A 56576-nucleotide genomic window follows, 5' to 3' on the forward strand; every position below is an offset into this window, starting at 1 on the left:
CCGCAAGCGGCCGAGCACGCCACTGGTGGCCGACTGGGTCATGTGCAGGCGCTCGGCAGCGCGGGTGATGTTCTGCTCATCGAGCAGGATGTCCAGGGCAACCAGCAGGTTCAGATCAAGGTGGTGAAAGCGCATGTGATAGCTCTCGGTTCTTGTAGTTATTTTCGCGATACCTTCCCGCTGGATTACCGATACGTCAATACCTTCCCCTTCTGCAGCCAGCCAACGCCAGGCGCCATGGGCTGGCGCGCAGGTATCGCGATTGCCGATGCCTCGCATCCCGACACGCGATTGGTCACCCCGGCCCACCACCGAGCAACCTGCGCTCCAGTCGAACGGCCGCCATGCCGCCGCGACCCACTACCGGTGACCCTGCCTCGCCGAATAACAATTTCAATGGAGTGGTAGCCATGAACATTCTTGGTCTCGACGCGCTGGTATTCGGCGTCGACGATATACAGGCCTGTGCCGATTGCCTGCGTGACTATGGCCTGAAAGCCGTTCAACTGGACGCCGACGGCGGCCGTTTCGAGGCGCTGGACGGCACCGCGATCATCATCCGCCGCGGCGACGACAGCCGCCTGCCGCCAGCGCTGGGCCCTACGCCGTCGCTGCGTGAAACCATCTACGGCGTGGCCGCCGCGACGGACCTGGAGGCGATCGCTGACGAACTGGGCCGTGACCGCGCGGTGCACCGCGATGCCGGCGGCGCGCTGCATACCGTCGATGACCTGGGTTTCGCCATCGCCTTCCAGGTGACCTGCCGCCGCGCCTTCGAAGCGCCGGCTGACCTCACCAATGCCCCTGGCAGCGCGCCGCAGCGCCCGCTCAACCAGCTGGGCATCGCTCCAGACATGCCGGCCCTGCCACGCACCTTGTCCCACGTGGTGTACTTCGTGCCCGACGCGGCCAAGGGCGAAGCGTTCTATCGCGACCGCCTGGGCTTCGTCACCACCGACAGCTTCATCGGCGTCGGCCCGTTCATGCGCACAGCCGGCATGGACGACCACCACTGCCTGTTCATGATTCAGACGCCACCGCACATGCAGGGCTGCGAGCACTTCACCTTCCACATGGGCAGCGGCACCGAGGTGCTGCTGGCTGGTACGCGCTTCCAGCAGAACGGCTGGACCAGCTTCTGGGGGCCAGGCCGGCATCTGCTGGGCTCCAACTGGTTCTGGTACTTCAACAGCCCGCTCGGTTGCCATATCGAGTACGACGCCGACATGGACAAGCACGATGACGAGTGGGCGGCGCGCCAGGCGCCGATGTCGGCCGACAACTCGCAGCTGTTCCTGTTCGCCTCGCGGGAGAAATGGGCACCGAGCGGCCCACCGCCGAAGCAGGGTTGAAGCATGGGTTGCGTGGCGCTGTGCCGGCTCGATGCGCTGGGCGAAGGCCAGGCGCGCGGCTTCGACCCGCAGGGCAGGGGCGCGGACAGCTTGTTCGCCCTGCGCCACCGGGGCCAGGTCAGGGTCTACCGCAACCTTTGCCCGCACCTGCTGGTGCCGTTGGAGTACCGCAAGGATCGATTTCTGAGTGCCGATGGCCAGTGGGTCGTGTGCTATGCCCACGGCGCGCGCTTCCGGCCCGAGGACGGCGCCTGCGTCCACGGCCCCTGCCGTGGCGAGGCCTTGCAGGTGCTGGTGCACCAGGAGGTGGACGGCTGGTTGCTATTGCCGTTGGCGCAGCTCGAGCGCTGACCTATCGCGCCGCGCGATAGGTCGCATCCCGCGACGCGATTGGTCAACGCCAGGCGCAGCCGGGAAGCTGTGCCCAGGCACAGGAAACGGTCGCCTCGCATGACGGGGCGAACAACAAGAACAAGACGTGAGACATGCCATGAATACTGTGAACAACGTGCTGATCGTGGGTGGCGGGATTGGCGGACTGTGCGCTGCCATCGCCCTGCGCCGCAAGGGCATTGCCGTCGATTTGGTCGAGTTGAAAGCCGAATGGACCGTCTACGGGGTCGGCATCATCCAGCAGAGCAACGTGGTGCGCGAGATGCACCGCCTGGGCCTGCTCGAAGCCTACCTCGATGCGGCCTACGCCTTCGAGGACGTGGCCATCTACACCACCGAAGGGCAGCAGCTGGCGCGCATCCCCGGCCAGCGCTTGGCCGGCCCGCAGTACCCGGCCAACGTCGGTATCTCGCGCCGCGCCCTGCACAAGGTGCTGAGCGAAACGGCCATCGAACTCGGCACGCAGGTGCGCCTGGGCACCTCGGTGGAAAGCTTTGAGCAGGATGCCAGCGGCGTTGACGTCCTGTTCAGCGACAGCAGCCAAGGCCGCTACGGGCTGGTGGTCGGCGCCGATGGCTTGTTCTCGAAGGTGCGCGGCTTGCTGTTCGGCGACCAGTACCAGCCGCGCTTCACCGGCCAGTCGGTGTGGCGCTACAACTTCCCGCGGGCCGCCGGCATCGACCATCTGGCCAACTACCAGGGGCCATCGGGCAACGCTGGCCTGGTGCCGCTGGCCGATGACCTGATGTACCTGTTCACCACCTCGCATGAGCCCGGCAACCCCTGGATGGAGCCCGCCACCCTGGCGCAGGGCCTGCGCCAGCGCCTGGCCGGTTTTGGTGGGCTGATCGGCGAGTTGCGCGAGCTCATCGATGACAGCGCCGAGGTCGTCTACAAGCCGTTGGAGGCGGTGTTCGTTGACGAACCCTGGTACCGCGGCCGCGTGCTGCTGATCGGTGATGCCGCCCATGCCACCACGCCGCACCTGGGGCAGGGCGCCGGCATGGCCATCGAGGATGCCGTGGTCCTGGCCGAGGAACTCACCACCGACGGCAGCCTCGACGTACAGCTGCAGCGCTTCATGGGCCGGCGTTTCGAACGCTGCAAATTCATCAGCGAGATGTCCCTGCTGGCCGGCGAGAAGGAGGTCCAGCGTGACCCGTCCTTCGACCGCATCGGCTTGGTCAAGCAGATGCTGGAGGTTACCGCGCAACCGATCTGATTCTCTGACCGGCGCGCCCTGCCTGCCTGGCGCGCCGGCCCCTACGCCAACACCGACGCACAAGAACAAGAAAGAGGAAACCACGATGTTGACTCGCAAAGGTGCATTCGCACGGCCAGTGCCGGCACTCAAGCCTCTCAGCCTGGCGCTTGTCGCGCTGGCTGCAAGCCAGGCGCAGGCCTTCGAATTCGACACCGGCAACCCCGACCTGCGGGTGCGCTGGGACAATACGCTGAAATACAGCGCCGCCTGGCGCACCCAGGACGCCAGCAGCAAGCTCACCGAAGGGCAGACCGCGCTGAACCTGGACGACGGTGACCGCAACTTCGACAAGGGCCTGATCTCTAATCGCCTCGACCTGCTGTCCGAGCTGGATATCACCTATCACAACGTCGGCGCGCGGGTCAGTGGTGCTGCCTGGTACGACGATGTCTACAACCGGGGCACCGACAATAACGACCCCAGCCGCGCCAACAGTTACTCAGTCGGCTACGACGAATTTACCGACGACACCCGCACCCTGCACGGGCGCAAGGGCGAGTTGCTAGACGCCTTCATCTTCGGCAAGACCGAGATCGGCGACATGCCGCTGTCCGGCCGCCTGGGCCAGTACGCCATGCAGTGGGGCGAGAGCCTGTTCTACGGCATGAACGGCATCGCCGGCGGCATGGCGCCGGTGGATGTGGTCAAGGGCCTGTCGGTACCCAACACCCAGTTCAAGGAGCTGATTCGCCCGGTACAGCAGATTTCCGGGCAACTGCAACTGACGCCGGATGTGTCCATCGGGGCCTACTACCAGTTCGAGTGGGAAGCCAACCGCCTGCCGGCGGCGGGCAGCTATTTCTCCACCGACGACTTCTTCGGCGATGGCGCCGAGCGCATGTTCGTCGGCGCACCGGTGTTCCCCGGTGGCCAGCCCCTGGCGTTCTTCCACGGCAACGACAAGGAAGCCAAGGATTCGGGGCAGGGCGGCGTGCAACTGCGCTGGCGCACCGAGACCGTCGATTGGGGCCTTTATGCCATCCGCTTCCACGACAAGTCGCCGCAGCTCAACGTGCGCCCGGACTTCGCCAGCCTCGACCCGGTCAGCGGCAAGGCCGGCGAGTTCTACTGGGTGTACCCCGAAGGCATCGAGGCCTTTGGTGCCAGCTTCTCCACCACCCTGGGCAACTTCAACCTGGCCGGCGAATTGTCCACGCGCTGGAACCAGCCGCTGGCCTCTACCAGCCAGCATGCGCTGGCCGTGGGCGAGGCAATCGACAACGACGACAACCCGCTGTACGCCACCGGCCGCACGCTGCACGCCAACTTCTCCTGGCTTGCCAGCCTGGAGCCGAACTTCATCGCTGCCGAGTCGAGCTTCCTTGGCGAAATCGCCTGGAACCGGGTGATGAGCGTGAGCAAGAACGCTGATGCCATCGACCCCAACGCCGACCGCGACGCCACAAGCCTGCGCCTGGTGTTCGAGCCGATGTACCGGCAAATCCTGCCTGGTCTCGACCTGTCGGTGCCGATCGGCGCGAGCTACACCAATGGCGCGTCGATGGCGCTGGGCACCGGCTTTGGTACTGACCATGGCGGCGACCTGAACATCGGGCTGAAGGGCAACTACCTCAACACCTGGAGCCTGGGCCTGACCTACACGCACTACTACGGCCCGGAGAACACCTTCCTCGACGCCGACAGCCACTACACCTTCGAACAGTCGCTCAAAGACCGCGACTTCATCGCCTTCACCGTCAGCCGCACCTTCTGACCGAGGACCACCCGATGAGACACAACAAGAAAGCCGTTTCCCTGCTCACTGCCCTGAGTGCCTCGCTGCTGTTCGCCCATGGCGCCGTGGCCGCGGTGTCCGCCGAGCAGGCGGCCACGCTCAAGACTAGCCTGACCCCGCTCGGTGGCGAACGCGCCGGCAATGCCGAGGGCAGCATTCCGGCCTGGACCGGTGGCTATACCAAGGCCGACCCGGCCTACAAGGAAGGCGGCAAGCGTGGCGACCCGTTCGCCGGCGACAAGCCGCTGCTGACCATCACCGCGCAGAACATGGCGCAGTACGCCGACAAGCTGACGCCGGGCATCCAGGCCATGCTGAAGAAGTACCCGGACAGCTACCGCCTCGATATCTATCCGACTCACCGCAGTGCTGCCGCGCCTCAGTCGGTGTACGACGCCACCTTCGCCAACGCCACCAGCGGCAAGCTGTTGGACGGCCCCGCCGGCCCCATGCCTGAAGGCGCATCCGGCGGCATTCCGTTCCCGATCCCGGCCAACGGCGTGGAAGCCATGTGGAACCACCTGCTGCGTTGGCGCGGTGCGTCCTGGCACGCCAGCTTCAACCAGTACCTGACCACCGCCGACGGCAAGCACGTGCTCACCAACGACTCGCGCGCCGACCTGCAGATGCCTTGGTATCTGCCTGGCGGCAGTGGCGACAAGGGGGTGTTCTGGTCCATTCGCATGACCAACGACGGCCCGCCACTGCGCGCCGGCGAGGCCATCACCGGCCTGGAAAACCTCAACGCCGACAAAGCTGCGGTCTGGACCTACCTGCCGGGCCAGCGCCGTGTGCGCCGTCTGCCCAATGCTTGCTGCGACACGCCGACCCCGGCCACCGCAGGCGTCATGAGTTTCGATGAGCTGTACGTGTTCAACGGTCGCCTTGACCGCTTCGACTGGAAACTAGTGGGCAAGAAGGAGATGTACATCCCCTACAACGCCAACAAGGTGTTCACTGCCAGTAACGCCGAGGCGCTGCTCGATCCGCATCACCTGAACCCCGAATCCATCCGCTGGGAGCTGCACCGTGTATGGGTGGTCGAGGCGACCCTGAAGAACGGCCAGCGCCACGTGATGCCGCGCAGCACTTATTACCTCGACGAGGACACCTGGGCGGCTGTGCTCGGCGAGCGCTACGACGCGCGTGACCAGCTGGCCAAGGTGGTCTGGACCTCGCCGGTGGTGCTTCCCGACCTACCGGGCGTAGTGACCCTGACCAACGGCTTCTACGACTTGCTCTCCGGTGCCTGGTTCGCCGGGGACCTGTTCGCCGGCAAGAACGAGCAGTACCGCATCGTGCCGCCCTACAAGGACTCGGTATTCACCGCCGACGCCATGGCGGGCGAGGGCGTGCGCTGAGCGGGCGCACTGCGCCCGCGGTACCCACGACAAGAACAAAAGGTTGCGTGCGATGAACAAGATGCTCTACGGCTGGCTGCTGGCAGCCTGTTGCGGGCTGCCGCCGGCCTTCGCCGGCGGTAGTGTGGATGTACTCGCGCAGCCCGCGGTGCAAGGGCCTCAGGCCCTGCATGCGGTGCTGCAGGACGTGGCCCGCGCCGGCGCGCGCCTGGTGTCGGTGGGCGAGCGTGGCGTGGTGCTGCTTTCCGACGACAACGGCGCGACTTGGCGCCAGGCCAAAGCCGTGCCGGTGAGCGTCAGCCTGACCGCCGTGCAGTTCGTCGACGAGCGCAATGGTTGGGCGGTCGGCCACGCTGGCGTGGTGTTGCACAGCGAGGATGGCGGCGAGCACTGGGGCTTGCAACTCGACGGCAAGCGCGCTGCCGCCCTGGAGGTGCAGGCAGCCGAAGCGTCCGCTGACGAAGGCCGCCTCGCGGCGGCGCAACGGCTGCAGGCCGATGGCGCGGACAAGCCGCTGCTCGCGCTGAGCTTCGCCGATGCACGCCACGGCCTGGTCGTGGGCGCCTATGGCCTGGCCATGAGCACCGCCGACGGTGGGCGCAGCTGGCAGTCGGCCATGGGCCTGTTGCCGAATCGGCGCGGGCTGCACCTTTACGCACTGGCCCGCCAGGGCGCCAACCTGTACGTCGCCGGCGAGCAGGGCCTGCTATTGCGCTCGCGCGATGGCGGTGAGCATTTCGACGCGCTGCGAAGCCCGTACGACGGCAGCTACTTCGCGGCCGCCGTGTTGCCCGACGGCCGCCTGCTGGTCGGCGGCCTGCGCGGTTCGCTGTTCGCTTCCGATGACGGTGGCGACAGCCTCCAGGCGCTGGCCAACCCGGTTCCGGCATCGCTCAATGCCATGCGCGTCGCGGGTGGCCAGTTGTTGCTCGCCAACCAGGCGGGGATGCTGCTGCGCAGTGGCCTGGAGCGCTTTGCCGCGCAGCCTGTGGCGGTCTCCGATGGCCTGCCGCTGACCGCCGCCACCGCCGCCGCCGACGGTGCCATCGTTGCCGTCGGCATGGCCGGCGCGCGCCGCCTGGAATCTTCCTCCCTTCCCACCACGACGGACTGAGCCATGCACGCCATGAATTCACCTGCGACGTCCAGCGGCCGTCTCGACGACTTCGACAGCACGTCCGGTTCGCTGCTGGAACGTGCCTTGTTCAACCACCGTGCGCTGGTGTTGTTGTTGTGCCTGGCAACGACCCTGCTGCTCGGTTGGCAGGCTTCGCGCCTGACCCTCAACGCCAGCTTCGAGAAGATGATCCCCCGCGATCACCCGTTCATCCACAACTACCTGGAACACCGCCAGGAACTGGCCGGCCTGGGCAACGCCGTGCGTATCGCGGTAGCCAACCCGCGTGGCAGCATCTACGACAAGGACTACCTGCATAGTCTGCAGCAGCTCAACGACGCGGTGTACCTGCTGCCGGGGGTCGACCGTGCGGCGATGAAGTCGTTGTGGACCCCGTCCACTCGCTGGACCGGGGTGACCGAGGAAGGCCTGGAAGGCGGCCCGGTGATTCCTGATGGCTACGATGGCGCTGCCGTCAGCCTGGAGGCGCTCAAGCGCAACGTCGAGCGTTCCAACGAGATCGGCCAGCTGGTGGCCTTCGATCAGCGCTCGAGCATCCTCTACGTGCCGCTGCTGGAAAACACCCCGGACGGCCATGCGCTTGACTACTCGGCCTTCGCCCATGAGCTGGAGACTTTGCGCGAACGCTTCCAGGCGCAGGGCGTGGAGATCCACATTAGTGGTTTCGCCAAGGTCGTCGGCGACCTGATCGACGGGCTGCAGCAGATCCTGCTGTTCTTCGCGGCCGCCATCGCCATCACCGCCGGTGTGCTGTACTGGTACACCCGTTGCGTGCGCAGTACCGCGCTGGTGGTGGTGTGCTCGCTGGTGGCGGTGATTTGGCAGCTCGGCCTGCTGCCGTTGCTCGGCTACGAGCTCGACCCCTACTCGGTGCTGGTGCCGTTCCTGGTGTTCGCCATCGGCATGAGCCACGGCGCGCAGAAGATGAATGGCATCATGCAGGACATCGGCCGCGGCATGCATCGCCTGGTGGCGGCGCGCTTCACCTTCCGCCGGCTGTTCCTGGCCGGTCTCACCGCGCTGCTGTGCGATGCCGTGGGCTTCGCCGTGCTGATGATCATCCAGATTCAGGTGATCCAGGACCTGGCGGTGATAGCCAGCCTGGGCGTGGCGGTGTTGATCTTCACCAACCTGATCCTGCTGCCGGTGCTGCTGTCCTACGTGGGCGTCAGCGGCCGTGCGGCGCAGCGCAGCCTGCGTGCCGAAGAGGGCGATGCCAGGGGGGCGCGCAAGCAGGCGCTGTGGCGCTTCCTCGACCTGTTCACTCGCCGCCGCTGGGCTGCCGCGTGCATCGTCGTGGCCGCACTGATGGCTGCCGGAGGCTACGCCGTGAGCCTGCACCTGAAGGTCGGTGACCTCGATGCCGGCGCCCCCGAGCTGCGCGCCGATTCGCGATACAACCGCGACAACGCGTTCATCACCCGGCACTACGGCGCCAGTAGCGATGTCTTCGCGGTTATGGTGCGCACCGCCCCTGGTGGCTGCTCGGCCTATGACACCTTGAAACGCGTGGACGACCTGGACTGGCAGTTGCGTGGCCTGCAGGGGGTGGACTCGACCAACTCGCTGGCGCAGCTCAACCGCCGAGTGCTGGTCGGCCTCTCCGAAGGCAGCCCGAAGTGGTACGACCTGGTCAACAACCAGGCGACCCTGAACATGGTCACCGCGGGCGCCCCTCGCGGGCTGTACAACGACGACTGCAGCCTGCTGACGCTCTACGCCTACCTCACCGATCACAAGGCCGACACCCTGGCACGGGTAGTGGACAGCGTCCAGGGCTTTGCCAAGGCCAACGACAGCGAGCAGGCCAGCTTCCTCCTGGCTGCCGGTAGCGCCGGTATCGAGGCCGCCACCAACCAGGTGGTGAAACAGGCCAACCGCGACATGCTCTGGTGGGTCTACGGCGCGGTGATCCTGCTCTGCCTGGTGACCTTCCGGTCCTGGCGCGCGGTGCTGTGCGCGGTACTGCCGCTGGTACTGACCTCGATCCTCTGCGAAGCGTTGATGGTTGCCCTGGGCATCGGCGTGAAGGTGGCGACCCTGCCGGTGATCGCCCTGGGCGTCGGCATCGGCGTGGACTACGCGCTGTACGTGATGAGCATCGTCCTGGCCCAGTTGCGCCAGGGCGCGACCCTGTCCCAGGCGTACTACCGTGCGCTGCTGTTCACCGGCAAGGTCGTGATGCTCACCGGCATCACCCTGGCCATCGGCGTCGGCACCTGGATCTTCTCGCCGATCAAGTTCCAGGCCGACATGGGCGTGCTGCTGGCCTTCATGTTCGTCTGGAACATGGTCGGCGCGTTGATCCTGTTGCCGGCGCTGGCCTACTTCCTCTTGCCGCAGCGTCAGGTGCGCGCGGATCAGGAGCGCCAGCCAGCATTGCCGACGTATGAACGTACGACGAGGCAGCACGAGCACGCTGGTGCAACGGTGGAGCAGGGTGCCCGCTTGCGCCCGCTCAAGGAGATCAGTCATGGCCGCTGAACGTACCGCCGCAAGCCCCCAGGCCGCCTTGTTGCTGTTCGGCAGTTGCCTGCCCGTGCTGGGCGCGGTGCTGATCGCACCGGTGCTGCCACGCATGCATGCGCATTTTGCCGAGACACCGGGCGTTGCCGTGCTGGTGCCGGTGGCGCTGACCCTGCCGGCACTGGTGATCGCCTTGCTGGCACCGCTGGCCGGGGTATTGGCCGACCGAATGGGACGGCGGGCGCTGCTGCTGGCGAGCATGTTGCTCTACAGCCTGTGCGGCGTGTTGCCGTTGTGGCTGGATTCACTGGGCCTGATCGTCGCCAGCCGCGCCGGCATCGGCCTGGCCGAAGCCGGCATCATGACCTGCTGCACCACACTGATGGGCGATTACTTCGATGGCCAGCGTCGGGCGCGGTTGTTCGCCTTGCAGATGGTGGTCACCTCGTTGTCGGCAGCGTTATTCATGGGCGTGGGCGGCGCACTGGGTGAGAGCGACTGGCGTACACCGTTCGCACTCTACGCGGTGGGCGTGCTGTGTTTGCCGCTGATGGCCGCGCTGCTGTGGGAGCCGCGCGCCTGCCATAGCGCAGCCGTAGCGACGGCGCAGTCGCGTTTCCCATGGGCCGCCCTGGCGCCGTTGTACCTGCTGACCGCGATGGCCGGTGTCAGCCTGTTCATCGTCCCGGTACAGGCCGGCTACGTGCTGCAACTGCTGCAGGTCGATGCGCCCCGGCAGGTCGGCCTGGCCATGGGCGCCAACCAGTTCGGCGTGCTGGCCGGTGCCCTGGCCTTCCGCTTGCTGGCGCCTTTGCCGGTCGCTCGTCTGCTGGCCTTGGGCTTTGCCACGGCGGGGTTAGGTGGCGGCCTGCTGGCGCTGGCGAGCGGCTATGCCCCGGTGGTGCTGGCGGTGCTGGTCAATGGCCTGGGTGTGGGGCTGTTGTTGCCGACCCTGATCACCCGGGTGATGCAGCAGGTCGTCTTCGACCAGCGAGGCCGTGCCACGGGCGGGTTCACCGCGGCGATTTTCGCGGGTGAGTTCATCAGCCCCTTGCTGGTGCTGGCACTGATGGCAGGCATGGCAATGCGGCTGCCGCATGCGCTGCTGGTGATTGCCCTCGGCCAGCTGGCGCTGGCGCCAGTGTGCCTGTCGTTGATGCGTCACCAGCGTGCGGCGGTAGGGATATGTGCACCATGAGCGAATGGTTTTCCCTGGCGGGCAAGACCGCCCTCATCACTGGCGCCACCCGTGGCATCGGCCTGGCCATTGCCCGCGAGTACGGGCGCGCGGGGGCGCGTATCGCCATCAGCAGCGAATCTGCCGAGGCTTGCACGCAGGCCGTGGCACAGCTGGCGCAAGAGGGCATCGAGGCCATCGCTCTGGTGGCTGACTTGCGCGAAGCCCAAGCGGTACAGGATTTGGCCGAACACTGCCTGGCGCAGTTCGGAGCGCTCGACGCGTTGGTGTGCAACGCAGGCGTCGCGCCGCACCTTGGGCCGTTGTCCACGGCCAGCGACGCCGATTGGGAGCTGACCTTCAGCGTCAACCTGCGCAGCGCCGTATGGCTGACCACTGCATTGCTGCCGGCCATGGCCGAGGGCGGTGGTGGCAGCGTGGTGCTGATGGCCAGCATCGCCGGTGTGCGCGGCAACAAGGGTCTGGGCCTGTATGGGTTGTCGAAGGCCGGTCTGGCACAACTGGCGCGCAACCTGGCGGTGGAGTGGGGGCCGGCGAACATTCGTGTCAATGCCATCAGTCCCGGCGTCATCCAGACCGAGTTTGCCCGGCCATTGACCGATAACCCGGATGTCTTGCAACGGCGCCTGGCGCTGACGCCGTTGCGCCGGGTCGGGCGCCCCGAAGAGGTGGCGGCCTTGGCACTGCTGCTGGCCGCTCCCGGCGGCGCATTCATCAGCGGACAGAATCTTATTGTCGACGGTGGCACGACCATCGGCGACGGCAATTGAAAGGAGACAACATGCAATCGCTTCCTGCATTCAAACGTGTGGTCACCGGCCACGATGCCGAGGGTCAGGCGGTCGTCGCCAGTTGTGGCCCGACGCCGAACAACTTCCCGCTCAAGGCGGTGCCGGGCACCTTGTTCTACGAAGTCTGGAACAGTGTCGGCAGCCCGGTGGAGCTGGATAACGGCGACGATCCGACCGCGCAGGCCCTGCAACTGAGCCCTGGCCCGCTGGGCAGCGTGATCCGTGTGGTGGACATTCCACCGGACAGCGTGCAGAACCAGGTCAGTGCCGAAGAAGCGGCGGCAGCCTTCGCCGAAATCGGCGAAGCCAGTGCCGGCACCGGCAAATCGGACTCCAGGCACAAGCTGATGCACCGCACCCAGACCCTGGACTACGGCATTGTCACCGAGGGCGAGGTCTGGCTGGTGCTGGATGACGGCGAAGTTCACCTCAAACGCGGCGACATCGTGGTACAGCGCGGCACCAACCACGCCTGGAGCAACCGCAGCGAGCAGGTGGCGCGGATGGTCTTCATCCTGCTCGACGGGCGCTATGCCGATGACCTGAAGGAGCTGCTGCCATGAAGCTCGCTACGCTGAACCACGGCAGCCGCGATGGCCGCCTGCTGGTGGTGGCGCGTGACCTTGAACGCGCGGTCGATGCCAGCGACATCGCTGGCAGCCTGAAGGTTGCCCTGGAAAACTGGCCCCAGGTCGAAGCCCGCCTGCAGGCGCTGTACCAGCGGCTCAACGATAACGTGGCCGCAGACGCTTTCGACCTCGACCCGGCGCAACTGGCCGCGCCTTTGCCACGGGCCAGCCAATGGCTGGACGGCTCATGCTTCCTCAGCCATGGCGAGCTGATGCAGAAGGCCTTCAACCTCGACCCGATCGAAGGCGTCGAGCACATCCCGCTGATCTACCAGGGCGCCAGCGACGACTTCCTCGGGCCGTGCGCGGACATCCCTTTGCCGAGCGAGGCCCACGGCATCGATTTCGAGGGGGAGTTCGCCGTGCTGCTCGATGACGTGCCCATGGGCTGTCCGGCGGAGCAGGCCCTGCAGCATGTGCGCCTGGTTCTGCAGCTCAACGACGTCAGCCTGCGGGCCCTGGCCCCGCGGGAGATGAGGAACGGTTTCGGCTTTCTCCAGGCCAAGCCGGCCAGCAGTTTCGCGCCTGTGGCGGTCACCCCGGATGAACTCGGCGAGGCCTGGCGCGACGGTCGGGTGCACCTTGCGCTGCAGGTGCAGTGGAATGGCGAGTGGTTTGGCCATCCCTATGGCGGCGCCATGCACTTCGGCTTTCATCAGCTGATTGCCCACGCGGCGCTGACCCGGCGCTTGAGCGCCGGCACGCTGGTGGGCTCCGGTACCGTTTCCAACGCCGATCGCAGCGTAGGCTCGGCGTGTATCGCCGAGCGCCGCGCCATCGAAACTCTTGCATCCGGTGCGCCGCGCACGGAATTCATGCGCTTTGGCGACCGCGTGCGCATGGAGGCACGCGGGCCGGGGGGCGAGGTGTTGTTCGGCGCCATCGACCAGCGCGTGGTCCAGGGAGGCTGGCCATGCGTGTGATGGTCACCGGTGCCAATGGCTTCGTCGGTCGGCTGTTGGTGCGGCGCTTGCTGGAGACCGGCGAGGTACGTGGGCGGCGGATCGACGCGTTGCTGGTGCTGGACCAGGCACTGGACGGCCTGCCCGAGGATGCACGCCTGCGTCGTCACCACGGCAGCATCACCGACGCGGCTTTGCTGCGCCGGGCGCTGGCCGATGGCGTGGATGTGGTCTTCCACCTGGTCAGCGTACCGGGCGGTGCTGCCGAAGCGCAGTACGAGCTGGGTTACCAGGTGAACCTGCAAGCCAGCCTCGAGCTGCTCAACCAGTTGCGCAACCCCAATTGCCCACCGGTGCTGGTTTATGCCAGCAGCGTCGCGGTGTACGGCGGGGAGTTGCCGGCTCGCATGGACGAAGGCCAGCCGGCGTCACCGCAACTGTCTTATGCAGCGCACAAGCGCATGGTGGAAATCGCCTTGCAGGATTTGGCCCGACGCGGCGAAGTGGATGGTCGCGCACTGCGCCTGCCTGGCATCGTCGCCCGACCGCGCGAGCCGAATGGCTTGCGCTCGGCGTTCATGAGCGACCTGCTGCATGCCTATGCGGCAGGGGAGGCCTACACCTGTCCGGTATCTCCCGAGGCGTGTGCCTGGTGGATGTCTGCGCGCTGCTGCGTGGACAACCTGCTGCGCGCCGCAGAGCTGGAAGACCTTGGCAGCCAGCGCACTTGGCAAACGCCGGTGCTGCACCTGTCCATCGCCCAGGTGCTGGCCGGCCTGGCGGACAGTTTTGGCGCGGACAACCTCGCGCGTATCGCCTTCGACCCGGACCCGCAGCTCGAAGCCCTGTTCGGTCGTTATCCACCATTGCGCAGCCCCCAGGCCCGCGAACTGGGCTTCTGCCATGACGGTTCGGTGGCCGGGCTGCTACGCAATGCCCTCGACCTGCCATCCCGTCGCAACCGCTGCGTCGCCAGCCGCAAAGGAGTCTGCTCATGGCCTTGAACACACGTCGCCTGCTGGATCTGTCTGTAACCCTGGATAACAACCCCTACACAGATCCGCCGCCCCTGCTGCCGAAGATCGACTACATGGACCACCAGCAGGGTTGGCCGGAGATGGCCGCCATGTTTCCCGGGCTGCGCAAGGAAGACCTGCCGGGTGATGAGTCGTGGGCGGCGGAGCGCCTGCAGATCACTACCCACAGCGGTACCCACATGGATGCGCCCTGGCACTACGCATCGACTACCGACGGCGGCAAGCCGGCCTTCGGCATCGATGAACTGCCGCTGGAATGGTGCTTGCAGCCGGGGGTGAAGCTGGACTTTCGGGATTTGCCGGATGGTCACGTGGTCACGGCGGCACAGGTCGAGACCGAGCTTGAACGTATCGGTCACCATTTGCAGCCGCTGGACATCGTGCTGGTCAACACCCGGGCGGGCAGCCTCTTCGGCCAGCCTGGCTACCTTGAGGCCGGGGTGGGCATGGGGCGCGAGGCGACGCTGTACCTGTTGGAGCGGGGGGTGAGGGTGGTTGGCACCGATGCCTGGAGCTGGGACGCCCCGTTCAAGTACACCCGCGAACGCTTCAATGAAACCGGTGATGCCTCTCTTATCTGGGAGGGGCACAAGGCCGGGCGCGATATCGGATACGGACAAATGGAGAAGCTGGCCAATCTGGAGCAGTTGCCGGCATATGGGTTTCTGGTCAGTTGCTTCCCGTACAAGATCCGTCATGCTTCGGCAGGTTTTGTCCGGGCCGTGGCGATTCTGGAGTAACGGGTCTTCCGCGCCTGCGGAAAACTGCTTTATCTGACCGCTATGGGTCGAAAAAAGCCGGTCGTGAATGACCGCTATCGACCCATAGCTGCCGTTGGTGGATGGCGAGAGAAATGGTCAAAGCTGGCGTTTCACTCCCCCAAGCTTTAGGCTACCGCCGGGCTCGATGGAGCCCACTAGCACGCTAAACGCAATGACCGAAGGATCAAAATATGGATATCAAATTGGCTCGGCTGGGCACAGCCATGGGATTGGCGATGATTTTGGCAGCTTGCTCAGAGGAAAAAGTCCCCGAGCCGACAGCAGACAACTGTGCTCCGGAGATGTACGAAAAAAACCTGGCGAGCTTGTCGAAGGAATCGAACCGTAACGAGTTCATCGCAAACTGCAAGAGCTTTCTTGCTGCGAAGGAAATGACCGAATGGAAATTCGAGAAAAGTCCAGAAGGTAAATACTGATCCTCTAGACTCACAGGCCAGCCCGATCAATAAAGGAGCCTGCTGGCACCTTTATTGATCTGGTAGCTCTCACCGCGCCTTTTTCCCAGAACCTTCGCTCTCGGATGGCTCCAGATCATCGCACCTATCGATTAGATCTTCCGTCTTCTTGCCATCTGGTAGTTTCTCCCAGTACTCAGGAGTGCAATGCTCTTCTGACACTGAATAATCAGGCACATCGCCCGCTATGGCAAAACCTGAAGCAAGGGCAGCGGTAAGAAAAATTACAGATTTTGTTGTCATAGGTTCATTCCTTTGAGATGGCCGGCTGTTATAGCAAACTTCCTTCGGTTCACAAAAGCGTCTGTCCGTTACCTTGGTGGTCTGCTATGGGGCATGCCTGCCATCCAAGGCCGCCCTCTACCGCCCCAGAGCAGGCAGCGTTAAAGCTCCGGTCAGTAACGGCCTCATCGCCGGCAAACCGGCTCCCGCAGGAGGTATCAACAGTCCTCAGACATGCCGCTGTACCTGTGGGAGCCGCGCTTGCCGGCGATGGGCCGCGAAGCGGCCCCGTTTACAGATGTCCGCTATGGGTCGTTAACAGCCTTCGCGACTGACCGCTAACGACCCATGGCGGCCCGTCATGCGATTAGCATTTAGGGATGATCGCTAGACGGAATGCTGACCTCAGAACTCCACCTTGCCCCGACCCGCCTTGACAGTGCTACGCCTGGCTTTTCCTTCGAGGCGGCGGGTCTTCGAGCCGAGGGTCGGCTTGGTGGGACGGCGTTTCTTCTCGGTCTTGCCGGCAGTGATGATCAACTCGGCAAGACGCGCCAGTGCGTCAGCGCGGTTCTGCTCCTGGGTGCGGTACTGTTGGGCCTTGATGATCAGCACGCCGTCGCCGGTGATGCGACTGTCACGCAGCGCCAAAAGCCGCTCCTTGTAAAACGCGGGCAGCATTGAGGCGGGAATGTCGAAGCGCAGGTGCACGGCGCTGGACACCTTGTTGACATTCTGCCCACCTGCGCCTTGCGCGCGGATGTAGGTCAGTTCGATGTCGGTATCTGGCAGATGCACGTTATTGGAGATGGTCAGCATGGCATGGCCCTTGGGATTGCCCTCCATTATCACAGCCTCCGCTCGCCCACAGAACAAAACATCGTCGGCACAACACAAGCCTGGGGCTGTTGATACGCTTGTGGGAGCCGGCTTGCCGGCGATGTCGGAAACGTCTCAACGAAACTGAAACGGACACCTAAAAGGGCTGCCAAATGGCAGCCCTTTCAAGTTTTGGCACCGACTGGCGTACAACCCGCCAGAGATGAGCGTGTATACACTCTCCAGGGCCTGGCCTGCGCTGGCTTCCGTCTGATGGAGAGCGTAGGCATCCCAGCCCGGTCAGGCGGCGCCCTTGGCTTGCTGCTCCAGGTGCACCTGCAAGGTCGGATCGATTTGCAGTGCGCCGGCCAGTTCGTCAAGGTAGGCCCGCTCTGCCTCCTGCTGGTCATCCACCAGCATCACGCTGGCCAGGTACATTTCCGCGGCCATGGCCGGGTCCTGGGCCGACTGAGCCACTTCGGCGGCATCGAGTGGCTTGCTGACTTCCTCATCCAGCCATTGCTGCAGTTGCGGGTCGCTGGTTTGACGTTTGATTTCCGCGTAGATCAACTGTTCTTCCTGCTTGTCGATGCGACCGTCAGCCTTGGCCGCCGCAATCAGCGCGCGCAAGATTGCATGGCTGTGATCCTCAGCCTCGGGGCCGGACAATTGATCGACAGTACGCACCGCCTGTTGCGGGGCTGCCGCCTGGCTGCGCTGCCAGCTTTGATAGGCCTGGAACGCCATCATGCCCAACGACGCGAGGGCCGCGTAATTGGTGCCACCTGAGGAGCGCCCCTGGGCATAGCCGCTAGCGCTGCTGCCACCTCCGCCACCCAACAGGCCGCCCAGTAAACCGCCAAGGCCACCACCGCCACCCGTTGCACCGCCGCCGCCAAGCAGACCACCCAGCAAGCCGCCCAAACCGCCCAGGCCGTCTTGCGAAGACATGCCGCCGCTCCCTTGTTGCGCTTGCGAGCCTTGCCCGGCCCGAAGTAACTGTTCGAGTAGATCGCTGGTGTTCATGGTACCGCCCTCGGTCGGTAGTCGTTGCCCAGACAAGCAACGATAGCCCCCTCAAGGCGATCCGCCATCACCGCCTGACCGACGGGAAACCCGGGCTTACCGAGCGGGCAGGTTTATGTGAGCATACCCACCCTGCGATGCCCCATCCCATGCCCCAATAAGAGGCTGTATGTCGATTTTCAACAAAAGAACCCTGACGCTGACCCTGGCCGTGGTCGGCCTGTTGGGGCTGTCGAACCTGCATGCCGCCAGCAAACCCACCACCAAGCCGATACCTGAAGTAAACGTCGCGGTGCTCGGCGGCAAGTTCAGCTTCAACCTGCCGGCAGGCTACACCGCCAGCCCTTTGAGCGCCGATGAACAGAGCAGCGAAGGTGCCGGCAGCGTGGGTACCCTGTATGCCAATGCGCAGGAAAAGCGCGTGGTCATGGTGGTCGAGAAACCGCTTCCCGAAGCTTCTCGCCCCGGCGACAACGACGATGTATTCCTCGACGGCGCCGTCAGTGGTTTCGTCGACCGCCAGAGCGCCGAGCTGTCGGACTTTCGACAAACCGGCGAATCGCGCCTCAACCTCAACGGCCTGGGTGTGCGACAAGTTGACAGTACGGCGACCCTGGGCGGCGGCAAAACGTTGAACAGCACCTTTATTGCAGGCTCCGGTGATCGCATGGCCGTCATCCAGGTCATTTCCCGCGGCGACCAGGCCAGCGGTCATGCTGCGCTGGTCAAGCGAATTGCAGGTGAGTCCTCGATGCCGGTTTCGGAATCGCCCGAAAACGGCAGTAAATAGCACGCAACTCAAAGCCCTCCGCCAAAGCGGTACTGCCAGACAATGGCAAAGCCATCGTATTCGCTGCCAGTGCGGCTGTACGCACCATGACTCCCAGACAGTTTCAGCGAATGGTTGCGGTTGACCGGCAGGGTGAGGGTGGCCCCGTAGCGTGTGTTCTCTTGATAGTCGTGGTTGCCGACGCCATTGATCGAGGTGCTGCCGCCGGCAAGGTAAGTGGCATCCAGCGACACCCACACACCGTTGGTGAAGGCGTAGATCACATGCCCCTGCAGCTGATAGAGCGGGTCTTGCGACGCCGTGCGATTGCCGAAGTAATCGTCATTGTCGGTGAAGTAGGTTGCCGCTGCGGCCAGCTCCAGGGTCACCGCCCCCAGCCGCTTGGAGATCCCCAGTTCGGGCTTGAATGACCAGCGATTGTTGCCCAGGTTGACCAGCCTGCCGGGGTCATATTGGCCAAGGGGCGCGGTGACCGCCAGGCTGGCACCGATGATCACGTCCTGCCGGTAGTCAGCGAACTCGGCAAGGGACAGCGCCGGCGCGCCATACAGGTTGACCGAGAAACGAAATCTTGGATCGATCAGGCCGGTGACATCACGCTCCCTGGGTTCTCCGGCAAACAGCGCAGACCCCTTCAAATGCGCCCGGGGTATGACGACATCGAACTTCCCCGAGCGACCCCATACGTCCAAAGACCTGGCAAAGGCAACCACCGCCGACTTGATCTTGATTTTGCCATCCTGCAGCGGAACCGAAGGGCTGGCAGTGACACTGCCATCAAGCTCGCTGTAGCCCATCAGCAAGAAATTGATGCCGACCGGGGTATTGCTGTACGACCTGGGTTCAAGATCTTCAGCAGCGGCCGTGCAGGCCAGCAGGGCAAGTGACGCGACGGCGCAGGATTTGTGTGTCATGCACATTCACGCGCTTCCAGTCGGCCCCAGAGTGGTATGTATTGTTGTAGCGCATGGTTTCAAAGTTCGGAGCGTCCGCTTTGGGTCGAACGCAGCCCTTGGTCGCAAAGTCTGATCTGGCCTTATCGCCGGCGCTTTTCAAACCCCAGACAGACACTAGACACCGTCTGCCATCCTGAAGCACAGGTTCACCGTCGTGCCCTTGTTTTTGCCCGTGGCCAGGCTAGCGTGACCGCCAAAGCGCTGCATGATCAATTTCACCAGCATCAACCCGATTCCAAAGCCTCCCTGTTTGATCGCGCAACGAGGCCGAAACAACGCTTTCTGTTGGGCAGCGGTCAATCCCTTGCCGGTGTCCTGAACGATGATGTTCAACCGCTTGGACGTGCGCTGATTGATGGTGATGTACAGCGTCCCCCCGTCTGGCATCGCATCTATCGCGTTGGATACCAGACTCTCCAGTATTTGAACCAGCAACGGACGATGACCTGAGACCGGCAGCGTGCTGGTGACTGAAAACTCGACATGCACATTGGCGTTGTTCAATGGCAGTTCGAAATTTCGCAAGGTCTCAAGTACTGCATCCACCGGGTCGACCCTGCCGATTTCACCCTTCATCGATGTGGACGCAACATGCAGTTCCTTGATCCAGTCCGACATGCAATCGACCTGGTTGATGATGTCCCCGATGTTTTTGCCGGCGGCTTGAGTCCCGATCTCCAGGGCCAACTCGGCACTGGAGCGGACCGCGGCGAGCGGGTTGCGTAAGTTGTGAGCCACGACGCTGGTCACTTCGTTAAGCAAGGTAGCCATTTCGTGGTCAATGTTCTTTTGAGTCCTCGAAGGAAACAGGTTGCCAAGCCTGCCCGTAAAGGCGAGAAGGCCGAGATAGATCAACGCTGCGCCAATCGAGCAGGCCAACCACAGCACCCCGTACCCCAATCGGGTCTGGGTCAGCCATCCTGGGGGTTCTGTATAGAACTCCACCACGGAAGGTACTTCACCCGCTTTGTTGACGAGCGGGATGTAGTGCTCGATGAACAGGTTGCTCGGCATTCGACTGAACTGCTGTTCTTTACGGCTTTCTTTTACCTGATGGTAGCTTGCAACGACGCCGCCCTTGCCGGACTCGGTGCTCTCAAGCTCGTCGTTGTCCGGGAATTGCTGGCCGATCAGTTTTGAGTTGCTGGACCAGATGATGACTTTGTCGGCTGCATAAACATTGATCAATAAAGTATCCGATTGACTGGCAATGTTGCTCAGGCTCGCAAAAAACTGATGTCGTGCCTGCTGACGATTGATCCGGTCTTCTTGAGACAAGCCGCTGTCCGCACGTGAGTCCAGTATGTCGCTTGTTTGATACCCCGGCAGCCCCGAACTTGCCGTGTCCACTGCTCCCAAGGCCTGGATGAACTTGGCCGTGAATGCCGTACTTTGTTCGGTGCTGATACTGACAATCACGCTGGTGGCAATGAGTCCAACCAGGGCGGCGAGTACGAGGATACGGGCTCTGATGGGGAGCGAAGGTCTTCGGGTGGCTTTGAGTTTCGCCCAAAGCGAGGCGCGTTCATGCCGACTGGACTTTTCGCATGCCGCGGTGGGCGGGGTACTCTCTTGAGTTTGCGGCATGCGCTTCACACCTCGAGATTGTGAGAGAACACTCTGCAATGCAATTTCGATAATGGAACAAGCACGCAGCATGCCAGGCTCGATAGCCGCTGGCGTCTGGGTTGAGGCCCAGCGCGCTAGAGGCGTTACCCAGAAATTACCCTTATTTGGGGGTTTTTGGGTTTTCCATCCACCCAAACGAGGGTTATCTGGGCGCTCAGGCGGGGAAGTGGGTGATCCAGTGCCTGGCAATTTCTTCGCGCCGGCAGATCCACACCGCGTCGTGGCCTTGCACGTAGTCGAGAAAGCGCGCGAGTGCCATCGCGCGCCCAGGATGACCACTGATTCGCCCATGCAGGCCGACGCTCATCATCTTCGGGTGGTGCGAGCCCTCCTGCCACAGCAGGTCGAACGCATCCTTGAGCAGCCGGAAGAAGTCTTCACCGCTGGCGAAACCGTTCGACAGCAGATAGCGAGCGTCGTTGTTGACAAGCGTGTAAGGGATCACCAGATGGGCGGGCGAGCCAGCAAGCCAATAGGGCAGATCATCGTTGTAGGCGTCCGAGCTGTAGAGAAACCCGCCTTCCTCGCGCACCAGGCGGCGGGTGTTCTGGCTGACCCTTCCGGTGTACCAACCTACGGGGCGTTTACCGCAGATTTGCTCGATCACGTCGCGTGTGAGACCGATATGGCGCCGCTCCTGGTCTTCGGGCATATCGCGATAGTCCAGCCAACGATAGCCATGTCCTGCAATCTCATGCCCGGCAGCGCAGAGCGCATGGCCAATCGCCGGGGTGAGTTCCAGTGCCCGGCCGACGGCGAAGGCGGTCAGCGGTAGGCCTCGGGCATTGAACAGTTGCAAAATGCGCCACACGCCCGCACGCGCGCCGTATTCGTACATGCCCTCGACGCTCGGATCGGGTTCCCCCACGCGCGGCGGGCGGCCCGGTAGCTCGTGAAGCCAGGCCTCCGATTGTGCATCGCCATTGAGCAGGCATGACTCCGCGCCCTCTTCGATGTTGAGTACGAACTGGAGGGCGACGCGCGCCTCACCGGGCCAGCGCGGGTGGGGTGGGTGGCCACCGTAACCGATGAGGTCGCGCGCGGACATCAGCCCAGCTCGAACGTCGTGACGCCGAACACACGTTCGTGCGCGATCGCAGGAGGAGGGCCGAGGTACATGCGCGCACAGCCGAAAACCTCGATCATGCCCTGTTGCTGCACGAGCGCCATGGCAGCGGGGTTGTTCTCCGGGGCATCGAGAAACAGCGGGCCACCCTGGGCAAATTCCGCCAGGTGCGCATAAAGCGCATTGGCTGCCAAGGTGTCATCGGCAAACAAAGGGCCAATCTTGCAGCCTTCCCGGCAGCGCCTTGCTACGCCATAGCCGCTGAGCCTGCCGTCACGCCGGCAACCTACGGCGAGTGCATCGGCTTGGGCTATCCACCCGTTCAGGAAGGTTTCGCGTGCGGCGGGGAAGCAGGTGCGGTCGTAAGCGACGACCTGATCGAAAGGGAAGGCGGCCAACGGAACAATGTCCTGGTCGTCCAGCTGCGAAGTCGTTGGGCGTTTGCTGACGCTGGTACGAAAACGCAGGTTGCGATGGGAGAAGACGAAACCACCCTTGGCGTAGTAGTCCTGCATCGCGAAGACGCCGTCCATGCCGATGCTCGAGCCTGGGCGCAGGCGGGTGAGGAGTCGCTCGCGGCGTGCGTGCCAGAGGGTATTGCCCAGGCCTTGGCCTCGATATTCAGGACGGACGATAAAAAATCCCATGAAGCCAAACTCGCCATTGTAGGAGGTGATGGCACCGCCCCCTATCAGTTCAGCGCCCCTGGACGCTGCGATGAAGGCTGCAGGGTCAGTGGCCCAGAACAGCTCGGCATCGTGAAGGCCGGGGTTCCAACCTTCACGGGCAGCCCAGTCGACAAGCTCGTCCAGCTCGGGACGTGTCATGTTGCGTATGACCAGCTGAGTCGACACCGTGAAGTTCTCCTCGGATGCTTCGAGCCTGTGGAGCAACCTCCACGCTGGAGACTTTCGGTATAGCTTCATCTCGAGTATTGATCCAGCGAGCACGGTCGTACTCGCAAGATAGAAAGTAATGGGCAATCTGATATGGCCTCATCGCCGGCAAGCCGGCTCCCACATGGATCACGCTGAGCCCTGATCAAGGCATGCCATCAGCCAAGGTGACCGCGCTGTCCAGATTCTCCAGGAAATCCCGGATCTGCCGCTCGCCCCGCAAATGCACCGTCCGCACTTCAGGCGCCACAGCCAGCCGCATGGCTTCAATGCCTGGCCGATAACCCCTGTCGAACTGCCAGACAAACTTCAGGAACTCAAGAAACGCTTTGTCCAACTGTTCTTTGCAGCCCGCTGCCCGATCAGGCCGAGGCCTGTCCAGTACGCTGCGCACGATCACGCGCTTGAGGCAGGTCAGGCGCGGTGTGTCCAGCCAGATCACCAGCTGCGCGCGGGGCAGGCGCAGGTCGAAGGTGCGCCGGGCGTAGTTGCCTTCGCACACCCAGCTGTCACCGGCGACGGCTTCGCCGACCCGGGTGCGGAATTGCTCAGGGTCGGGCTCGGTCCAGCCAGGTTCCCAGAACAGTTTGTCCAGATGAATGACCGGCAAACCGAGCCGCTGGCCCAAGGCACGGGCAAGCGTCGATTTGCCACTGCCAGCATTGCCCAGAATCACAATCCGTTGCATGAGGGGCGTCCAGTCTAAAAAAATGGACGGCGATTGTGCGGTTTTTGCCCGCGCTGTCAACGGCCAGCGTGTGCGGGTTGAAACACAGTTGTCTGCCCGTGCGGCAGCATCTGCCCACGGCCGATGCCGTAATAGGTCAGGCCTGCGGCGGCCATGTACTCGGGCTCGAACAGGTTGCGGCCGTCGAACACTACCCGGTCGGCCAGTTGCAGCGACACCTGCTCCAGGTTCAGTACTCGGTAGTCCTGCCATTCGGTGACGATCACCAGGGCGTCGGCGCCCTGCAGCGCATCGTCCTTGCACGGCACCAGCTGCAGGTCCGGTCGCGGGCCGTAGTGCTGCTGGATCGCCTCCATCGCCTGCGGGTCGTGAGCCTGAACCCGCGCCCCTGCAGCCCACAAGGCTTCCAGCAGCACCCGGCTGGAAGCCTCGCGAATATCATTGGTGTTGGGCTTGAACGACAGCCCCCACAAGGCGAAGACCTTGCCACGCAAGCCGCCCGGGTAGTGCCGCTGGATCTTGTCGAACAGCCGATGCTTCTGCCGCTGGTTGACCGACTCGACTGCATGCAGCAGTTGCGGATCGAAACCTTCCGCCTCGGCACTGCGGCGCAGGGCTTGCAGGTCCTTGGGGAAGCACGAGCCGCCAAAGCCACAGCCGGCGTAGATGAAGTCGTAGCCGATGCGCGGGTCCGAGCCGATGCCGCGGCGCACCATTTCGATGTCGGCGCCCAGGTGCTCGGCCAGGTTGGCCATTTCGTTGATGAAGGAGATCTTCGTCGCCAGCATGCAGTTGGCCGCGTACTTGGTCAGCTCGGCGCTGCGGGCGTCCATCACCATGAGCTTTTCCCGCTTGCGGTTGAACGGCCTGTACAGCTCGCGCAGCAGCTCCACCTCGCCTGGCCCGGCGCCGCCGATGATGATGCGCTCGGGGCTCATGCAGTCATCCAGGGCCGTGCCTTCCTTGAGAAATTCCGGGTTGCTGATGACCTGGAAGCGCCCGGTGTCGGCCACGGCCTGGGCGATGCGCGCTTTGATCCGATCCACCGTGCCCACCGGCGAAGTGGACTTGTTGATGATCACCTTGGCACCGATGGCGTGTTCGAGGATGTTGTCGACCACGGCGAACACCTGGCTCAGGTCGGCACCGCCATCGGCCAGCGGCGGCGTGCCGACGGCGATGAACAGCAGGCGGGCATGGTTGCTGGCAAGGCCTGGGTCGGTGCTGAAGCGCAAGCGCCCGCACGCCAGGTTCTTTTCCAGCAACGGCGCCAGGCCGGGCTCGAAGATCGGACAGTGTCCTTGATCGAGGGCGGCGACCCGTTCGGCATCGACGTCCATGCACAGCACCGAGTGCCCCACCTGGGCCAGGCACACCGCCTGGGTCAGGCCCACATAGCCGGTACCAAAAACCGTAACCTTCATTTGACAGCTCCGTCGTCGTCGCTAGGCAGATCGCGGCAAGTTGAAAAAATGTCACGTTTGTATTGAGGATTTGTGACCAGGCCGACCTGAAAACCCACCGCGTACCGCCGCCAGACCAGGGGCCTGGCGGGAGGGTGGCTGGGTGCTGGTTGGCAAAGGGGCTTGTCGCCTGCAGCAGGCAGGAGGGGTGAAATTGAAAGTGGCTTTGCATGCTCGATCTGCAGGTTATTGTTGCCGATGAATAATCCGACAAAAGCAATGTTAGCGCTAACAATCTGGTGTTACAGTGCCCTCCATTCGATGACATATCCTTGGAGGACACTTCATGTTGACCTGCGGAGAACTGCTGGTTGAGCTGCTGGAAGGGCTGGGCGTGGATACCGTGTTCGGTATTCCCGGCGTGCACACCGTGGAGCTGTATCGCGGTCTGCCCAACACCGCCATCCGCCATGTGACGCCGCGCCACGAGCAGGGCGCCGGCTTCATGGCCGACGGCTATGCCCGCGTTTCCGGCAAGCCGGGCGTGTGCTTTATCATCACCGGCCCGGGTATGACCAACATCACCACCGCCATGGGCCAGGCCTATGCCGACTCGATCCCGATGCTGGTGATCTCCAGTGTCAACAACACCGGGCAACTGGGCATGGGCGGTGGCCGCCTGCACGAGCTGCCGTCGCAGAGCAACCTGGTGTCCGGCGTGGCCGCCTTCAGTCACACCCTGATGCGCCCAGATGAACTGCCTGAGGTGCTGACCCGCGCCTTCGCTGTGTTCAACGGCGCCCGTCCGCGCCCCGTACACATTGAGATCCCCATCGACGTGATCACCGCGCCGGCCGACCATGTGCGCCGCAAGCTGGGCGCGCTGCCGAGCCGCCCGGGGCCGTGCCCGCACGCCATCGTTCGCGCCGCCGCGATGCTCAAGGCTGCCAAGCGTCCGCTGCTGCTGCTCGGTGGCGGCTGCGCCGACGCCGCCGCCGAGGCCCAGCGCCTGGCCGAAGCCCTGGATGCACCCACCGCATATACCATCAACGCCAAGGGCGTACTGCCCAAAGGCCATCCCTTGGCGCTGGGTAGCAACCAGACTTGGGTGCCGGTGCGCAAGAGGGTGCTGGCCTCGGACCTGATCCTGGCCATCGGCACCGAACTGGGCGAGACCGACTACGACGGGGTGTTCGACGGCAACTTCCGCATCGAGAGCCCGCTGATCCGCATCGACATCGACGCCGAGCAGCTGAACCGCAATTACCCGGCAGACCTCGCCATCCTCAGCGACGCTCGCCAGGCCATGCAGGCCCTGGTGGCGGCCTTGGGCGAAGTGCCGGCGTTCAATGCCGAAGGCGTGGGCAGCCAACGCGCGGCCACGGTGCGTGCGGAGCTGGACGCCCAGTGGCCGGCCAACTGGAAGGGCCAGTGCAAGGTGCTGGACACCCTTCAGCGCACCCTGCCGGACCTGATCGTGGCGGGCGACTCCACCCAGCCGGTGTACTCGGGCAACTACCTGTTCGAAGCCACCCGCACCCGCAGCTGGTTCAACTCCGCCACTGGCTACGGCACGCTCGGCTACGGTCTGCCGGCTGCCATCGGCGCCAAGTTGGCGGCACCGCAGCGCCCTGTGATCGCATTGATCGGCGATGGTGGCATCCAGTTCACCCTGCCGGAGCTGGCGTCGGCGGTGGAAGCCGGCGCGCCCATCATCGTGCTGCTGTGGAACAACAGTGGCTACGGCGAAATCAAGCGCTACATGCAGAACCGCGACATCCCCACCCTCGGCGTCGACATCTACACGCCGGATTTCCAGGGCCTGGCCCGCGCCTTTGGCTGCAACGCCGAGATGGTCACCAGCCTGGATCACTTGGCAGCGCTGCTCGAGACCGCCGCCAAGGCCGATCGCCCGACCTTGATCGAGGTGTGGGAGCACGCCGACTTCCTGGCCTGATGCCGCAACTGTGGCCCTGCCTGAGGGGGCGAATGATTTCGCCCCCTCAGGCAGGGACTTGCCCATTCACAGGGCCGTTCAGGGATAATGCGCCACTTACCACAGGCGCCAGAGGCCAGGATGTCCACCAAGAGCAAACCCGCTACCCTGCATGACGTCGCTCGATTGGCCGGGGTATCCGGCATGACGGTCTCGCGGGCGCTGAGCAAGCCGGACAAGGTTACCGAACGCACTCGGCAGAAGATCGAGCAGGCGGTGCGCGAGCTGGGCTACGTGCCGAACCTGGCTGCCAGCCAGCTGGTGACCGGGCGCAGTGGCATCATCGGCGCGATGATCACCACCATCACCAACCCCATTCTCGCCACCACCATCGAGGTGCTTCAGCAAGGCCTGGCCCGTGCCGGCTACCACCTGCTGATCGGTGAGACGCGCTTCTCCCAGGACGAGGAGCACAAGCTGCTGCGGGCTTTCCTCGGCCGTCAGCTGGACGGCCTGATCCTCGCCTACGGCTATCACTCGGCGCAAACCCTGGCGCTGTTGCAGTCCGCCGACATCCCCCTGATCGAACTCTGGGACTTGCCCGAGGGCGAGGTGCCGCGCCAGCCCGTGGGGCAGGTGGTGGGTTTCTCCAACTGGGCGGCCGGGGCCGCGGCCGGGCGCCACCTGGTGGAGTCCGGTTATCGCCGGCCGGCTTTCTTCGGCTATGACGACGAGCGCGAGAACCTGCGCTTCGCCGGTTTCCGCCACGCGGTGCGCGACGCGATCGGTGTCGAGCCGCAACGCTTCAACACATCCCCCATACCCCAGGTCGACGACGGCGTGGCGGTGATCGAGCGTCTGGTTCGGGGCGAGATCGATTGCGACGGGGCGTTCTTCACCAACGACATGCCGGCCCTCGGCGCGCTGTTCACTTGTCAGCGCCTGGGCTTGGACGTGCCCGGGCGCCTGGGCATCTGCGGCTTCGGCGATATGCCCATCGCGCGGGTGGCCACACCGTCGCTCACCAGCGTGCGGATCCCCTCCGAGCGCGTGGCCGACGCCACCGTGGAGCTGCTTTTCCAGCGCATCCGCAACGAGGCGCCCAGTGCGGTCAATGTGGATGTGGGCTGCGAGCTGGTGGCGCGCGAGTCCACCGCGCTGCGCGGTTGAATCCTCAGGGCGTTAGCAGTACATGCACGGCACGCGGGCCATGGGCGCCGTAGAGCAGCTGGCCGCCGATATCGGCGGTGCTGGAGGGGCCACCCACCAGGTGCAGCGCCTCACCCGGATGCCCGGCCACCAACGGCCACAGCTGCTCCAGCCGCCCCACCAGCCGCGCCTTTGACAGCACCACCAGATGATGCTCTGGCAAAAAGCCTGAGCGCGGCGGATGGTCGGGGCCTGCCAGAAACACCAGGCTGCCGCTGGCCGCCACGGCAGCGAAGGCACGGGTTACCGCCACTTGGTGATGGGGCAGGGCACCGCCCACATCCACCGCCACGCCCTGCCAGCGCTCGTGCGCCAATCCCGGTGCCAGAGCCACCGCATGGGTGAAGCCCAAAGGTGCCAGGTAGGCTGCCACGGCGCTGGCGAGCTCGTCTGGGCTGGCCAGGGTTTGCAAGGTTACTCCGGTGAGCGCCAGGCGTTCACGCAGGCGCTGCTCCAGGTCGCTGCCGTCGCCCGTGACGATCGCAGCGGGCGGTGGCGCCGGCTGGACGCAATCGCCCGATTGACGACCCAGCGACTGGCGCACCTTGCCAAGAATGGCCGCACGTGAGCACGTCATTGGCGTTTCTCCTTCTGCTGACGTTGCCAGCGTTGCTGGAAGGTGGCGCCCTGGGGCGCGGGCAGGTCGCGCTCGGCGGTCCAGGCGCCGGCCAGTGGCAGGCGGCGGAGCCGGCCACGGCCACGCGCGGCCAGTTTCAGGGCGCAGGCTAGCAGGGCGGTAAGCCGGTGGTAGAGCGCCGGGCGCCGCGCCAGCGCCGCCCACAAGCGCAGGCCCAGGCGGGGGCCGGTGGGCGTCAGCTGCCGTTGCCACTGCTGTTCGCGCAGCGCGCGGAGCATGTCGGGAAGGGGAATCTGCAGGGGGCAGACTTCCTTGCAGCGGCCGTTCAGGGTGCAGGCGTTGGGCAGGTCGCGGGTGTCTTCCAGACCGGCGAGGTTCGGCGTCCACACCGAGCCCATGGGGCCTGGGTAGATCCAGCCGTAGGCGTGGCCGCCGACCCAGTTGTAGACAGGGCAGTTGTCCATGCACGCCGCACAACGGATGCAGCGCAGCATGGGGCGGAAGGCGCCGGCGAGCATCTCGCTGCGGCCGTTGTCCAGCAGGACCACATGGCATTGCTCGGGGCCGTCGCTATCGGCGCCGCCATACACCGAGGTGTAACTGGTCAGCGGCTGGCCGGTGGCGCTCAGGGCCAGCAACTGCAGGTGGGTGCCGGCATCCGCCAGGGTCGGCAGCACCTTCTCGATGCTCGCCAGGACGATGCGCACCGGCGGCAGCAGGCTGGTAAGGTCGCCATTGCCTTCGTTGGTCACCAGCACATGGGTGCCGTCCTCGGCGATCAGGAAGTTGGCCCCGGTGATGCCCACATCGGCCGCCAGGAACTGACCGCGCAGCAGGCGCCTGGCTTCGGCTAGAAGTTCGGCCGGGTCTTCCAGGTATCGCTCGCGCCCCAGCCCCTGGTGATGCTGGTGGAAGAGTGCCTGCACCTGGCGCAGGGTCTTGTGGATCGCCGGGCCGTTGATATGGCTGGGCGGCTCGTCGGCCAGCTGCAGGATGTATTCGCCCAGATCGGTCTCGACGCGCTCGATGTTGGCGTGGGCCAGGGCCGCGTTGATGCCCATCTCCTCGCCGATCATGGTCTTGCCCTTGATCACCCGGCGCGCACCGGCCTGGCGGCAGATGGCGAGCACCTGCTGCTGCGCCTCTTCGGGGGTCGCGGCCCAGTGCACCTGGATGCCCCGCGCTTGCGCGGCGACTTCGTAGCGTTCCAGGTAGTGGTCGAGATGGGCCAGGGTGTGGTCCTTGACGGCCCGGGCCCGTTCGCGCAGGGCCTGGAAGCTGCCGCTGGCCGCCACCTGCTCGCGCACATGGGCGGCGAAGCGGCGATTGTCGGCCATGGCCTCTTGCAGGTCCGGATCGAACAGGGCGGCGCGGACGCTGGGCTGAAAGTGGGCAGAGCGCAGTTCCATCAGGTGCTCCTGCCTTCGCCGATGGCCGGGGCGTCGGTCATGCCGGCCAGCACCTCTGCGGTGTGAAACACCCGCACCGACTGGCCCAGGCGGGTCAGCCGGCCGCTGATGTTGAGCAGGCAGCCGAGGTCGCCGCCGAGCAGGGTGTCAGCGCCGCTGGCGCGGATACTGGCGACCTTTTCGCTGGCCATCCGTGCGGAAATATCGGGGTATTTGATGCAGAAAGTGCCGCCGAAGCCGCAGCAGGTCTGCGCGTGCGCCATCTCCACGAGCTTCAGACCCACCACGCCGGCCAGCAGGCGTCGCGGCTGTTGCTCGATACCCAGCTCGCGCAGGCCGGAACAGCCGTCGTGGTAGGTGACACTGCCCGGGTAAGCGGTGGTTGGCTGCCAGGCCATCGTCTCGTCGAGGAAACTCAGCAGCTCATGGCTGCGCTCGGCCAGGGCCAGGGCGCGCGAATGCCAGGCGGGGTCGTCCTTGAGCAGCTCGGGGTAGTGCCGCTTGATCATGCCGAGGCAGGAGCCCGAGGGGGCCACCAGGTAGTCGTAATGTTCGAAGGCCGCGATCAGCTGCTTCGCCAGCGCCCGGGCCGGGTCGGCGGCGCCGCTGTTGTAGGCTGGCTGGCCGCAGCAGGTCTGGGTTTGCGGCACCTCGACTCGGCAGCCTGCCTGTTCCAGCAAGTCCACGGCGGCGAAGCCGACGCTGGGGCGGTGCAGGTCTACCAGGCAGGTGACGAACAGCCCCACCCGAGGGTTAGTCTGGCTGATGGGCATGAGGCGTCTCCAAAGCAAGGTGACAGGCAATCTATGTTAGCGATAACATTCATGTCAAATCCAAATCACGAGAGTTGGCCCGCAGGCTCGTGCTGTTGGACAATGAGCGCCTCTGCGTACCACGAGACGAGCTGCCCTTGATCGACCATGCCTTCGACCTCGCCCGCTGGCTGAGCCATGAAGCCCCGCTGATTGAGGCCATCGGCCGTGCCGATTTCCCTGCGCGCCTGCTGCAGTCGGTGTTTGCGGCGGTGCCCATCGACACCGCCTTCATCGTCGCCCACGTGCCCGCAAGGCCGCCGGCGATGCTGGAGGCGGGCCGGGTACTGCCCGAGCGGCGGGAAGAGATCCAGCGCTACCTGGTAGGGCCCTACCTGCTTGACCCGGTACGCCAGGCCTGTATCGAAGGGCGGCGGGGCGTGCTGCGGCTGGCTGATATCGCGCCGGACGGTTTTCAGGCGTCGGAGTATTACCGCAGCTTCTACGTGTCCCATGGGCTGGCGGACGAAGTGAACATCCTCATCGACCTTGCCGGTGCCGGCGGCCTGGCCCTGTCCATGGGGCGTCTCGCCGGCCATGGCGCCTTCGCCGCCGAGGAGCTGGCGAGGTTGCAGGCCATCGAGCCGCTGGTGGGGGCCGCCGCCCGCCGCCACTGGGGCGCCGTCCTGGTGGACGGGGAGGGCGAGGGGCAGGCATTGCACCGGCAGCTGGAGCGTGCCTTCGAGCGCTTCGGAGAGGGTTGCCTGACCGAGCGCGAGGCCGAGGTGGCACGGCTGATCCTGCGCGGGCATTCCTCCAAGTCGGTGGCCCACGCACTGGCCATCTCCACCGATACCGTGGGCGTCCATCGCAAGAACATCCACGCCAAGCTCGGCATCAGCTCCCAGGGCGAGCTGTTCTCCCAGTTCATCGCCAGCGTCACCGCCTCCGGCGTGGCCTGAGCCGGGTCCTACCCTGATCCGGGTATGGTTGGGTTCGCCCGCCGACTCTAGGCTGCCTCTCGTATCCACCACCGACTCCACGCCGGTGGTCCGTCGAGAGAGCATCCCATGGCCAACACCCACACTGCTTCACTTCGCATCAATGGCGAACGCCTTTGGGCCCGCCTCATGGCGATGGCGCAAATCGGCGCCACCGACCAGGGCGGCTGCAATCGCCAGGCCCTGACCGACCTCGACAAGGCCGGTCGCGACCTTTTCGTCGGCTGGTGCATCGAGGCTGGCTGTACCGTGAGCGTCGACCGGATGGGCAATATCTTCGCCCGCCGCGCCGGGCTCGACGACAGCCTGGCGCCGGTGCTTACCGGTTCGCACCTGGACACCCAGCCCACCGGCGGGCGCTTTGACGGCGTCTATGGCGTGCTGGCCGGCCTGGAGGTGATCCAGACCCTGAGCGACGCCGGCCTGTGCACCCGCGCACCCCTGGAGGTAGCGGTGTGGACCAACGAGGAGGGCGCGCGCTTTTCGCCGGCGATGATCGGCTCTGGCGTCTGGGCCGGCGCCTTCGACCTCGCTTATGGCCATGGCCGTGCCGACCGCCAGGGCCTGACCCTCCGCACCGAGTTGGAACGCATCGGCTACCTCGGCGAACTACCGGCACAGGCCAGGCCCCTGGCTGCCGCCTTCGAAGTCCACATCGAGCAAGGCCCGATCCTCGAAGCCGAGCACCTCACCGTAGGGGTGGTGACCGGGGTGCAGGGCATTCGCTGGTACGACCTGACCCTCACCGGCCAGCCGGTGCATGCCGGGCCGACGCCGATGACCGTGCGGCGGGATCCCTTCATGGGCTTGGCCGCAATCCTTGCGCGCCTGTATCGCCTGGCCGAAGAGCACGGGCCCTGGGCCCGGGTGACGTTCGGCGACATCCGTGTCGAACCCGGCTCACGCAACACGGTACCCGAGCGCCTGGTGCTGGCAGTGGACCTGCGCCACCCCGAGCAGGCTGTGCTGGATCGGCTGGACGCCGCCTTTCGCGCGATCGTCGCTGAAGAGACAGGGCGCTTGCGCCTCGAAGCCGATATCCGTGAAGAGTGGCATTCCCCGGCGGTGGCCTTCGATGCCGACTGCGTGGCCGCGGTGCAGGACGCCGTGGCGCAATTGGGCTACTCGCACATGCCCATGTGCAGTGGTGCCGGCCACGATTCGGTGTACCTGGCGCGGGTCGCCCCCACCAGCATGATCTTCGTCCCCTGCAAAGGTGGCATCAGCCATAACGAGGCTGAGGACGCCGCCCCCGCCGACCTCGAGGCCGGCGCAAACGTCTTGCTACACGCCATGTTGCGCATGGCCCATTCCTGACCTGGAGAACACCATGAGTGCATTCACCCTCAAGCACCGCCGCGACAGCGGCGACACACCGCGCCTGGAGCACTGGGGCGCCAACTCCGAATACGGCACCCTGCGTGACGTGCTGCTGGGGCCGGTGGACCACTACCACTGGCTGGAGACCAGCTCCATTTCGAAGAAGAGCCTGCGCCTGGGCTACCGCTTCGACGCCGATGTGGCCCGTGCCCAGCACGCCGAGATGGTCGACGCCTACCGCGAGGCGGGGGTGAAGGTGCACATGCTGCCCACCGACCCCAACCTCAAGTATCAGGTGTTCGCCCGCGACTCGAGCGTGATGACCCCCTTCGGCCCGATCGTCACCCAGATGGCCCAGTGGTGGCGCCGTGGCGAGTACGCCCCGGTGATCCAGTTCTACAAGGACAACGATATTCCGATCTATGACATGATCAGCGCCGGCTCATTCGAAGGCGGTGACTTCATGATGCTGCAGCCGGGGGTGATCCTCTGCGGCTACACCGGCGAGCGCTCCCAGGCGCCGGCGGTTCAGCAGATGAAAGGCTGGCTGGAAGCCGAGGGTTGGGAAGTGAAGCTCTACGGCATGGACCCGTTCTTCGTGCACATGGACGCGCTGTGCGTGATGCTCGCCGACCGCTTGGCGGCGGTCTGCGTCGATGCGGTGGAGCCCGAACTGGTGAATTGGCTGAAGGCCAAGGGCATCGAGATCGTCGATATTCCCTTCAAGGACGCCATGGAGCTGGGTTGCAACGTCGTAGCCCTGGGCGAGGGGCGAGTGCTGCTGCCGTCCACCAGCCTGACCCTGAAGGAGAAGTGCCTGGCCCTGGGGCTGAAGGTCTATGACCCGGACATCAGCATGATCGCCAAGGGGGGTGGTGGCGTGCACTGCATGTGCCAGCCGCTGCGGCGTGATTGGGTGTAATCGGCCACGGCTGAATGCCTTGTTTACCCCTCTGCCTGACAGGAGAGGGGTAACCGTGGGCATCGAACGCGCCGTAGCGTTCAATCCGGACCCGGCTCCCTCCACTGCAGCAACCAGTCGACAAGATGCTTCACCTTGGCATCGTTGTTCTGCTTCGGCCACACCACGTAGTACCGTCCCGCCACCAGCGCCTCCTGGCAGGCAAGCACCAGCAGCCCTTCGCAAACCTCCCGCTCGACAAAGAAGCGCGGCAGCACCGTGACGCCAAGTCCATGCAGGGCGGCATCGAGCACGAACTGAAAGTGCTCCAGGCGCTGGCCGGGCAGGGCTTCGATTTCCTTTGCCGACAGACCGGCATGGTGCAGCCAGAGCTGGGTCGAGGATTTTGTCAGACCGGTGAGGGAGCTGTGGTGCAGCAGCGGATAGCGCAGGATGTCACGTCGCTCGACGATCGGTCCAAAGCGCTCCAGCAGGTCGGGGGTGCACACCGCGACCATTTCCCCCTCCATCAGCAGGCGGGAGTCGAACTCGGCCCAGTTGCCGTCGCCGTAGAGGATGCCGACGTCGTAGCCTTCATACCGGTCATACAGGCGCCGGAGGTCGTTCATGATCTCCAGCTCGACCTCGGGGTGTTCCCGGGCGTAGCTCTTGAGCTTGGGCAGCAACCAGCGGGTGGTGAAGGACGGCTCGGCGCCGACCCGCAGGCGTCTGGAATGGCTGCTGCTTACGCGCAGGGTGGCAGCCTCCAGCTGGTCCAGCAGCAGCGCGACTTCCTGTACGTACTCACGGCCCTTGTCGGTCAGCAGCAAGCGCTGGCGGACCTTTTCCACCAGGGGGCAGCCGAGCATGTCCTCGAGGTTCTTGATCTGCCGGCTCACGGCGCTCTGGGTGAGGTTCAGCTCTTCGGCCGCGCGCGTCACGCTCATGTGCCGGGCGAAGGCGGAGAAGCAGCAGAGGGAGATCATGCTGGGGAGCTGTCTGCGCATCAGAGTTCATGACGTTTTGGAATGATTGTCTGCAAGATAAATCGATATTCGCCCCCAGGCAAGCCCCCTAATCTACCTCCTCGAAGGACCATAGGCGGGTAGGCGCACAGGCCGTGCGTAGGCATCAGGGATGCACCGTGCTGCCCAGCGATAGCCGCACCTGAACGACTGGATGGTTCCATGATTACAACAACGAACGAACAGATGCTCCGCACCGATCTCGCCGCCGCCTACCGGCTGCTGGAGGTCAACGGCTGGAGCGACCAGGTCTTTACCCATATCTCGGTCAGGCTGCCGACGGACGAGCCGGCCTTCCTGATCAACCCGTACGGTCTGCGCCCCAGCGAGGTGTGCGCCTCCAACCTGGTGGCCATCGACGTCAATGGCCGCAAGCTCGATGACAGTGCTCCCGAAGTGAACCCCGCCGGTTTTACCGTGCACAGTGCCGTGCACATGAGCCGCCACGACGCCGTCTGCGTGATGCATACCCACACCTTGGCCGGCATGGCCGTCGCCGCCCTGAAAGAGGGCCTGCTGCCGCTGAACCAGACCAACATGATGTTCTACGACCGTGTGGCCTACTACGACTACGAGGGCGTGCCCCTGGACCTGGAAGTGCGCCAGCGCATCGTCGACGCCCTGGGCGACAAGCACAGCGCCATCCTGCGCAACCACGGCTTGCTCACCGTGGGCCGAAGCGTCGCCGAAGCCTATTTCCGCATGTACTACCTGGACCAGGCCTGCCGGATCCAACTGGAAGCCCTGAAGACCGGCCGTGAACTGACCGTACCGGACCACGAGGCCTGCGAGTTCACCGCACGGCAGATGGAGAACGAGCGTTACCACCTGGAAAGCGTTGACCTGGTGTGGCAGTCCGAACTGCGCCGGCTTGACCGCCTGGACGCGACTTTCCGCGCCTGAGTTCCTGCGTTGCGCCCTGAATCGCGATGAACAATGCCTGCGTACTGGCACGCCAGCGGGCGCTAGGTCCACTACAACTACAAAAAGGTGTGAACCCATGAACGAACAACCCGAGTCCGGCGTCTTCGCGAAGTCCGGAGGCCTCTTGATGCAGTACAGCCCCGCACAGCTGCTGCGCTTCCTGATCCCCTCGTTGATCGGCGTGATGCTGTTTCTCGTGCCGATCGAGATCAACGGCAAGAGCAACATCCTGATCGCCTTCCTGATCGACTACATCAACGACGTGGTCAAGCCGCTGATGGTGCCGGTCACCGTCGGCGTTGCCACCATTCCCAGCCTGCTCACCGTGCTGGTCACCTTCAGCTCGCTGAAGAAGCATCCCAACCGCTTCGTCCAGTTGTTCAACCCCGGCATGGGCTGGACCGTCGTGCGCGTCATCGGCGCCGTGCTGATGGTCATGACCTATTGGAAGATCGGCCCTGAGTGGGTCTGGCACCGCAACACTGGCGGCGTGATGCTGTATGACGTCGGCCCGGTGGTCCTGGCCATTTACTTCCTGTCGGCGGTGCTGCTGCCGCTGCTGACCGACTATGGCCTGATGGAGTTCGTCGGCAGCCTGGTCAGCCGTGGCTTCGAGAAGCTCTTCGGCCTGCCCGGCCGCGCCGCGGTGGACTGCATGGCCTCCTGGCTGGCCGCCTCCAGTGTCGGCATCATCCTCACCACCCAGCAGTACCGCCAGGGCTTCTACTCCAGCCGCGAAGCCTGTGTGATCGCCACCAACTTCTCCATCGTGTCGATCGCCTATTCCTACCTGTTGCTGAAGCTGATCGGCATGGAACACATGTTCCTGCCCTGGTACGCGGCCGTTGCCGTCACGGGCCTGATCTGCGCCCTGATCGTGCCCAAGCTGCCGCCCCTGCGTGGCAAGCCCAACGCCTACAATCCGCTCGTCGGCAAGCAGCTGCGCACCGATCGACGCGAAGGTGAAGGCCTGATGGCACTGGGTCTGCGCCGTGCCATCGAGCGTGCCGATACCGCGCCGTCGATCTTCGCCCAGCTGCGCCATGGCGTGCATGTGAGCCTGGACATCGCCATCTCGGTCTACCCGGCGATGATGGTGATCGGCTGCCTGGGCCTGTCGCTGGTGGAATTCACCCCGCTGTTCAAGTACCTGTCGATGCCGCTGGTGCCCTACATGGAGCTGCTGCAGCTGCCGGAAGCCGAGAAGGCCGCCCCGGCCCTGCTGGCGGGTATGGTCGACAGCATCATGCCGTCCATCCTCGGCGCCTCCATCCAGAGCGAAGTGACCCGCTTCGTCATGGTTGGCGTGGCGGTCAACCAGATCATCTTCTTCACCGAAGCGGCCATCCTGTTGATTCGCGCCGATATCGGCCTGAAGCCGCTGGACCTTCTGCTGATCTACATCGTGCGGGTGCTCGTCTCCCTGCCGATCCTTGCCTTGCTCGGTCACCTGATCGTCGGCTGACGCCCCGCCGGAGCGCCCCATGGCGCTCCGGCCCATAACCAGAAAATCACCTTGCTTCGGATTCGACTGCCATGGACCAACACACCGACTACCGCTCCAGCAACGTACCCGGCCCGCTCGGTGCCGCCGACCTGGTGCTGACCAACGGCCGCATCTATACCGTGGACGCCGCCAACCCATGGGCAGAGGCCGTGGCCATCCGTGGCGGGCGCTTCATCGCGGTTGGCACAAATGCCGACATGGACAGTCTGACGGGACCGCGCACCCAGGTCCTGGACCTCAAGGGTCGCTTCGCCATGCCGGGCCTGTACGACATGCACACCCACCCGGACCTGAAGCTGGCCCCGGGTTACGCGGGATACCTGGAAGTGGGGGTGGAAGACCCGACGCCGGAACAGGTCCGCCAGGCCATCCTCGACTACGCCGCCGCCCACCCCGGCGATGGCTGGGTCTATGGCCAGTACTTCGTCCGCTACACCTTCAAGCAGGCCGGCCTGGTGCCGGATCGCCACTGGCTGGACAGCGTCCTGCCGGATCGCCCGGTGGCCATCCTCGACCGCTCCTGGGGCTGCATGATGGTCAACTCCAAGGCCCTGGAGCTGGCCGGCATCGACGCCGAGACCATGGACCCGCGCCATGGCTACATAGAGCGCGACAGCGTCACGGGCGAACCCACCGGTATCCTGGTGGATGGTGCCTATGCACTGATGCACGCCGCCATGCCGCCCACGCCGCAGCACGCCCTCAAGCGCGCCTATCGCGAAGGTGTGTGGTTCCAGAGTGGCCAGGGTGTGGTGGGCACCAAGTTCGTCCACGTCTGCGAGCATCGCCTGGATGCCCTGAAATCCATCGACCAGGCCGGCGAGCTCTCGGTACGGGTCGAAGCCGCCATCAGTTGGCAGGACGACATCTTCCCGGTGAAACGCCGCTGGCAATTGCTGGCCGGCGAGCGCCACTACTACCGCAGCGCCCGGCTCAACGCCAACGCGGTGAAGTTCCACTTCGACGGCACTCACGAATCCCGCTCGTCCTACCTGTCCAGTGCCTGGCCGGGTGACAGCAGCTGGCGTGGCCACCTCAACATGACCCCGGAGCACATCACCGACATGGTGGTGGACATGGACCGCAAGGGCATCCGGGTGATCGCCCACTGCACCGGCGACGGCGCTTCCGACCTGTTCCTCGACGCCGTGGCGCAAGCGCGCCAGCGTAACGGCTACAGCGGCGTGCGCCACCAGTGCGCGCACAGTACCACGCTGCTCGATGCCAACCTGCCACGCTTCGCCGAGCTCAACGTCACCGCCGAATTCTCCCCGGTGGGCTGGTTCCCGTCGTCCTTCGCCAATGCCCGCGCGGTGTTCGGCGAGGACCGCATGCAACGCGCCTACAACTTCAAGGGCGTGCTGGAGCACGGCGGCGTGGCGGTCATGGGAACCGACTGGCCGGTTTCGAGCATCAACCCCTGGATCGGCTTCGAGGCCATGGTCACCCGCGAGAACCCCTTTGGCGAAGAAGAAGGAACGTTCTACGGCAGCCCCATCAGCCTCGAACAGGCCATCCGCGTGATGACCCTCAATGGCGCCTGGTGCATGGGCATCGAGGACAAGGCCGGCTCCATCGAGGCGGGCAAGTCCGCCGACCTGATCGTCCTTGACCGCAACCTGTTCGAGGTGGCGCCCAAGGGCAACATCCACAACACCCAGGTGCAGCTCACCCTGCTGGAAGGTGAGGTGACCTGGGACCGCAACGGCGAGTTCGACGGCTCCAACCACCAGGCCACCTGGCGTGGCGAGCTGCCCAACTTCTGATGGCCGGCGACAAGGAGACACGCTAATGAGCAGACTGCCCCCCATTCCCGTGACCCTGGTGTCGGGGTTCCTCGGTGCTGGCAAGACCACCTTGCTCAACCGCATCCTCAACAGCGACCACGGCCTGCGCATGGCGGTGATGGTCAATGACTTCGGTGCCATCAACATCGACAGCCAACTGATCGTCAGCCAGACCCAGACCACCGTCAGCCTGGCCAACGGCTGCATCTGCTGCACCGTCGAGAGCGACCTGATCGAACAACTCGGGCGCCTGCTGGATGACCGCAGCAACCGCCCCGAGTACATCGTGATCGAGGCGAGCGGGGTGTCCAATCCGAGCAAGATCGCCAACACCTTGCGTTATCCGCAGTTTCGCGACGCCCTCGCCATCGACACCATCCTCACCGTGGTGGACGCCGAACAGTTCGGCAGCCTGGAAGGCGAGATGGCGCAACTGGCCATGGAGCAGCTGGATGTGGCCGACATCATCGTCATGAACAAGGTCGACCGGGTCGGCCGCGAGCAACTTGACGCGCTGAAGGCTCGCTGGTTCTACCCCAACGCCCGCCTGTTGGAGTGCGAGTACGGCGAGGTTCCGCTGGAACTGGTGCTCGGCGTAGGGCGCGCCAGGTCCGGCTGGCGCCTCACCCCGTCGGCGCCGGCACCGACTTCGGTGCGGGTGGCGGGCGAGAAGGATCATTCGGCGCTCTTCGATACCTGGAGCTTCTCCAGTGACCGGCCGTTGTCGCTGAAGGCCCTGCGCCAGGCACTGGCGGCCTTGCCGAAGGACATCTACCGGGCCAAGGGGGTGTGCCAGATCGCAGAGGCACCGGGCAAGCGCTGCATCCTGCACCTGGTGGGCAGCCGCAGCGAGATCAAGCCGGAAGATGGCTGGGAGGGCCGTGCTCCTTTCAGCCAGATGATCTTCATCGGCCACCGGGGAAGCCTCGATAGCACGCGGTTGCAGGCGATGTTCGAAGGATGCCTTGTGTAGGGGACACCAAGGGCTTGCAGGTCCATGGGCAAGCACGAGCCGGCAAAGCTTCAGTCAACCGCGTACCCGACGCCAGACGGTGCTACGGCTGACTCCGAGGCGCCGAGCGGCCTCGTCCATGTCGCCGTCGCATCGCTCCAGCACCTGGCGGGCATGGGCCGCTTCCGCCGCCTTGCCCAGGCTGCGCAGGTTGTCAGTGGGGGCAGGGGGCAAGGCTTCGGCCGTGTCGGCGTGGAGTAACTCCGGGAACAGCGTGTGCAGGTCGACGCCGCCGTCGTCGCCCAGTGTGCCCAGGCACAGGGCCGCGCGCTCGGCGATGTTGTCCAGCTCGCGGATGTTGCCGGGCCAAGGGTGGCGCAGCAGCAGTGGCAGCAGGGGCTGCACGTGCTCCGGGGCTGCCGGTGGCATGCCGCTCGCACGGCTGTGGCGCGCCAGCAGGGCATTGAACAGCGGCAGGATGTCTTCGATCCGCTCACGCAGCGGCGGCACGGCCAAGCGCAGGGTGTTCAGGCGATAGAACAGGTCCTGGCGAAAGCGTTGGTCGGCGATGCGCACGGTCAGGTCGCAATGGGTGGCAGCAATCACTCGGATATCCACCGCGGTCGGCTCGCAGGCGCCCAGGCGCAGTACCTCGCGCTCCTGCAGCACGCGCAGCAGGCGGGTTTGCAGCGCCACCGGCATGTCGCCGATCTCGTCGAGGAACAAGGTGCCGGTGTGGGCCAGCTCGATCAGGCCGGGCTTGCCGCCCTTGCGCGAGCCGGTGAAGGCGCCGTCCTCGTAGCCGAACAGTTCGCTTTCGAGCAGTGATTCAGGCAAGGCCGCGCAGTTGATCGCCACGAACGGCGCCTGCTGGCGCGGGCTGGCGTTGTGCAGGCTTTGCGCCAACAGCTCCTTGCCGGTACCGCTTTCGCCGGTGATCAGCACCGTGGCATCGGTCTGCGCGTAACGCTGCGCCAGGCGCAGGGTGGCGCGAAAGGCCGGTGCATCGCCGAGCATCTGCTCGAAGCGGTGGCGGGCGTTGAACTGGCGCGCGGCGGGCTGCTCGCGCAGGCGACGAGGCATGCGCCGCGCGGGTGTTTCATCAAGCCTGGCGGCCAAGGTCACCAGGCTGTCGAAGGTATGGCGCAGGCTTTCGGCATCCAGCGCCAGCACCCCTTGGGCGCCGGCTGCGTCGGCCAGCTGGCAGACCGTCGGCGAGCCGATGATGACTTCGAAGCCATCTTCCACCAGGCCTTGGACCTGCGCCCGGGCTTGCTCCAGGCTGGTGTAGGTGTGCTCGCGGATCTGCAGGGTGAACAGCGCCTGCATCGCCGCCAGCTCCGGGTAGGGCTGGCCAAAACTGAGGATGCCCACCCGGCTGGCCCGGTCGCGGGCCAGCACCAGGGCACGGATCAGGTCGAATTCGCCCAGGTGCAGGGTCCGCACCGTGGTCGAAAGGTGCTGGCGCAAGTAGTCTGCGGCCGCACCGGAACACAGGATGACGTCTGCCTGCTGGCGGTTTTCCAGCTCGCGCGCCAGCGGCAGCAAATCGGCCAGGGTGGTTTCGATGACCTCGATGCGCGCCTGCTGCCGGTAGTCGGCGCTTACCTGCTCGATCAACTGTGCCATGCGGCTGGGCGCGGCGGGGCGATGCAAGTGGGTGACCAGCGCGATCACGCGCGGCAGGTAAGCGGCGACAGGCATACAGGCTCCTTTTCAGTTACAGCGGATTGACCAGGTGTCCGCCATCCACGGCCAGCACGCTGCCGGTCATGTAGGCACCGGCGTCGCTGGCCAGCAACAGCAAGGGGCCGTCGAGCTCCTGCAATTGCCCCAGGCGGCGCATGGGCACTTGCTCCTTGATGTAGCCCTGGCCGGCCTCGCCGTCGAAGTAGTCTTCGTTCATCTCGGTCTTGAAGTAGCCCGGTGCGATGGCATTGACGCGGATCCGGTAGCGCGCCAGCTCCAGCGCCATGGCCTTGGTCAGTTGCACCACGGCGGCCTTGGCCGTGCAGTAGTGACTCAGGCCACTGCCCACGCGCAGGCCGAGGATCGAGGCGATGTTGACGATGCTCCCCGGCCGTTCGGCCTTGACCAGGCGCTGGCTGGCGCACTGGGCGACGTGGAACACGCCGTCGAGGTTGGTCGAGAGCATGCGCTGCCAGTCCTGCTCGCTCAGATCGAGAAAACGCCCAGGGTCGCCGATCCCGGCATTGTTGATCACCACGTCGACCACACCGAAGCGCGCCTCGGCCTGGTCGAAGGCCTGTTCGACGCTGTCCCGCCGGGTCACGTCGAGGGCCACGGCCAAGGCTTCACCGCCATTGGCCTGGAGCGTCTCGGCCAGCGCCTGCAGGCGCTCGACCCGGCGCGCTGCCAGCACCACGCGGGCGCCGGCGGCCTGGGCCAGGCGTGCGAAGTGGGCGCCCAGGCCGCTGGAGGCACCCGTCACCAGCACGGTCTTGCCGGCCAGGGAAAATGTGTTTGCAAGCATGTCGTTGCTCCTCGGTCTCAGAGTACTTCGAACAGGCCGGCGGCACCCATGCCACCGCCCACGCACATGGTCACCACCACGTAGCGCACCCCGCGTCGTTTGCCTTCGAGCAAGGCATGCCCGACCATCCGCGCGCCGCTCATGCCATAAGGGTGGCCGATGGCGATGGCACCGCCGTTGACGTTCAGGCGCGCCGGGTCGATGCCCAGCTTGTCGCGACAGTACAGCACCTGGCAGGCGAAGGCTTCGTTGAGTTCCCACAGGCCGATGTCGTCGACCTTCAAGCCATGCTGCTTGAGCAGGCGCGGCACCGCGTACACCGGGCCGATGCCCATCTCTTCCGGGGCCAGGCCGGCCACGGCGATGCCGCGGTACAGGCCGATCGGGCGCAGGTTGCGCTGTTCGGCCAGGCGCGCGTCCATCAGCACGCAGGCACTGGCGCCGTCGGACAGCTGGCTGGCGTTGCCGGCGGTGACGCAGCCACCTTCGAGCACCGGTTGCAGACGCGTCAGATCGTCCAGGACCGTTTGCGGGCGGTTGCCCTCGTCCTGTGCCAGGGTCACCTGGCGGTAGCTGACCTCGCCGGTCTGCTTGTCCTTGACCAGTTGCTGGGCAGTCACCGGCACGATCTCGGCCTCGAACAGACCGTCACGCTGGGCGCAAGCGGTGCGCAGCTGCGACTGCAGGGCGTAGGCGTCCTGGGCTTCACGGCTGATGCCGTAGCGCTTGGCGACGTGCTCGGCGGTTTGCAGCATCGGCATGTAGGCGTGCGGGACACGCTGGATCACCGCACTGTCCTGTTCGCCCAGCGCCCACTCAAGGTTGCGCGTCTGCACCGCGCTGATGTTTTCCTGGCCGGCGCCGATGGTCGCCTGCATGCCATCGACGATGATCTGCTTGGCCGCAGTGGCGATCGCCATCAGGCCGGAGGCGCACTGGCGGTCCAGGGTCTGGCCGCTGACCGACACCGGCAGGCCGGCGGCCAGTGCGCTCATGCGGCCAAGGTTCCAGCCGGCGGTGCCGGAGGGCATCGCGGTGCCCATGACCAGGTCTTCGATTTCGTCAGCGGCGATGCCGGCGCGTTCGACCGCCGCCTGGATGGCGTGCGCTGCCAGGCTCGGCGAGCGGACGTTGTTCAGCGCGCCGCGAAAGGCCTTGCCGATGGGGGTACGGGCGGTGGAGAGGATGACGGCTTCTTTCATGATCGGGGATCCTTCAGGCCAGGGGAAAACAACTCAGAGGCTGGGTGCGCCCAGCTTCGTGCTGGAAGCCATGCGTCGCAGCAATGGCGCTGGCTGCAACCACATGCGGCCGTAGGCGCCGAGCTGATCGTGCAGTTGCTCGATGCCTGTCAGCACCTTGTCCAGGCCCAGCTCGCGGGCATAGTGCAGCGGGCCGCCACGCCAGGCCGGGAAGCCGTAGCCGTTGGTCCACACCAGGTCGATGTCGCCACTGCGCAGGGCAATGCCTTCGTCGAGCAGTTGCAGGCCTTCGTTGATCAGCATGAACAGGCAGCGGTCGTGGATTTCCGCGTCGCTGATGGGGCGCCGGATGATGCCCAGCTTGGCCGCCAGCTGCGCCGCGATCTGCTCCACTTCCGGGTCTTCGATGCGCTCGCGGCCTTCGTAGCGGTAGAACCCGCGGCCGCTCTTCTGGCCGTAGCGGCCCAGGAGGTAGAGCTCGTCAGCCAGGCGGAAGTAGCTCGGGTCGTGGGCGATCTCGCTGCGCCGCGACTGGCGCACCAGGTAGCCGACATCGATGCCGGCCAGGTCGTACATGGCGAACACGCCCATGGCCAGGCCCAGGCCAGTCAGCACGTTGTCCACCTGGGCGGGCGAGGCGCCTTCGAGCACCAGGCGATGGGCCTCGCGGCCGTAGGGTTCGAGCATGCGGTTGCCGATGAAGCCAAAGCACACACCGGACACCACCGGCAGCTTGCCGATGCGCTTGGCGATCTTCAGCGTGGTGGCCAGCACGTCCGGCGCCGTGGCCCGGCCACGTACCACTTCAAGCAGGCGCATGACGTTGGCCGGGCTGAAGAAGTGCAGGCCGACCACATCCTGCGGGCGCTGGGTGCAGCCGGCGATGCGGTCGACATCCAGCGTCGAGGTGTTGCTGGCGAGGATCGCGCCGGGCTTGCACACCCGGTCGAGGGTGCGGAACACCTGTTGCTTGATCGACAGGTCCTCGAACACCGCTTCGATCACCAGGTCAGCGTCGGCCAGGTCGGCATAGTCGAGGGTGCCTTGCAGCAGGCTCATGCGCTGTTCGAGTTGCTCGGGGGTGAGCTTGCCGCGCTTGATGCTGCTTTCGTAGTTCTTGCGGATCTGTGCCAGGCCGCGGTCCAGCGCCTCGGGCTTGAGCTCCAGCAAGCGCACCGGGATACCGGCGTTGATGAAGTTCATGGCGATACCGGCGCCCATGGTGCCGGCGCCGATCACCGCCACATTGGCAATGGTGCGCAGTGTCGTGTTGGCATCGATACCCGGCACCCGCAGCGCTTCGCGTTCGGCGAAGAACTGATGGCGCAGGGCCGTGGCCTGTGGGTCTTGCAGGGCTTCGCGGAACAGCGCCTGCTCGCGGGCCAGGCCTTCGGCCAGTGGCAGTCCGCAGGCGGCGCGGACGGCGGCCAGCACCCGCAGGGGTGCCCGTTGGCCGGGTTTGCGGGCGACCAGCTGGGCTTCTCGGCTGGCGAAGAAGTCGCTGGCCAGGCCGTGGGCCAAGGGGGTTGGGGGGGCGGCTGGTGCGGCGGGTTGGGCCAGCAGGTCACGGGCGAAGGCGCAGACCAGTTCCAGCAGGTCCTGGCCGGGCTCGGACAGGCGATCGATCAGCCCCAGGGCCAGGCCCTGACGGGCATCGATCGGGTCGCCGCTGAGCATCATGTCCAGCGCCGGCTCCACGCCGACCAGGCGCGGCAGACGCTGGGTACCCCCGGCGCCGGGCAGCAGCCCCAGGCGTACTTCGGGCAGGCCCAGGCGGGCGTTGGCAGTGGCCAGCCGATGGCTGCAGGCCAGGGCCAGTTCCAGGCCGCCGCCCAGGGCTACGCCGTCGATGGCGGCGATCAGGGGTTTGTCGATGCGCGTCAGTGCTTCGAGCAACTCGGGCAGTGCCGGTTCCTCCCAGGTCCGCGGGCTGCCGAACTCGCTGATGTCGGCGCCGGCGCTGAAGGGTAGCTGCTGTCCATGCAGAATGATGGCCTGCACCTCGGGGTCGGCGGCGGCCTGGCTGCACGCCTGCATCAACGCCTGGCGCAGGTCGTGGCCAAGGGCGTTGACCGGCGCGTGGCACAGGCCAATCAGGGCCAGTTGGTGGTCGCGGCGATAGTCGATCAGCTGCTGCATGGGAGGAGACTTCCTGTGCTTGGCCCCAGGGAGGCGATGTGAATCTCGCCTTGGGCTGGGACGAATGAAAAAAAAACGAGGTGGCGGCCGTTGGCGCTGGCCGCCACCCGAAAAATCCGCTGCCTGGAGGGGGCAGGCAGCGGAAACCAGCAAGGTTGGGTCAGCGAGCGAAGGCGGCTTCGCTGATGTCCATCAGGTTGTGGCTGCCACTGCGAATCAGCGTTTCATGCAGGTTGGCGCGCGGCAGCAGACGCTGCAGGTAGAAGCGTGCGGTCTCGCGCTTGCCCTGGTAGAACGCTGCGTCATCGCTGCCGGCGGCCAGTGCGCGTTCAGCCACGCACGCGGCGCGCAGCCAGAGGTAGCCGGTCAGGGTGTAGCCGCTGAGCATCAGGTAGGCGTAGGCACTGGCGCCGATCAAGTTGGCGTCGGTCTGGCTGGCGTCGCGCAGCCAGTCGCTGACGTCGCGCCAGGCCGTCACTTGCTTGAGCAGGGCCTGGGCCAGGTGGGCTGGGGCCGTGGTGCTCTGGATGAAGTCTTCGATCTCACCCAGCAGCTCGGCCAAGGCTTCACCGCCATCGGCCAGCACCTTGCGGGTCAGCAGGTCGAGGCCCTGGATGGTGTTGGTGCCTTCGTAGATCGCGGTGATGCGCACATCGCGGGCGATCTGCTCCATGCCCCACTCGCGGATGTAGCCGTGGCCACCGAACACCTGGATACCCAGCTGCGCCGCTTCGTTGCCGGTCTCGGTGACGAAGCCTTTGGCAATCGGCGTGAGCAGCGCCAGCCGGCGTGCCGCGGCCTGGCGCACACCGGCGCTGGCGCCGTGGTGCAGTTGGTCGACGCCCTTGGCACAGGTGTAGGCGAGCATGCGACCGCCTTCGGCGTAGGCCTTCTGGGTCAGCAGCATGCGCCGCACATCGGCATGGCCGATGATCGGGTCGGCTGGCAGGTCGTTGCGCAGGCGCGGCGTGGCGCGCATCTGCACACGCTCGCGGGCATAGGCCAGGGCGCCCTGGAACGACGCCTCGGCGTGGGCCTGGGCCTGCTGGCAGACCGCCAGGCGCGACTCGTTGATGTAGGTGAACATGGCGTTCAGGCCACGGTTGACCTCGCCCAGCAGGTAGCCGGTGGCACCGTCGAAGTTGAGCACGCAGGTGGCGTTGCCGTGGATGCCCATCTTGTGTTCGATGGAACCGCAGCTGACGCCGTTGGGCGCGCCCAGCTGGCCTTGGGCATCGACCTGGATCTTCGGCACGGCGAACAGCGAAATGCCCTTGACCCCCGCCGGAGCGCCTTCCAGGCGCGCCAGCACCAGGTGGATGATGTTCTCGGTCATGTCATGTTCACCGGCAGAGATGAACATCTTGCTGCCGCTGATCTGGTAAGTGCCGTCGGCCAGGGCTTTGGCGCTGGTGCGCAGCAGGCCGAGGTCCGAGCCGCAGTGGGCTTCGGTCAGGCACATGGTGCCGCCCCAGCGGCCGGCGATCATCGGCGGCAGGAAACGCTGCTGCAAGGCTTCGTCGGCATGCTCGCTGAGGGTGCTGATGGCGCCGCCGGCGAGGTTGCCGTACATGCCCCAGGCATGGTTGGCGCTGCAGACCATTTCGTAGTTGACGAAGCCCAGCGACGGCGGCAAGCCCTGGCCACCGAAGGCCGGGTTCTTGTCCAGGCCCAGCCAGCCGTTGTCGGCGAAGCGTTTGTAGGCATCGGCGAAACCCGGCGGCGTGATGACCTTGCCGTCCTGCCACTGGCAACCGTGCTGGTCACCCACGGCGTTGAGCGGGGCCAGCTCCTGCTCGGCGAACTTGGCACCTTCTTCGACGATGGCGGCGAACGTGGCCTCGTCGGGGGCTTCACAGCCCGTCAGTTGTTGGTAGTGGCTGCACAGATCGAGCAGCTCCTGGGCAACGAAGGTGATATCGCGCAATGGGGCGGTGTAGCTGGGCATGCCGGACTCCTGGCTGGGTGGACTCGGCATGTTGTAACAGGCAGGCCTCGGCGCCGCGTCCACCCCCCCGGTGGAATGGCGGGTGGAATCGGCGCTGGACCCAGGTGGAGGTCAGTTCAGCAGCTGCAGTTCGCGCGCCGAACACAGGGCGCTGTCGCGGTCGACCACGTCGAGCTTGCGGAACAGGTTGTTGATGTGGGTCTTGACCGTGCTCAGGCTGATGAACATCGCCTCGGCGATCTGCCCGTTGCTTTGCCCGCGCGCCATGCGCTGCAACACTTCCAGCTCACGGCGCGACAGGGGCACGATCAGCGCGCTTTCGGCGCTCTCCTTGGTTGCCAGCAACGGGCGGAACAGCGCATTCAGGTGTTCGCGCGAGGGCGCCGGTGCCTCCAGGCCCAGGCGTTCGCGCACGGGCGGCAGCAGCAGTTGGCGCAGGGTCTCAAGGCAAGTATCGCCCTCGTATTGCAGCAATTGCCCGAAGCCGTATGTACAGGCCAGTTGCAGCGCCTGTTCGAGGCTGAGCAAGGCGTCGTCACGGGCGCCACGGTCTTGTAGCAGGGTCGCGTCGAGCAGTAGCGCGTCGAGCAACAGGCGGCGGTTGCCTTGCGCTTGTGCCTGGGCCTGCAGGCTCTGCTGGATCTGCCGGGCCTTGTCGCGCTGGCCCAGGTGGCGTTGCACCCAGGCATAGGCGAGCCACTCCTCGGGCAGCAGCTGGTCGCCATATTGGCGCCTGCACCAGTGCCACTGGTCGAGCCAGTCGGGCAGGTAGTCCTGGTCGTTGTCGCGCAGTGCCAGGCGCGCCAGCCACGCCCCGGCCTGGCGGTAGAGGGTGAACAGGCGGTACTGGCGGGCCAGCCTGCGCACTTCCGCCCAGCGTGCCTTGGCCTGGGCGGTTTCGCCCAGCGCCCAGTGCAGGCACGCCTGGTGGTGAAACACCCAGGGCAGCGCGGCGCTGTGGGGAAAGCCCAGCGCCAGCACTTCGGCCTGGGCCATGGCCTGGCGCGCCTGGGCCAGGCGGTTGGCCTGAAGCAGCGCCAGGCCCTTGCCCAGGTGGCTGAACAGTTCGTAGAAGCGTCCGGAGCTGCCGGTGGCGGGCGTCTCGGCCATGCCTTGCAGGCGCTCCCAGGCGGCATCGGTGGCGCCCTGGGCCAGCTCGATCTGGCCCAGCAGCAGTTGCAGCAGGTTGGTGTAGCCGCTCAGGCCAAAACCCTGCAACTGGCTCAGGGCGCGGCTGCCTTCAGCGTGGGCTTGTTGCAGCTGGCCGAGCGCGGCCAGGCAGTTGGCGCGGTCGAAATACAGCACCGAGCGCGCCGCATTGTCCTGGGGGAACTGCTGCAAGGCCCGCGCCGCCAGGGCCAGGCCATGGCCCAGGTTGCCGCCCAGGTAGGCCAGGCGGCTGCGCAGGAACATCACCGTCTGCTGCACCCGCTCGGGGTGGCGCGGCACCGACTGGCGGCGCTGCAGGGCGTACAGCTGGTGCAGGCACTGGCAGGCCTGGGCGATATCGTTGGTGACCATTACCGTGGACGCTTCGGTCACCGCCAGGGTGAAGCTGTCGTTGCCGGTGCGGCCGGCGACTTCGTCGAGCACATCGACCAGGGTGTTGACCTTGCCTTCGCGCAGCAGCTCGAACCCATGCCGGTCGACGATGCCGAGCACGGCGTCCAGGTCGCGGGCGCGGCCGAACTGGTAGATCGCTTCGGTGTAGCGGCGCTGCGTCAGCAGCCAGTGGGCGGCTTGGCGATGCAGCTGGCGCAGGCCCTGTGGATCGCGTTGTTTCAGGCGCTGGTAAAGGCTGTTGCGCAGGGCAGGGTGGTAGCGGTATTCGGTGTGGTTGCCCTGGGGCACCTCGATGATCAGGTCCAGGCGCTGCAACTGGCGCAGGGCGCCCGGCACATCGGCCGACGCGGCGAGTTCCCCGGCTAGGCCGGCATCGAACACCTGGGCCACGGCGGTCTGTTCGAGAAACAGGCGCAACGGCACGGGCAGCCGCTGCAGGCGTTCTTCTTCGAGGAACTGCCGGGCATGGACGTAGGCCCGGCGGGTGATCGGGCGCAGGTCGCCGGGCGCCTGGCCGGTGCTGTGCAGCGCCTCGCGGTAGGCCTTGAGCCAGAACAGCACGCCACTGGGCCAGCCTTCGCTGCCGGCCCGCAACTGGTAGAGCGCATCGCTGCCCAGCTTGACCTCGCGGGCGACCGCCAGCTTTTGGGTTTCCTCGCTGTCCAGGGCCAGCTCGCGAGTGCCGAGCAAGGTCAGCCGGTCGTCGCGCAGCAGATGGGCCAGGGGCAGGTACGGCGGGCCTTCGCTGGCAGCGAGCAGGCGCAGGCCAGGCGACGGGTAGCGCAGCAGCGTGTCGAGGTACTGCCAGGCGGGTGGGGCGTTGAGCAGGTGCAGGTCGTCGAGCAGCAGGGTCACCGGTGCCTGGCGGGCCTCAAGGTCTGCCAGGATCAGGCTCCACAGGTGTTCGACTTGCGGCGTTTCGCGTTGCTGCGCCGGCAGTTGCAGCGCCGCGTGCAGGTGCAGCAGCAGGGCCAGTGGCTGGTTTTCGGCGCGGGTCAGGCGCAGCCACCCCCAGGCCCCGGACAGGCTGCGCGCGAACTGACCGAGCAGGGTGCTTTTGCCATAGCCCAGGGGCGCTTGCAGGAGCACGAAGGTGCCATCGTCCAGCGCGTTGGCCAGGTGTTCGAGCAGCCGCGTGCGCACCACGCCCTTGGGCAGTTCGGCGGGCGGGCGCAGCTGGTTTGGTTTGAGCGCGGGAAGATGCATGGCGAGCAGGTTCCGTCGGTTCGGTCGGACATCCTAGCCGAGCGCGCGAGCGCGGCGGGTAAATTTTTGGTGTTTGTCGGGGGGAGGGATGGGTGTCGGGTGGCGGTCGTGAGAGTTGCGTGGGGGCGGATATCGAGCGCCGCCCGCGCGGCGCATCGCGGATAAATCCGCTCCTACATTTGCTGCAACGTGCCATGGTCTGTCAGGCCATGGTTGTCCGCTTTTCAGCGCCCGCCGAGATATCGCGTCGTACCAACAAGGCTGGCAACCATGGCCTATCAGGCATCGGTACGTTGCAACAAATGTAGGAGCGGATTTATCCGCGATGCGCCGCGCGGGCGGCGCGCGATCTCACCGGCAAAGAAAATCGCCTGTCGAGTGCAGAGATGAACAGCAGTTTCAGCTTTGAAACAACGCTGTTCAAAATTGCGCTAAAACACGGTCTACATCCCCGAATATTAACTCCAACATCCTGATTTATAACGTATTTATACAAGAAAACCCAAACTGGCAACCATCTTGCAATGGCCATTGGCACGTGTGAACAGTGAGTTGGACCGACCATGCCAAGCAGTCATTTCGTGCAGCAAGCCAGTGCTCGCATCGACGTCGCAGACGCCCATGAGGTGCTGTCTGCCTATCTACAGGAGCGCCTCCATGGCCAGCCGGTGCGCATCACCCGCAGCGAACGTCTGTCGGGTGGCGCCATTCAGGAAAACTGGCTGCTGGAAGCCGAAGTAGCCGGTACACCACAGCGTTGGGTGCTGCGCACCGACGCGGCCTCCGCCGTGGCCGCCAGCATGAGCCGCGAGCAGGAGTTCGCCGTGCTCAGTGCCGTCCACCAGGTCGGCGTCAAGGTACCCGAGCCCCTGTGGCTGTGCCAGGCGCCCCAAGTGATCGGGCGCGATTTCTTCATCATGCAGGCCCTGTCCGGCAGCGCCAGCGGCCACCGCCTGACCACCGCCCAGGCCACGCCCGAGGGCAACCCGGCGCTGTGCCGGGCGCTTGGGGCGAACCTTGCGCGCCTGCACCAGCTGCGCCCGCCACAAGCGGCGCTGGGGTTCCTGCCCGCGCCGGTGGCCGATGCGGTACAGGCCAGCGTCGACCAGTACCGCGGTTACCTCGATGCCTTGCCGGGAAGCCACCCCGTCATCGAGTGGGGCTTGCGCTGGTGCGAGCTGAACAAACCTGCGCCTTTGCCGGCCTGCCTGATCCACCGCGACTACCGCACCGGCAACTACATGGTCGAGGGCGGTGAGCTCTGCGGCGTGCTGGACTGGGAGTTCGCCGGTTGGGGCGACCCGCGCGAGGACCTTGGCTGGTTCACCGCGCGTTGCTGGCGGTTCGCCCGCCCGAACCTGGAGGCAGGCGGCATCGGCCGGCTGGATGACCTGCTCGCCGGCTACCGCAGCGTGTCGGCACTGGACCTGGACAGCGAAACGCTGCGCTTCTGGCAGGTCATGGCCCACCTGCGCTGGGCGGTGATCGCCCTGCAGCAGGCCGAGCGCCACCTCTGCGGCCAGCAGCGCTCGCTGGAGCTGGCCTTGACTGGGCGCATGGTCAGTGAACTGGAACAGGAACTGCTGCTACTCACCCAAGGAGGCCGCGCATGAACCAGCCCGATGCCCAAGACCTGCTTGTCACTGCGCGCGACACGCTGATCAAGCACTTGTTGCCGGCATTGCCGGCGCCGTTGCACTACGAAGCGCGGATGGTGGCCAGCGCCATGCAGATCGCCAGCCGTGAGCTGGCCCAGGCAGCGGCCTGTGCCGACCTCGAACGCCAGGCCATGGCCGCCCTGCTGGCGCTGCACGGCGAGGCGCCGGCTACGCCCGAGCAAGCCCGCGCCGTGCTGGCCCGGCAGATTCGCCAAGGTGTCTATGACCAGCCGGGCGAGGCCCGTGCCAGCCTGCTCTCGGCCTTGCGCGCCATCAACCGGGCGCAGCTCGGCATCAGCAACCCGAAGGTGCTGACCCATGACTGAAACGCTCGTCCAGCCCGTGCGGCGCCGCCGCTGCTACCTGGTGCGGCATGGCCATGTCGACTACTTCGACGCCAGCGGCCGCCCCCTCGACCCGCGCAGTGTGCCGTTGTCGGCCAAGGGCGTGGCCCAGGCCCAGGCCTTGGGCGAGGTGCTGGCGCAGACGCGGTTCGACCGCGCGGTCTGCTCGGACTACCCGCGCACCCGGCAAACGCTCGACCATCTGCTGGGTGGCCGCGTCCAGCCCGTGGAAGAACGCGCCGAATTGCGAGAAATACGCGCCGGGCGTCTGCGGGAAATCCCCCGTGAATGCCTGCACCGCGAAGTGGCCCAGGCCTATCAATTGGCCGACCGCCCGGACGCGGCCTTCTTGCGCGGCGAGCCTTGGGCGGCATTCCAGCAACGGGTGCTGGGCAGTTTCCAGCAGTTGCTGGAAGCGCCGGACTGGTCGTCGCTGCTGCTGGTGAGCCACGACGCGGTCAATCGCATCCTCCTGGCCTGGGCCTGCGGCGCCGGGCTCGGTGCCCTGGCCGCCTTCGAGCAGGACCCGGCCTGCCTGAACATCGTCGACATCGACATGGTCGGCACCCAGGTGCTGCGCGCCTACATCCGCACCCTCAACTACTCAGCCTACGACCCGGGCAAGGCGACGATCGACCAGACCGTCATGGAGCATGTGCACGCCTCCATCGACCCGCGCCGCCTGCACGCCTGACCCCTTTTGCCTACAAGGAACACTGCCATGAATTTCGCTCTGTCTGCCGAGTTGCTCGCCCTGCAAGCCAAAGTCCGGCAATTCGTCGCCGACGTCGTCATCCCCCTGGAGCGCGACCTGCGCCAGACGCCTCACGGCCCGTCGGCCGAGCTGCGCCAGGTGCTGCTCGACCAAGCCCGTGAACACGGCCTGCTGACCCCCCATGCCTCGCGCGAAATGGGTGGGCTGGGCTTGAGCCACATCGAGAAGGCGATCGTCTTCGAAGAGGCCGGCTATTCGACACTGGGGCCGGTGGCCCTGAACATCCATGCGCCGGACGAAGGCAACATCCACCTGCTGGAACAGGTCGCCACGCCTGCGCAGAAGGACCGCTGGCTCAAGCCGCTGGTGCAGGGCCGAATCCGTTCGTGCTTTGCCATGACCGAGCCAAGCCCGGGCGCCGGCTCCGATCCGTCGATGCTCACCACCCAGGCCGTGCGTGACGGCGACGACTACATCATCAATGGCCAGAAATGGTTCATCACCGGGGCCGAAGGCGCGCAGATGGCGATCATCATGGCGCGCATGGAGGATGGCAGCGCGACCATGTTCCTCACCGATACCGACCGCCAAGGCTTCGTCCTCGAACGCATGATGGACTCGCTGGACAGCTGCTTCAGCGGCGGCCACGCGGTGCTGCGCTTCGACAACCTGCGCATTCCGGCCAGCGATGTGCTGGGCGAAGTGGGCAAAGGTTTCCGTTATGCCCAGGTGCGCCTGGCCCCGGCCCGCCTGACCCACTGCATGCGCTGGCTGGGCCAGGCACGCCGCGCCCATGACGAAGCCTGTGGCTATGCCAACCGGCGGGTGTCGTTCGGCAAGCCGCTGGGTGAGCACCAGGGCGTTGGCTTCATGCTGGCCGACAACGAAATGGACCTGCATACCACGCGCCTGTCGATCTGGCATTGCGCCTGGGTGCTGGACCAGGGCGAGCGCGGCAACTTCGAGTCGAGCATGGCCAAGGTGCTCAGCTCCGAGGCCATCTGGCGGGTGATCGACCGCTGCGTGCAAGTGCTGGGCGGGCAGGGCGTCACGGGTGAGTCGATCGTCGAGCGGATCTTCCGCGATGCGCGCAGCTTCCGCATCTACGACGGCCCTAACGAAGTGCACCGCATGAGCCTTTCGAAGAAGATCCTCGCCCGCCACGCCATGGGGGTGGCCGGATGAACCTCGACAGCTATCGCGACCAGGTGGTGATGATCACCGGCGCCGCCAGCGGCTTTGGTGCATTGCTGGCCCAGCGCCTGGGCGGGCTGGGTGCCCGGCTGGTGCTGGGCGACCGTGACGTGGCGGGCCTGGAACGGGTGGCCGGGGCCTTGCGCGAAACCGGCGCTGCGGTGCTGGCGGTGCCGTGCGACGTGACCCGCGAGGCGCAGGTCAAGGCGTTGGTGGAGGCAGCCATCAGCACCTTCGGCCGCCTCGATGTGGGGGTCAACAATGCCGGCATCCTGACGCCGATGAAGCGCTTCATCGACACCACCGAAGAAGAGCTGGACCGCAGCCACGCGGTCAACACCAAGGGTGTGTTCTTCTGCATGCAGCAGCAGATCCGCCAGATGCTGGTGCAAGGGGGCGGGGTCATCCTCAACATCGCCTCCATGGCCGGGCTCGGTGGCGCGCCCAAGCTCGCCGCCTACGCGGCGGCCAAGCACGCGGTGGTCGGGCTGACCCGCACTGCGGCGGTCGAATATGCCCGCCGGGGTATTCGCGTCAACGCCCTGTGCCCGTTCTACAGCGCAACGCCCATGGTCACCGAAAGCGAAGTGGGCGAGCAGCAAGATTTTCTCGCCCAAGGTTCACCGATGAAACGCCTCGGCACACCGGAGGAGATCGTCGCGGCGATGCTGATGCTATGCGCCAAGGAAAACAGCTACATGACCGGCCAGGCGATTGCCGTGGACGGCGGCATCTCGGCGTTCTGAGCCTCTGTACCGGGAGCCCCCGGCAGCGCCAGGCGCTGAAACCGGGGGCGCTGTCATGAACTGAAAAATCGTTGTCGTCCGATGATAAGCGCCGCAAGGCGCAACGGCCTAAATTGCCCTCCATAACGAATGTTGCTGTTCAACAAGAACTACAAGAAGGGAGAATTGGCATGGCCAAAGCGGTACGTTTCTACGAAACCGGGGGCCCTGAGGTCCTGCGCTACGAAGACGTCGAAGTCGGCGAACCGGGCCCGGGGCAGGTTCGCCTGCGTCACGTGGCGGTTGGCCTGAACTACGCCGACACCTATTTCCGCAACGGCACCTACCCGATTCCCCTGGCCAATGGCATGGGCGTGGAAGCGTCCGGCGTGGTCCAGGCGGTAGGCGAGGGTGTCACGCATGTAGCGGTCGGTGACCGGGTCACCTACACCGGCTTCATGAATACCCTCGGCGCCTACAGCACCGAGCGCATCATCCCCGCCGCGCCGCTGATCAAGCTGCCGGAAACCATCGCCTTCGAAACCGCCGCAGCCATGACCATGCGTGGTCTCACTGCGTCGTACCTGATGCGCCGCCTGTACGACTTCAAGCCCGGTGACAGCATCCTGCTGCACGCCGCAGCCGGTGGTGTCGGCCTGATCGTTTCGCAGTGGGCCAAGCTGCTGGGCCTGACCGTGATCGGCACCGTCTCCACCGAGGCCAAGGCCGAAGTGGCACGTGCCCACGGTTGCGATCACACCATCAACTACAGCCATGAAGACGTGGCCAAGCGCGTGCGTGAGCTGACCGATGGCGTTGGCGTCAACGTGGTGTTCGACAGCGTCGGGCGCAACACCTTCATGGGCTCGCTGGACTCGCTCAAGCGCCGCGGCCTGATGGTGTGCGTGGGCACGGCGTCCGGCACCATCGAACCGTTCGACCCGCAGATCCTGGCGATGAAGGGCTCGTTGTTCCTGACCCGCCCGGCGCTGGCCGACTACATCGCCGACCCGGCCGAGAAGTCTGCCCTGGCAGGCGAGCTGTTCGGTCACGTGGGCAGCGGGCGCATCAAGATCGAGATCAACCAGCA

50 protein-coding genes (2 of these 50 cut by a window edge) are annotated in these 56576 nt (G+C 65.5%); 30 read left to right on the forward strand and 20 right to left on the reverse strand.

Translation table 11 applies throughout. The annotated features are described in order from the left end of the window. Positions 1 to 135: the 5' end (the start) of a LysR family transcriptional regulator gene (locus ACIPZG_RS09930; protein WP_027916890.1), read on the reverse strand. The gene continues 804 nt to the left of window position 1, outside the view; 135 of the gene's 939 nt are visible here — the first part of the coding sequence; it begins with the start codon at positions 133 to 135; the stop codon falls past the left edge of the window. 275 nt (positions 136 to 410) lie between these two features. Here ACIPZG_RS09930 and ACIPZG_RS09935 point away from each other — a divergent pair, with 275 nt between their 5' ends. The 14 genes from ACIPZG_RS09935 to trbK all read left to right on the forward strand — a co-directional run bounded on the left by ACIPZG_RS09935 (position 411) and on the right by trbK (position 15464). Next, the gene (locus ACIPZG_RS09935) at positions 411 to 1352 is read left to right on the forward strand and encodes a VOC family protein (RefSeq protein ID WP_400712901.1); all 942 of its coding nucleotides are present in this window, start codon (positions 411 to 413) and stop codon (positions 1350 to 1352) included. A gap of 3 nt (positions 1353 to 1355) precedes the next feature. Next, positions 1356 to 1703 (forward strand): Rieske (2Fe-2S) protein, encoded by a 348-nt coding sequence (locus tag ACIPZG_RS09940; RefSeq protein ID WP_400712904.1) that lies wholly within the window; start codon positions 1356 to 1358, stop codon positions 1701 to 1703. 139 nt (positions 1704 to 1842) lie between these two features. Further along, positions 1843 to 2967 carry an FAD-dependent oxidoreductase gene (locus ACIPZG_RS09945; RefSeq protein WP_400712907.1) on the forward strand — a complete coding sequence of 375 codons (1125 nt, stop codon included), beginning with the start codon at positions 1843 to 1845 and terminating at the stop codon, positions 2965 to 2967. An 85-nt stretch (positions 2968 to 3052) separates the two neighbouring features. Then, complete coding sequence (locus tag ACIPZG_RS09950) at positions 3053 to 4723, forward strand: DUF1302 domain-containing protein (RefSeq protein ID WP_400712910.1); 1671 nt, start codon at positions 3053 to 3055, stop codon at positions 4721 to 4723. Positions 4724 to 4737: 14 nt separating this feature from the next. Beyond that, positions 4738 to 6105: a DUF1329 domain-containing protein gene (locus ACIPZG_RS09955; protein ID WP_400712913.1), complete on the forward strand. Its 1368-nt coding sequence runs from the start codon at positions 4738 to 4740 to the stop codon at positions 6103 to 6105. A 52-nt stretch (positions 6106 to 6157) separates the two neighbouring features. After that, positions 6158 to 7219: a WD40/YVTN/BNR-like repeat-containing protein gene (locus tag ACIPZG_RS09960; protein ID WP_400712916.1), complete on the forward strand. Its 1062-nt coding sequence runs from the start codon at positions 6158 to 6160 to the stop codon at positions 7217 to 7219. Between the two features lie 3 nt (positions 7220 to 7222). After that, positions 7223 to 9727, forward strand: a complete 2505-nt coding sequence (locus ACIPZG_RS09965) for an RND family transporter (protein WP_400712919.1) — start codon at positions 7223 to 7225, stop codon at positions 9725 to 9727. After that, the gene (locus ACIPZG_RS09970) at positions 9717 to 10907 is read left to right on the forward strand and encodes an MFS transporter (protein ID WP_400712922.1); all 1191 of its coding nucleotides are present in this window, start codon (positions 9717 to 9719) and stop codon (positions 10905 to 10907) included. Before ACIPZG_RS09965 ends, ACIPZG_RS09970 begins: the two co-directional genes overlap by 11 nt. Continuing rightward, positions 10904 to 11677 carry an SDR family NAD(P)-dependent oxidoreductase gene (locus ACIPZG_RS09975; protein WP_400712925.1) on the forward strand — a complete coding sequence of 258 codons (774 nt, stop codon included), beginning with the start codon at positions 10904 to 10906 and terminating at the stop codon, positions 11675 to 11677. Before ACIPZG_RS09970 ends, ACIPZG_RS09975 begins: the two co-directional genes overlap by 4 nt. A gap of 11 nt (positions 11678 to 11688) precedes the next feature. After that, positions 11689 to 12261: a cupin domain-containing protein gene (locus ACIPZG_RS09980; protein WP_400712928.1), complete on the forward strand. Its 573-nt coding sequence runs from the start codon at positions 11689 to 11691 to the stop codon at positions 12259 to 12261. Continuing rightward, positions 12258 to 13250: a fumarylacetoacetate hydrolase family protein gene (locus ACIPZG_RS09985; protein WP_400712931.1), complete on the forward strand. Its 993-nt coding sequence runs from the start codon at positions 12258 to 12260 to the stop codon at positions 13248 to 13250. Before ACIPZG_RS09980 ends, ACIPZG_RS09985 begins: the two co-directional genes overlap by 4 nt. After that, a complete protein-coding gene (locus ACIPZG_RS09990; RefSeq protein ID WP_400712934.1) occupies positions 13241 to 14233 on the forward strand; it encodes an NAD-dependent epimerase/dehydratase family protein in 993 nt (330 codons plus the stop codon). Before ACIPZG_RS09985 ends, ACIPZG_RS09990 begins: the two co-directional genes overlap by 10 nt. After that, the gene (locus ACIPZG_RS09995; protein ID WP_400712937.1) at positions 14224 to 15006 is read left to right on the forward strand and encodes a cyclase family protein; all 783 of its coding nucleotides are present in this window, start codon (positions 14224 to 14226) and stop codon (positions 15004 to 15006) included. The genes ACIPZG_RS09990 and ACIPZG_RS09995 overlap by 10 nt, the downstream gene beginning before the upstream one ends. 212 nt (positions 15007 to 15218) lie before the next feature. After that, on the forward strand, positions 15219 to 15464 hold the full coding sequence (gene trbK, locus ACIPZG_RS10000) for an entry exclusion lipoprotein TrbK (RefSeq protein WP_400712940.1): 246 nt from the start codon (positions 15219 to 15221) through the stop codon (positions 15462 to 15464). A 69-nt stretch (positions 15465 to 15533) separates the two neighbouring features. Here trbK and ACIPZG_RS10005 read toward each other — a convergent pair whose 3' ends face one another. The 3 genes from ACIPZG_RS10005 to ACIPZG_RS10015 form a co-directional block, all read right to left on the reverse strand. Beyond that, entirely contained in the window at positions 15534 to 15746 is a 213-nt protein-coding gene (locus tag ACIPZG_RS10005) for a hypothetical protein (protein WP_400712943.1), read from the reverse strand. A 384-nt stretch (positions 15747 to 16130) separates the two neighbouring features. Next, a complete protein-coding gene (gene arfB, locus ACIPZG_RS10010) occupies positions 16131 to 16544 on the reverse strand; it encodes an alternative ribosome rescue aminoacyl-tRNA hydrolase ArfB (RefSeq protein WP_400712946.1) in 414 nt (137 codons plus the stop codon). 300 nt (positions 16545 to 16844) lie between these two features. Further along, positions 16845 to 17570 (reverse strand): tellurite resistance TerB family protein, encoded by a 726-nt coding sequence (locus ACIPZG_RS10015; protein WP_400712949.1) that lies wholly within the window; start codon positions 17568 to 17570, stop codon positions 16845 to 16847. A gap of 169 nt (positions 17571 to 17739) precedes the next feature. On the opposite strand from ACIPZG_RS10015, the gene ACIPZG_RS10020 reads away from it, so the two are divergent. Beyond that, positions 17740 to 18360, forward strand: a complete 621-nt coding sequence (locus ACIPZG_RS10020; RefSeq protein ID WP_400712952.1) for a hypothetical protein — start codon at positions 17740 to 17742, stop codon at positions 18358 to 18360. Between the two features lie 8 nt (positions 18361 to 18368). Here ACIPZG_RS10020 and ACIPZG_RS10025 read toward each other — a convergent pair whose 3' ends face one another. From ACIPZG_RS10025 to ACIPZG_RS10050, 6 genes are all read right to left on the reverse strand, one after another. After that, complete coding sequence (locus tag ACIPZG_RS10025; RefSeq protein WP_400712955.1) at positions 18369 to 19274, reverse strand: transporter; 906 nt, start codon at positions 19272 to 19274, stop codon at positions 18369 to 18371. A 156-nt stretch (positions 19275 to 19430) separates the two neighbouring features. Then, positions 19431 to 20975 (reverse strand): sensor histidine kinase, encoded by a 1545-nt coding sequence (locus ACIPZG_RS10030; RefSeq protein WP_400712958.1) that lies wholly within the window; start codon positions 20973 to 20975, stop codon positions 19431 to 19433. A gap of 124 nt (positions 20976 to 21099) precedes the next feature. Continuing rightward, positions 21100 to 21993: a polysaccharide deacetylase family protein gene (locus tag ACIPZG_RS10035; RefSeq protein WP_400712961.1), complete on the reverse strand. Its 894-nt coding sequence runs from the start codon at positions 21991 to 21993 to the stop codon at positions 21100 to 21102. After that, a complete protein-coding gene (locus ACIPZG_RS10040) occupies positions 21993 to 22865 on the reverse strand; it encodes a GNAT family N-acetyltransferase (protein WP_400712963.1) in 873 nt (290 codons plus the stop codon). The genes ACIPZG_RS10035 and ACIPZG_RS10040 overlap by 1 nt, the downstream gene beginning before the upstream one ends. A gap of 187 nt (positions 22866 to 23052) precedes the next feature. Next, a complete protein-coding gene (locus ACIPZG_RS10045) occupies positions 23053 to 23595 on the reverse strand; it encodes an AAA family ATPase (RefSeq protein ID WP_400712966.1) in 543 nt (180 codons plus the stop codon). A 56-nt stretch (positions 23596 to 23651) separates the two neighbouring features. Continuing rightward, the gene (locus tag ACIPZG_RS10050) at positions 23652 to 25019 is read right to left on the reverse strand and encodes a UDP-glucose dehydrogenase family protein (protein WP_400712969.1); all 1368 of its coding nucleotides are present in this window, start codon (positions 25017 to 25019) and stop codon (positions 23652 to 23654) included. A gap of 325 nt (positions 25020 to 25344) precedes the next feature. Here ACIPZG_RS10050 and ACIPZG_RS10055 point away from each other — a divergent pair, with 325 nt between their 5' ends. Together ACIPZG_RS10055 and ACIPZG_RS10060 are read left to right on the forward strand one after the other, a co-directional pair. Further along, positions 25345 to 26955: a 5-guanidino-2-oxopentanoate decarboxylase gene (locus ACIPZG_RS10055; RefSeq protein ID WP_400712972.1), complete on the forward strand. Its 1611-nt coding sequence runs from the start codon at positions 25345 to 25347 to the stop codon at positions 26953 to 26955. 120 nt (positions 26956 to 27075) lie between these two features. Continuing rightward, on the forward strand, positions 27076 to 28104 hold the full coding sequence (locus ACIPZG_RS10060) for a LacI family DNA-binding transcriptional regulator (RefSeq protein WP_400712975.1): 1029 nt from the start codon (positions 27076 to 27078) through the stop codon (positions 28102 to 28104). A 4-nt stretch (positions 28105 to 28108) separates the two neighbouring features. On the opposite strand, the gene ACIPZG_RS10065 is transcribed toward ACIPZG_RS10060, so the two are convergent. The 3 genes from ACIPZG_RS10065 to ACIPZG_RS10075 are packed head-to-tail and all read right to left on the reverse strand — an operon-like array spanning position 28109 to position 30902. Further along, positions 28109 to 28720, reverse strand: a complete 612-nt coding sequence (locus ACIPZG_RS10065) for a lactate utilization protein C (protein ID WP_400712978.1) — start codon at positions 28718 to 28720, stop codon at positions 28109 to 28111. Beyond that, a complete protein-coding gene (locus ACIPZG_RS10070) occupies positions 28717 to 30129 on the reverse strand; it encodes a lactate utilization protein B (protein WP_400712981.1) in 1413 nt (470 codons plus the stop codon). The genes ACIPZG_RS10065 and ACIPZG_RS10070 overlap by 4 nt, the downstream gene beginning before the upstream one ends. Continuing rightward, complete coding sequence (locus tag ACIPZG_RS10075) at positions 30129 to 30902, reverse strand: (Fe-S)-binding protein (RefSeq protein WP_400712984.1); 774 nt, start codon at positions 30900 to 30902, stop codon at positions 30129 to 30131. The genes ACIPZG_RS10070 and ACIPZG_RS10075 overlap by 1 nt, the downstream gene beginning before the upstream one ends. A gap of 137 nt (positions 30903 to 31039) precedes the next feature. Between ACIPZG_RS10075 and ACIPZG_RS10080 the strand changes: the two genes are divergently transcribed. From ACIPZG_RS10080 to ACIPZG_RS10090, 3 genes are all read left to right on the forward strand, one after another. After that, the gene (locus tag ACIPZG_RS10080; RefSeq protein WP_400712987.1) at positions 31040 to 31843 is read left to right on the forward strand and encodes a response regulator transcription factor; all 804 of its coding nucleotides are present in this window, start codon (positions 31040 to 31042) and stop codon (positions 31841 to 31843) included. A gap of 108 nt (positions 31844 to 31951) precedes the next feature. Next, on the forward strand, positions 31952 to 33199 hold the full coding sequence (locus ACIPZG_RS10085) for a Zn-dependent hydrolase (protein WP_400712990.1): 1248 nt from the start codon (positions 31952 to 31954) through the stop codon (positions 33197 to 33199). Positions 33200 to 33212: 13 nt separating this feature from the next. Next, positions 33213 to 34124 carry a dimethylarginine dimethylaminohydrolase family protein gene (locus tag ACIPZG_RS10090; RefSeq protein ID WP_400712993.1) on the forward strand — a complete coding sequence of 304 codons (912 nt, stop codon included), beginning with the start codon at positions 33213 to 33215 and terminating at the stop codon, positions 34122 to 34124. A gap of 80 nt (positions 34125 to 34204) precedes the next feature. Here the strand turns inward: ACIPZG_RS10090 and ACIPZG_RS10095 are convergent, their stop codons facing one another. After that, a complete protein-coding gene (locus tag ACIPZG_RS10095; RefSeq protein WP_400641904.1) occupies positions 34205 to 35110 on the reverse strand; it encodes a LysR substrate-binding domain-containing protein in 906 nt (301 codons plus the stop codon). Between the two features lie 180 nt (positions 35111 to 35290). On the opposite strand from ACIPZG_RS10095, the gene ACIPZG_RS10100 reads away from it, so the two are divergent. The 4 genes from ACIPZG_RS10100 (at position 35291) to ACIPZG_RS10115 (ending at position 40319) form a co-directional block, all read left to right on the forward strand. Beyond that, the gene (locus ACIPZG_RS10100) at positions 35291 to 36031 is read left to right on the forward strand and encodes a class II aldolase/adducin family protein (protein ID WP_400712996.1); all 741 of its coding nucleotides are present in this window, start codon (positions 35291 to 35293) and stop codon (positions 36029 to 36031) included. 97 nt (positions 36032 to 36128) lie between these two features. Further along, a complete protein-coding gene (locus ACIPZG_RS10105; RefSeq protein ID WP_317663035.1) occupies positions 36129 to 37517 on the forward strand; it encodes a YjiH family protein in 1389 nt (462 codons plus the stop codon). 71 nt (positions 37518 to 37588) lie between these two features. Next, positions 37589 to 39325 (forward strand): amidohydrolase, encoded by a 1737-nt coding sequence (locus tag ACIPZG_RS10110; RefSeq protein WP_400712999.1) that lies wholly within the window; start codon positions 37589 to 37591, stop codon positions 39323 to 39325. Positions 39326 to 39350: 25 nt separating this feature from the next. Continuing rightward, a complete protein-coding gene (locus ACIPZG_RS10115; RefSeq protein WP_400713002.1) occupies positions 39351 to 40319 on the forward strand; it encodes a CobW family GTP-binding protein in 969 nt (322 codons plus the stop codon). Between the two features lie 54 nt (positions 40320 to 40373). Here ACIPZG_RS10115 and prpR read toward each other — a convergent pair whose 3' ends face one another. The 6 genes from prpR to ACIPZG_RS10145 form a co-directional block, all read right to left on the reverse strand. After that, entirely contained in the window at positions 40374 to 42002 is a 1629-nt protein-coding gene (gene prpR, locus ACIPZG_RS10120; RefSeq protein ID WP_400713005.1) for a propionate catabolism operon regulatory protein PrpR, read from the reverse strand. Positions 42003 to 42018: 16 nt separating this feature from the next. Next, complete coding sequence (locus ACIPZG_RS10125; RefSeq protein ID WP_400713008.1) at positions 42019 to 42792, reverse strand: SDR family NAD(P)-dependent oxidoreductase; 774 nt, start codon at positions 42790 to 42792, stop codon at positions 42019 to 42021. A 17-nt stretch (positions 42793 to 42809) separates the two neighbouring features. Further along, on the reverse strand, positions 42810 to 43994 hold the full coding sequence (locus ACIPZG_RS10130; RefSeq protein ID WP_400713011.1) for an acetyl-CoA C-acyltransferase: 1185 nt from the start codon (positions 43992 to 43994) through the stop codon (positions 42810 to 42812). 33 nt (positions 43995 to 44027) lie between these two features. Beyond that, positions 44028 to 46133 (reverse strand): 3-hydroxyacyl-CoA dehydrogenase NAD-binding domain-containing protein, encoded by a 2106-nt coding sequence (locus tag ACIPZG_RS10135; RefSeq protein WP_400713014.1) that lies wholly within the window; start codon positions 46131 to 46133, stop codon positions 44028 to 44030. Between the two features lie 160 nt (positions 46134 to 46293). Continuing rightward, positions 46294 to 48081, reverse strand: a complete 1788-nt coding sequence (locus tag ACIPZG_RS10140) for an acyl-CoA dehydrogenase C-terminal domain-containing protein (RefSeq protein WP_400713017.1) — start codon at positions 48079 to 48081, stop codon at positions 46294 to 46296. Positions 48082 to 48192: 111 nt separating this feature from the next. Beyond that, a complete protein-coding gene (locus ACIPZG_RS10145; RefSeq protein WP_400713020.1) occupies positions 48193 to 50850 on the reverse strand; it encodes a LuxR C-terminal-related transcriptional regulator in 2658 nt (885 codons plus the stop codon). 563 nt (positions 50851 to 51413) lie between these two features. Between ACIPZG_RS10145 and ACIPZG_RS10150 the strand changes: the two genes are divergently transcribed. From ACIPZG_RS10150 to ACIPZG_RS10175, 6 genes are all read left to right on the forward strand, one after another. After that, positions 51414 to 52463, forward strand: a complete 1050-nt coding sequence (locus tag ACIPZG_RS10150; RefSeq protein WP_400713023.1) for a phosphotransferase family protein — start codon at positions 51414 to 51416, stop codon at positions 52461 to 52463. Then, a complete protein-coding gene (locus tag ACIPZG_RS10155; RefSeq protein ID WP_400713026.1) occupies positions 52460 to 52834 on the forward strand; it encodes a DUF6285 domain-containing protein in 375 nt (124 codons plus the stop codon). The genes ACIPZG_RS10150 and ACIPZG_RS10155 overlap by 4 nt, the downstream gene beginning before the upstream one ends. Further along, the gene (locus ACIPZG_RS10160; RefSeq protein ID WP_400713029.1) at positions 52827 to 53546 is read left to right on the forward strand and encodes a histidine phosphatase family protein; all 720 of its coding nucleotides are present in this window, start codon (positions 52827 to 52829) and stop codon (positions 53544 to 53546) included. Before ACIPZG_RS10155 ends, ACIPZG_RS10160 begins: the two co-directional genes overlap by 8 nt. 27 nt (positions 53547 to 53573) lie before the next feature. After that, the gene (locus ACIPZG_RS10165; protein ID WP_400713032.1) at positions 53574 to 54752 is read left to right on the forward strand and encodes an acyl-CoA dehydrogenase family protein; all 1179 of its coding nucleotides are present in this window, start codon (positions 53574 to 53576) and stop codon (positions 54750 to 54752) included. Beyond that, positions 54749 to 55507, forward strand: a complete 759-nt coding sequence (locus ACIPZG_RS10170) for an SDR family NAD(P)-dependent oxidoreductase (protein WP_400713035.1) — start codon at positions 54749 to 54751, stop codon at positions 55505 to 55507. The genes ACIPZG_RS10165 and ACIPZG_RS10170 overlap by 4 nt, the downstream gene beginning before the upstream one ends. 170 nt (positions 55508 to 55677) lie before the next feature. Continuing rightward, positions 55678 to 56576, forward strand: the 5' portion of a protein-coding gene (locus ACIPZG_RS10175) for a quinone oxidoreductase family protein (protein ID WP_400713038.1). The gene runs 82 nt beyond the window's last position; 899 of the gene's 981 nt are visible here — the first part of the coding sequence; it begins with the start codon at positions 55678 to 55680; its stop codon lies beyond the right edge, outside the window.

Source organism: Pseudomonas sp. NPDC089395, assembly GCF_044749525.1.
GTDB lineage: Bacteria > Pseudomonadota > Gammaproteobacteria > Pseudomonadales > Pseudomonadaceae > Aquipseudomonas.

Coding starts and splice junctions, on each gene's coding strand:
- ACIPZG_RS09935 (WP_400712901.1), top strand. CDS start 411: ATGAACATTCTTGGTCTCGACGCGCTGGTATTCGGCGTCGACGATATA.
- ACIPZG_RS09940 (WP_400712904.1), top strand. CDS start 1,356: ATGGGTTGCGTGGCGCTGTGCCGGCTCGATGCGCTGGGCGAAGGCCAG.
- ACIPZG_RS09945 (WP_400712907.1), top strand. CDS start 1,843: ATGAATACTGTGAACAACGTGCTGATCGTGGGTGGCGGGATTGGCGGA.
- ACIPZG_RS09950 (WP_400712910.1), top strand. CDS start 3,053: ATGTTGACTCGCAAAGGTGCATTCGCACGGCCAGTGCCGGCACTCAAG.
- ACIPZG_RS09955 (WP_400712913.1), top strand. CDS start 4,738: ATGAGACACAACAAGAAAGCCGTTTCCCTGCTCACTGCCCTGAGTGCC.
- ACIPZG_RS09960 (WP_400712916.1), top strand. CDS start 6,158: ATGAACAAGATGCTCTACGGCTGGCTGCTGGCAGCCTGTTGCGGGCTG.
- ACIPZG_RS09965 (WP_400712919.1), top strand. CDS start 7,223: ATGCACGCCATGAATTCACCTGCGACGTCCAGCGGCCGTCTCGACGAC.
- ACIPZG_RS09970 (WP_400712922.1), top strand. CDS start 9,717: ATGGCCGCTGAACGTACCGCCGCAAGCCCCCAGGCCGCCTTGTTGCTG.
- ACIPZG_RS09975 (WP_400712925.1), top strand. CDS start 10,904: ATGAGCGAATGGTTTTCCCTGGCGGGCAAGACCGCCCTCATCACTGGC.
- ACIPZG_RS09980 (WP_400712928.1), top strand. CDS start 11,689: ATGCAATCGCTTCCTGCATTCAAACGTGTGGTCACCGGCCACGATGCC.
- ACIPZG_RS09985 (WP_400712931.1), top strand. CDS start 12,258: ATGAAGCTCGCTACGCTGAACCACGGCAGCCGCGATGGCCGCCTGCTG.
- ACIPZG_RS09990 (WP_400712934.1), top strand. CDS start 13,241: ATGCGTGTGATGGTCACCGGTGCCAATGGCTTCGTCGGTCGGCTGTTG.
- ACIPZG_RS09995 (WP_400712937.1), top strand. CDS start 14,224: ATGGCCTTGAACACACGTCGCCTGCTGGATCTGTCTGTAACCCTGGAT.
- trbK (WP_400712940.1), top strand. CDS start 15,219: ATGGATATCAAATTGGCTCGGCTGGGCACAGCCATGGGATTGGCGATG.
- ACIPZG_RS10005 (WP_400712943.1), bottom strand. CDS start 15,746: ATGACAACAAAATCTGTAATTTTTCTTACCGCTGCCCTTGCTTCAGGT.
- arfB (WP_400712946.1), bottom strand. CDS start 16,544: ATGCTGACCATCTCCAATAACGTGCATCTGCCAGATACCGACATCGAA.
- ACIPZG_RS10015 (WP_400712949.1), bottom strand. CDS start 17,570: ATGAACACCAGCGATCTACTCGAACAGTTACTTCGGGCCGGGCAAGGC.
- ACIPZG_RS10020 (WP_400712952.1), top strand. CDS start 17,740: ATGTCGATTTTCAACAAAAGAACCCTGACGCTGACCCTGGCCGTGGTC.
- ACIPZG_RS10025 (WP_400712955.1), bottom strand. CDS start 19,274: ATGACACACAAATCCTGCGCCGTCGCGTCACTTGCCCTGCTGGCCTGC.
- ACIPZG_RS10030 (WP_400712958.1), bottom strand. CDS start 20,975: ATGCTGCGTGCTTGTTCCATTATCGAAATTGCATTGCAGAGTGTTCTC.
- ACIPZG_RS10035 (WP_400712961.1), bottom strand. CDS start 21,993: ATGTCCGCGCGCGACCTCATCGGTTACGGTGGCCACCCACCCCACCCG.
- ACIPZG_RS10045 (WP_400712966.1), bottom strand. CDS start 23,595: ATGCAACGGATTGTGATTCTGGGCAATGCTGGCAGTGGCAAATCGACG.
- ACIPZG_RS10050 (WP_400712969.1), bottom strand. CDS start 25,019: ATGAAGGTTACGGTTTTTGGTACCGGCTATGTGGGCCTGACCCAGGCG.
- ACIPZG_RS10055 (WP_400712972.1), top strand. CDS start 25,345: ATGTTGACCTGCGGAGAACTGCTGGTTGAGCTGCTGGAAGGGCTGGGC.
- ACIPZG_RS10060 (WP_400712975.1), top strand. CDS start 27,076: ATGTCCACCAAGAGCAAACCCGCTACCCTGCATGACGTCGCTCGATTG.
- ACIPZG_RS10065 (WP_400712978.1), bottom strand. CDS start 28,720: ATGACGTGCTCACGTGCGGCCATTCTTGGCAAGGTGCGCCAGTCGCTG.
- ACIPZG_RS10070 (WP_400712981.1), bottom strand. CDS start 30,129: ATGGAACTGCGCTCTGCCCACTTTCAGCCCAGCGTCCGCGCCGCCCTG.
- ACIPZG_RS10075 (WP_400712984.1), bottom strand. CDS start 30,902: ATGCCCATCAGCCAGACTAACCCTCGGGTGGGGCTGTTCGTCACCTGC.
- ACIPZG_RS10085 (WP_400712990.1), top strand. CDS start 31,952: ATGGCCAACACCCACACTGCTTCACTTCGCATCAATGGCGAACGCCTT.
- ACIPZG_RS10090 (WP_400712993.1), top strand. CDS start 33,213: ATGAGTGCATTCACCCTCAAGCACCGCCGCGACAGCGGCGACACACCG.
- ACIPZG_RS10095 (WP_400641904.1), bottom strand. CDS start 35,110: ATGCGCAGACAGCTCCCCAGCATGATCTCCCTCTGCTGCTTCTCCGCC.
- ACIPZG_RS10100 (WP_400712996.1), top strand. CDS start 35,291: ATGATTACAACAACGAACGAACAGATGCTCCGCACCGATCTCGCCGCC.
- ACIPZG_RS10105 (WP_317663035.1), top strand. CDS start 36,129: ATGAACGAACAACCCGAGTCCGGCGTCTTCGCGAAGTCCGGAGGCCTC.
- ACIPZG_RS10110 (WP_400712999.1), top strand. CDS start 37,589: ATGGACCAACACACCGACTACCGCTCCAGCAACGTACCCGGCCCGCTC.
- ACIPZG_RS10115 (WP_400713002.1), top strand. CDS start 39,351: ATGAGCAGACTGCCCCCCATTCCCGTGACCCTGGTGTCGGGGTTCCTC.
- prpR (WP_400713005.1), bottom strand. CDS start 42,002: ATGCCTGTCGCCGCTTACCTGCCGCGCGTGATCGCGCTGGTCACCCAC.
- ACIPZG_RS10125 (WP_400713008.1), bottom strand. CDS start 42,792: ATGCTTGCAAACACATTTTCCCTGGCCGGCAAGACCGTGCTGGTGACG.
- ACIPZG_RS10130 (WP_400713011.1), bottom strand. CDS start 43,994: ATGAAAGAAGCCGTCATCCTCTCCACCGCCCGTACCCCCATCGGCAAG.
- ACIPZG_RS10135 (WP_400713014.1), bottom strand. CDS start 46,133: ATGCAGCAGCTGATCGACTATCGCCGCGACCACCAACTGGCCCTGATT.
- ACIPZG_RS10140 (WP_400713017.1), bottom strand. CDS start 48,081: ATGCCCAGCTACACCGCCCCATTGCGCGATATCACCTTCGTTGCCCAG.
- ACIPZG_RS10145 (WP_400713020.1), bottom strand. CDS start 50,850: ATGCATCTTCCCGCGCTCAAACCAAACCAGCTGCGCCCGCCCGCCGAA.
- ACIPZG_RS10150 (WP_400713023.1), top strand. CDS start 51,414: ATGCCAAGCAGTCATTTCGTGCAGCAAGCCAGTGCTCGCATCGACGTC.
- ACIPZG_RS10155 (WP_400713026.1), top strand. CDS start 52,460: ATGAACCAGCCCGATGCCCAAGACCTGCTTGTCACTGCGCGCGACACG.
- ACIPZG_RS10160 (WP_400713029.1), top strand. CDS start 52,827: ATGACTGAAACGCTCGTCCAGCCCGTGCGGCGCCGCCGCTGCTACCTG.
- ACIPZG_RS10165 (WP_400713032.1), top strand. CDS start 53,574: ATGAATTTCGCTCTGTCTGCCGAGTTGCTCGCCCTGCAAGCCAAAGTC.
- ACIPZG_RS10170 (WP_400713035.1), top strand. CDS start 54,749: ATGAACCTCGACAGCTATCGCGACCAGGTGGTGATGATCACCGGCGCC.